The organism is Caenimonas aquaedulcis, assembly GCF_015831345.1.
In the GTDB taxonomy this organism is placed as follows: Bacteria; Pseudomonadota; Gammaproteobacteria; order Burkholderiales; family Burkholderiaceae_C; genus Ramlibacter; species Ramlibacter aquaedulcis.
The window spans coordinates 3,935,600-3,990,003 of the sequence record NZ_JADWYS010000001.1 but is presented as its reverse complement, the minus strand read 5'-3'; the positions used below and the strand labels follow the sequence as shown (position 1 = coordinate 3,990,003).

At 68.7% G+C, this 54,404-nt stretch carries 58 protein-coding genes (2 of these 58 running past the window's edge); 22 read left to right on the top strand and 36 right to left on the bottom strand.

All coding sequences use genetic code 11. The features are described from left to right. The 6 genes from I5803_RS19200 to edd form a co-directional block, all read right to left on the bottom strand. Positions 1-1,742 carry the 5' portion of a TolB family protein gene (locus I5803_RS19200; RefSeq protein ID WP_196987917.1) on the bottom strand. It extends 103 nt beyond the left edge of the window, so 1,742 of the gene's 1,845 nt are visible here — the first part of the coding sequence; the start codon lies at positions 1,740-1,742; its stop codon lies beyond the left edge, outside the window. A gap of 105 nt (positions 1,743-1,847) precedes the next feature. Beyond that, the gene (locus I5803_RS19195) at positions 1,848-2,306 is read right to left on the bottom strand and encodes a hypothetical protein (protein ID WP_196987916.1); all 459 of its coding nucleotides are present in this window, start codon (positions 2,304-2,306) and stop codon (positions 1,848-1,850) included. A gap of 77 nt (positions 2,307-2,383) precedes the next feature. Next, on the bottom strand, positions 2,384-3,520 hold the full coding sequence (locus I5803_RS19190) for an extracellular catalytic domain type 1 short-chain-length polyhydroxyalkanoate depolymerase (RefSeq protein WP_231402464.1): 1,137 nt from the start codon (positions 3,518-3,520) through the stop codon (positions 2,384-2,386). Positions 3,521-3,680: 160 nt separating this feature from the next. Next, the gene (locus I5803_RS19185; protein ID WP_196987914.1) at positions 3,681-4,370 is read right to left on the bottom strand and encodes a class I SAM-dependent methyltransferase; all 690 of its coding nucleotides are present in this window, start codon (positions 4,368-4,370) and stop codon (positions 3,681-3,683) included. Positions 4,371-4,414: 44 nt separating this feature from the next. Beyond that, on the bottom strand, positions 4,415-5,050 hold the full coding sequence (gene eda / locus I5803_RS19180) for a bifunctional 4-hydroxy-2-oxoglutarate aldolase/2-dehydro-3-deoxy-phosphogluconate aldolase (protein ID WP_196987913.1): 636 nt from the start codon (positions 5,048-5,050) through the stop codon (positions 4,415-4,417). Further along, positions 5,041-6,855 carry a phosphogluconate dehydratase gene (gene edd / locus I5803_RS19175; RefSeq protein WP_196987912.1) on the bottom strand — a complete coding sequence of 605 codons (1,815 nt, stop codon included), beginning with the start codon at positions 6,853-6,855 and terminating at the stop codon, positions 5,041-5,043. Before edd ends, eda begins: the two co-directional genes overlap by 10 nt. Positions 6,856-6,982: 127 nt before the next feature. Here edd and I5803_RS19170 point away from each other — a divergent pair, with 127 nt between their 5' ends. Further along, on the top strand, positions 6,983-7,573 hold the full coding sequence (locus I5803_RS19170) for a gamma-glutamylcyclotransferase (protein WP_231402463.1): 591 nt from the start codon (positions 6,983-6,985) through the stop codon (positions 7,571-7,573). Positions 7,574-7,717: 144 nt separating this feature from the next. Here the strand turns inward: I5803_RS19170 and I5803_RS19165 are convergent, their stop codons facing one another. The 4 genes from I5803_RS19165 to I5803_RS19150 are packed head-to-tail and all read right to left on the bottom strand — an operon-like array spanning position 7,718 to position 11,890. Then, on the bottom strand, positions 7,718-8,260 hold the full coding sequence (locus tag I5803_RS19165; RefSeq protein WP_354001689.1) for a nucleotidyltransferase family protein: 543 nt from the start codon (positions 8,258-8,260) through the stop codon (positions 7,718-7,720). Beyond that, on the bottom strand, positions 8,257-9,237 hold the full coding sequence (locus I5803_RS19160; RefSeq protein ID WP_196987911.1) for an XdhC family protein: 981 nt from the start codon (positions 9,235-9,237) through the stop codon (positions 8,257-8,259). Before I5803_RS19160 ends, I5803_RS19165 begins: the two co-directional genes overlap by 4 nt. 16 nt (positions 9,238-9,253) lie before the next feature. Further along, positions 9,254-11,410, bottom strand: a complete 2,157-nt coding sequence (locus tag I5803_RS19155) for a xanthine dehydrogenase family protein molybdopterin-binding subunit (RefSeq protein ID WP_231402462.1) — start codon at positions 11,408-11,410, stop codon at positions 9,254-9,256. 12 nt (positions 11,411-11,422) lie between these two features. Next, positions 11,423-11,890 (bottom strand): (2Fe-2S)-binding protein, encoded by a 468-nt coding sequence (locus I5803_RS19150; RefSeq protein ID WP_196987910.1) that lies wholly within the window; start codon positions 11,888-11,890, stop codon positions 11,423-11,425. 152 nt (positions 11,891-12,042) lie between these two features. Between I5803_RS19150 and pdxH the strand changes: the two genes are divergently transcribed. From pdxH to I5803_RS19135, 3 genes are all read left to right on the top strand, one after another. After that, a complete protein-coding gene (gene pdxH, locus I5803_RS19145) occupies positions 12,043-12,690 on the top strand; it encodes a pyridoxamine 5'-phosphate oxidase (RefSeq protein ID WP_196987909.1) in 648 nt (215 codons plus the stop codon). Between the two features lie 75 nt (positions 12,691-12,765). Beyond that, positions 12,766-12,990: an AbrB/MazE/SpoVT family DNA-binding domain-containing protein gene (locus I5803_RS19140; RefSeq protein WP_196987908.1), complete on the top strand. Its 225-nt coding sequence runs from the start codon at positions 12,766-12,768 to the stop codon at positions 12,988-12,990. Then, on the top strand, positions 12,987-13,373 hold the full coding sequence (locus tag I5803_RS19135; RefSeq protein WP_196987907.1) for a type II toxin-antitoxin system death-on-curing family toxin: 387 nt from the start codon (positions 12,987-12,989) through the stop codon (positions 13,371-13,373). The genes I5803_RS19140 and I5803_RS19135 overlap by 4 nt, the downstream gene beginning before the upstream one ends. Positions 13,374-13,402: 29 nt before the next feature. Here the strand turns inward: I5803_RS19135 and I5803_RS19130 are convergent, their stop codons facing one another. The 15 genes from I5803_RS19130 to I5803_RS19060 all read right to left on the bottom strand — a co-directional run bounded on the left by I5803_RS19130 (position 13,403) and on the right by I5803_RS19060 (position 27,213). After that, entirely contained in the window at positions 13,403-14,353 is a 951-nt protein-coding gene (locus I5803_RS19130; RefSeq protein WP_196987906.1) for an AEC family transporter, read from the bottom strand. A 19-nt stretch (positions 14,354-14,372) separates the two neighbouring features. Next, positions 14,373-14,915, bottom strand: coding sequence for a peptide-methionine (S)-S-oxide reductase MsrA (gene msrA, locus I5803_RS19125; RefSeq protein ID WP_196987905.1), 543 nt, complete (start codon positions 14,913-14,915; stop codon positions 14,373-14,375). 73 nt (positions 14,916-14,988) lie between these two features. After that, positions 14,989-15,231, bottom strand: coding sequence for a GlsB/YeaQ/YmgE family stress response membrane protein (locus I5803_RS19120; protein WP_196987904.1), 243 nt, complete (start codon positions 15,229-15,231; stop codon positions 14,989-14,991). A gap of 122 nt (positions 15,232-15,353) precedes the next feature. After that, complete coding sequence (locus tag I5803_RS19115) at positions 15,354-16,211, bottom strand: isocitrate lyase/PEP mutase family protein (protein ID WP_196987903.1); 858 nt, start codon at positions 16,209-16,211, stop codon at positions 15,354-15,356. Next, positions 16,208-17,614 carry an FAD-dependent oxidoreductase gene (locus I5803_RS19110; protein ID WP_196987902.1) on the bottom strand — a complete coding sequence of 469 codons (1,407 nt, stop codon included), beginning with the start codon at positions 17,612-17,614 and terminating at the stop codon, positions 16,208-16,210. Before I5803_RS19110 ends, I5803_RS19115 begins: the two co-directional genes overlap by 4 nt. A 7-nt stretch (positions 17,615-17,621) precedes the next feature. Next, a complete protein-coding gene (locus tag I5803_RS19105; RefSeq protein ID WP_196987901.1) occupies positions 17,622-19,094 on the bottom strand; it encodes a dihydroorotase in 1,473 nt (490 codons plus the stop codon). Then, positions 19,091-19,600, bottom strand: a complete 510-nt coding sequence (locus tag I5803_RS19100; RefSeq protein WP_196987900.1) for a LeuD/DmdB family oxidoreductase small subunit — start codon at positions 19,598-19,600, stop codon at positions 19,091-19,093. The genes I5803_RS19105 and I5803_RS19100 overlap by 4 nt, the downstream gene beginning before the upstream one ends. Continuing rightward, complete coding sequence (locus I5803_RS19095; RefSeq protein ID WP_196987899.1) at positions 19,597-20,889, bottom strand: 3-isopropylmalate dehydratase large subunit; 1,293 nt, start codon at positions 20,887-20,889, stop codon at positions 19,597-19,599. Before I5803_RS19095 ends, I5803_RS19100 begins: the two co-directional genes overlap by 4 nt. Continuing rightward, entirely contained in the window at positions 20,886-21,836 is a 951-nt protein-coding gene (locus tag I5803_RS19090; RefSeq protein WP_196987898.1) for a tripartite tricarboxylate transporter substrate binding protein, read from the bottom strand. The genes I5803_RS19095 and I5803_RS19090 overlap by 4 nt, the downstream gene beginning before the upstream one ends. Positions 21,837-21,869: 33 nt before the next feature. Continuing rightward, positions 21,870-22,589, bottom strand: coding sequence for an ABC transporter ATP-binding protein (locus tag I5803_RS19085; protein WP_196987897.1), 720 nt, complete (start codon positions 22,587-22,589; stop codon positions 21,870-21,872). Beyond that, on the bottom strand, positions 22,586-23,353 hold the full coding sequence (locus I5803_RS19080) for an ABC transporter ATP-binding protein (protein WP_196987896.1): 768 nt from the start codon (positions 23,351-23,353) through the stop codon (positions 22,586-22,588). Before I5803_RS19080 ends, I5803_RS19085 begins: the two co-directional genes overlap by 4 nt. Next, the gene (locus tag I5803_RS19075; RefSeq protein WP_196987895.1) at positions 23,346-24,314 is read right to left on the bottom strand and encodes a branched-chain amino acid ABC transporter permease; all 969 of its coding nucleotides are present in this window, start codon (positions 24,312-24,314) and stop codon (positions 23,346-23,348) included. The genes I5803_RS19080 and I5803_RS19075 overlap by 8 nt, the downstream gene beginning before the upstream one ends. After that, positions 24,311-25,183, bottom strand: coding sequence for a branched-chain amino acid ABC transporter permease (locus I5803_RS19070; protein ID WP_196987894.1), 873 nt, complete (start codon positions 25,181-25,183; stop codon positions 24,311-24,313). The genes I5803_RS19075 and I5803_RS19070 overlap by 4 nt, the downstream gene beginning before the upstream one ends. A gap of 15 nt (positions 25,184-25,198) precedes the next feature. Further along, entirely contained in the window at positions 25,199-26,401 is a 1,203-nt protein-coding gene (locus I5803_RS19065; RefSeq protein WP_196987893.1) for an ABC transporter substrate-binding protein, read from the bottom strand. Positions 26,402-26,418: 17 nt separating this feature from the next. Next, complete coding sequence (locus I5803_RS19060) at positions 26,419-27,213, bottom strand: GntR family transcriptional regulator (protein WP_196987892.1); 795 nt, start codon at positions 27,211-27,213, stop codon at positions 26,419-26,421. A gap of 136 nt (positions 27,214-27,349) precedes the next feature. On the opposite strand from I5803_RS19060, the gene I5803_RS19055 reads away from it, so the two are divergent. Genes I5803_RS19055 through I5803_RS19030 form a run of 6 tightly spaced genes read left to right on the top strand, consistent with a single transcriptional unit; the run spans position 27,350 to position 34,844 of the window. Further along, positions 27,350-28,081, top strand: coding sequence for a TetR/AcrR family transcriptional regulator (locus tag I5803_RS19055; RefSeq protein ID WP_196987891.1), 732 nt, complete (start codon positions 27,350-27,352; stop codon positions 28,079-28,081). Further along, positions 28,078-29,214, top strand: a complete 1,137-nt coding sequence (locus tag I5803_RS19050) for an efflux RND transporter periplasmic adaptor subunit (RefSeq protein ID WP_196987890.1) — start codon at positions 28,078-28,080, stop codon at positions 29,212-29,214. The genes I5803_RS19055 and I5803_RS19050 overlap by 4 nt, the downstream gene beginning before the upstream one ends. Position 29,215: 1 nt before the next feature. After that, on the top strand, positions 29,216-32,401 hold the full coding sequence (locus I5803_RS19045; RefSeq protein WP_196987889.1) for an efflux RND transporter permease subunit: 3,186 nt from the start codon (positions 29,216-29,218) through the stop codon (positions 32,399-32,401). Between the two features lie 18 nt (positions 32,402-32,419). Continuing rightward, positions 32,420-33,109: a protein-L-isoaspartate O-methyltransferase family protein gene (locus I5803_RS19040; protein ID WP_196987888.1), complete on the top strand. Its 690-nt coding sequence runs from the start codon at positions 32,420-32,422 to the stop codon at positions 33,107-33,109. Between the two features lie 10 nt (positions 33,110-33,119). Continuing rightward, the gene (locus tag I5803_RS19035) at positions 33,120-33,464 is read left to right on the top strand and encodes a rhodanese-like domain-containing protein (RefSeq protein WP_196987887.1); all 345 of its coding nucleotides are present in this window, start codon (positions 33,120-33,122) and stop codon (positions 33,462-33,464) included. 45 nt (positions 33,465-33,509) lie between these two features. Next, a complete protein-coding gene (locus I5803_RS19030) occupies positions 33,510-34,844 on the top strand; it encodes a TolC family outer membrane protein (RefSeq protein WP_196987886.1) in 1,335 nt (444 codons plus the stop codon). Positions 34,845-34,914: 70 nt separating this feature from the next. Here I5803_RS19030 and I5803_RS19025 read toward each other — a convergent pair whose 3' ends face one another. From I5803_RS19025 to I5803_RS19005, 5 genes are all read right to left on the bottom strand, one after another. Continuing rightward, positions 34,915-36,894, bottom strand: coding sequence for a Calx-beta domain-containing protein (locus I5803_RS19025; RefSeq protein ID WP_196987885.1), 1,980 nt, complete (start codon positions 36,892-36,894; stop codon positions 34,915-34,917). A 9-nt stretch (positions 36,895-36,903) separates the two neighbouring features. Further along, positions 36,904-38,166, bottom strand: a complete 1,263-nt coding sequence (locus I5803_RS19020) for a 3-deoxy-D-manno-octulosonic acid transferase (protein WP_196987884.1) — start codon at positions 38,164-38,166, stop codon at positions 36,904-36,906. After that, positions 38,163-39,134 (bottom strand): lipopolysaccharide heptosyltransferase I, encoded by a 972-nt coding sequence (gene waaC, locus I5803_RS19015; RefSeq protein ID WP_196987883.1) that lies wholly within the window; start codon positions 39,132-39,134, stop codon positions 38,163-38,165. The genes I5803_RS19020 and waaC overlap by 4 nt, the downstream gene beginning before the upstream one ends. 37 nt (positions 39,135-39,171) lie before the next feature. Beyond that, positions 39,172-40,557, bottom strand: coding sequence for a phosphomannomutase/phosphoglucomutase (locus I5803_RS19010; RefSeq protein WP_196987882.1), 1,386 nt, complete (start codon positions 40,555-40,557; stop codon positions 39,172-39,174). Between the two features lie 74 nt (positions 40,558-40,631). Beyond that, a complete protein-coding gene (locus I5803_RS19005) occupies positions 40,632-40,868 on the bottom strand; it encodes a hypothetical protein (protein WP_196987881.1) in 237 nt (78 codons plus the stop codon). Between the two features lie 218 nt (positions 40,869-41,086). Between I5803_RS19005 and I5803_RS19000 the strand changes: the two genes are divergently transcribed. Genes I5803_RS19000 through I5803_RS18990 form a run of 3 tightly spaced genes read left to right on the top strand, consistent with a single transcriptional unit; the run spans position 41,087 to position 43,976 of the window. Beyond that, positions 41,087-42,592: a DNA-3-methyladenine glycosylase 2 family protein gene (locus I5803_RS19000; protein WP_196987880.1), complete on the top strand. Its 1,506-nt coding sequence runs from the start codon at positions 41,087-41,089 to the stop codon at positions 42,590-42,592. Continuing rightward, positions 42,589-43,083 (top strand): methylated-DNA--[protein]-cysteine S-methyltransferase, encoded by a 495-nt coding sequence (locus tag I5803_RS18995; RefSeq protein ID WP_196987879.1) that lies wholly within the window; start codon positions 42,589-42,591, stop codon positions 43,081-43,083. The genes I5803_RS19000 and I5803_RS18995 overlap by 4 nt, the downstream gene beginning before the upstream one ends. Then, on the top strand, positions 43,080-43,976 hold the full coding sequence (locus I5803_RS18990) for a DMT family transporter (RefSeq protein WP_196987878.1): 897 nt from the start codon (positions 43,080-43,082) through the stop codon (positions 43,974-43,976). Before I5803_RS18995 ends, I5803_RS18990 begins: the two co-directional genes overlap by 4 nt. Here the strand turns inward: I5803_RS18990 and I5803_RS18985 are convergent, their stop codons facing one another. After that, a complete protein-coding gene (locus tag I5803_RS18985; RefSeq protein WP_196987877.1) occupies positions 43,977-44,165 on the bottom strand; it encodes a hypothetical protein in 189 nt (62 codons plus the stop codon). It lies immediately after the preceding gene. Between the two features lie 13 nt (positions 44,166-44,178). Next, positions 44,179-44,487, bottom strand: coding sequence for a hypothetical protein (locus tag I5803_RS18980; protein ID WP_196987876.1), 309 nt, complete (start codon positions 44,485-44,487; stop codon positions 44,179-44,181). Positions 44,488-44,609: 122 nt separating this feature from the next. Between I5803_RS18980 and I5803_RS18975 the strand changes: the two genes are divergently transcribed. Then, the gene (locus I5803_RS18975) at positions 44,610-45,374 is read left to right on the top strand and encodes a hypothetical protein (RefSeq protein ID WP_196987875.1); all 765 of its coding nucleotides are present in this window, start codon (positions 44,610-44,612) and stop codon (positions 45,372-45,374) included. A gap of 18 nt (positions 45,375-45,392) precedes the next feature. Here I5803_RS18975 and I5803_RS22285 read toward each other — a convergent pair whose 3' ends face one another. Genes I5803_RS22285 through I5803_RS18960 form a run of 4 tightly spaced genes read right to left on the bottom strand, consistent with a single transcriptional unit; the run spans position 45,393 to position 46,148 of the window. Then, complete coding sequence (locus I5803_RS22285; protein ID WP_255553501.1) at positions 45,393-45,524, bottom strand: hypothetical protein; 132 nt, start codon at positions 45,522-45,524, stop codon at positions 45,393-45,395. Between the two features lie 17 nt (positions 45,525-45,541). Beyond that, a complete protein-coding gene (locus I5803_RS18970) occupies positions 45,542-45,694 on the bottom strand; it encodes a stereocilin (RefSeq protein ID WP_196987874.1) in 153 nt (50 codons plus the stop codon). Positions 45,695-45,696: 2 nt separating this feature from the next. Then, positions 45,697-45,864: a hypothetical protein gene (locus I5803_RS18965; protein ID WP_196987873.1), complete on the bottom strand. Its 168-nt coding sequence runs from the start codon at positions 45,862-45,864 to the stop codon at positions 45,697-45,699. A gap of 8 nt (positions 45,865-45,872) precedes the next feature. After that, positions 45,873-46,148, bottom strand: a complete 276-nt coding sequence (locus I5803_RS18960; protein WP_196987872.1) for a hypothetical protein — start codon at positions 46,146-46,148, stop codon at positions 45,873-45,875. Positions 46,149-46,377: 229 nt separating this feature from the next. On the opposite strand from I5803_RS18960, the gene I5803_RS18955 reads away from it, so the two are divergent. The 8 genes in view from I5803_RS18955 to I5803_RS22460 are tightly spaced (each overlapping or abutting the next) and all read left to right on the top strand, a layout consistent with a single transcriptional unit that may run on beyond the window. Beyond that, positions 46,378-47,649, top strand: coding sequence for an acyltransferase family protein (locus I5803_RS18955; protein ID WP_196987871.1), 1,272 nt, complete (start codon positions 46,378-46,380; stop codon positions 47,647-47,649). After that, positions 47,649-47,999, top strand: coding sequence for a hypothetical protein (locus tag I5803_RS18950; RefSeq protein WP_196987870.1), 351 nt, complete (start codon positions 47,649-47,651; stop codon positions 47,997-47,999). Before I5803_RS18955 ends, I5803_RS18950 begins: the two co-directional genes overlap by 1 nt. Beyond that, positions 47,999-49,507 (top strand): lipopolysaccharide biosynthesis protein, encoded by a 1,509-nt coding sequence (locus tag I5803_RS18945; RefSeq protein WP_231402461.1) that lies wholly within the window; start codon positions 47,999-48,001, stop codon positions 49,505-49,507. The genes I5803_RS18950 and I5803_RS18945 overlap by 1 nt, the downstream gene beginning before the upstream one ends. Further along, entirely contained in the window at positions 49,504-50,844 is a 1,341-nt protein-coding gene (locus tag I5803_RS18940; protein ID WP_196987869.1) for an O-antigen ligase family protein, read from the top strand. Before I5803_RS18945 ends, I5803_RS18940 begins: the two co-directional genes overlap by 4 nt. Then, positions 50,841-51,809 carry a glycosyltransferase family 2 protein gene (locus I5803_RS18935; protein WP_196987868.1) on the top strand — a complete coding sequence of 323 codons (969 nt, stop codon included), beginning with the start codon at positions 50,841-50,843 and terminating at the stop codon, positions 51,807-51,809. Before I5803_RS18940 ends, I5803_RS18935 begins: the two co-directional genes overlap by 4 nt. Beyond that, positions 51,806-52,852 (top strand): glycosyltransferase family 2 protein, encoded by a 1,047-nt coding sequence (locus tag I5803_RS18930; protein WP_196987867.1) that lies wholly within the window; start codon positions 51,806-51,808, stop codon positions 52,850-52,852. Before I5803_RS18935 ends, I5803_RS18930 begins: the two co-directional genes overlap by 4 nt. Further along, positions 52,845-54,035 carry a glycosyltransferase family 4 protein gene (locus I5803_RS18925; protein ID WP_196987866.1) on the top strand — a complete coding sequence of 397 codons (1,191 nt, stop codon included), beginning with the start codon at positions 52,845-52,847 and terminating at the stop codon, positions 54,033-54,035. The genes I5803_RS18930 and I5803_RS18925 overlap by 8 nt, the downstream gene beginning before the upstream one ends. Further along, a protein-coding gene (locus I5803_RS22460) for an FAD-dependent oxidoreductase (protein ID WP_196987865.1) crosses the window boundary here: on the top strand, positions 54,032-54,404 show its 5' end (the start). 1,316 nt of this gene lie beyond the right edge of the window; 373 of the gene's 1,689 nt are visible here — the first part of the coding sequence; its start codon is at positions 54,032-54,034; its stop codon lies beyond the right edge, outside the window. Before I5803_RS18925 ends, I5803_RS22460 begins: the two co-directional genes overlap by 4 nt.

The window sequence follows — 54,404 nt, the reverse complement described above, 5'->3', positions numbered from 1 at the left end:
TTGCCGGTCTGCCCGGTCCAGGAGCTCTGGTACAGGGGATTGCCGCGTTGCTGCAGCCATGCCGCGCCGTTGACGTCGGTGTACACCAATTGCGCGGTGGGGAACTGCCCGGTGGTCACTGTCAGCGCGATTTGCGTATCCAGCGCCGATAGCGTGGTGCCTGCAGGGATGGCCACGTCCACGAACGAAGGATCCCAGCTGTTGGTGTAGCGAACCTGGCGCTTTATCAACGAAGTGCCATCGGGCTGGACCACCGTCGCCAGGACGTTCGTGTTGCCATCGTCTCCCGCAGCGATCGCGAGCTGGCGCGTGTTCAGGCCCGCGGCGCCGGGCACTTCCGCCCAGTCGGTCCAGGTGCCATCGCTCGATCGAACGCGGTGGAACACGCTTCCCAGGTCATACCCGTTCGCGATGACTTGTGCCATGCCCTGGGATGTCGCGCTGCTCCCGCTGATGGTGATGGCGACATCGCGCGCCTTGAAGAAGTTGTTTCCGTTGTAAAGCGCAATGAAACCCTGCGCCGACCAGGAGCCGCCGGCGTAGCGCACGTTGTGATAGACGGTTCCGTCCGCGAAGACAACGACGACCTGGAGACTGCCGTCTTTCGCTCCTGCGATGGCAAGCCGGTTGACACGCAGGCCTGCCGAGTAGGCAACCGTTGGAGAACCGACGAAGCCCGGAGCCACTTCGAATGGGGACCAGTAAGGTACTCCCTTGCCGTCCAGCTTTTTCGTGGCCACATAGAGACGCTGGTCCGGCCCGATCGCCGCCGCCTGCATCAGAACACCGGTCGTCTGTCCGCCGTCGGGCATGACCACGACAGCACATTGCGATGCGTAAAAGTCAGCACTCGGGGAGACGCTGCTGCCGCCCGTCGTCGTCGTCTCGTGGCAGGCCTGCGGCAGGCGACTCCAATCGAGGGTATGGACCGTATCGGGCCATTGGACTGTTCCAGGTCCGCCGCTGCGAGGACGAACCTGGAGGAGGTTGTTTTGCGCGTTCCCGACACCCGCGGCGATGGACTTTCCATCGGGAGAGATCACGTTCTGTCCGGTGACGCTCCCAGGGGTCGGCACCAGATGCGAGTTAGGTCCTGCGATGTCCCCCTCAACGGCCTGCAGACTCAGCGTCACGCCCATGTACGTCAAGCCGTCGGGCGAAAACGTGGGAAACGAGTTCCTCGCGAGCAAGGTGTCGTTGCGGGGCTGAATGGACGAGAAATAAAGCCAAGGAGTTCCCGCTGTGTCGTACGAGGCATAGGCAAAGCTTCCCTTCGACGTGAAATGCGGGAAGTTGACGAGACTCGTGACCGCACCCAGCAGCGGGCGTACGTTCATCGCACCCGTTCCGTCCGGATTGATGCTCCACATCTCATTCTGGTTCCGGACGAAGGATATGCTGGTGCCGTCCGCCGACCACGCGGGCGCCACGTCCCATGTACCACTGGTCAACTGCACGTCGTTCGTGCCGTCGATGTTCATGACGTGGATGGCGCTGGAAGTGTTGGCCGCGTTGGGCAGGGAGAACGCGATCTTCCTGCCGTTGGGCGATACCGCGGGGGACCGTCCCGCAGCAAGATCTGTGACGGCGCCGCCGGTGGGCGCCGTGCGGCCGATCCTGTGGGTCGCGGCATTTTCGAAGACGATGACGCCGTTGATGCCGGGGTAGGTCGCATGCGCAGCTCCGGCGGCGCATGCCATTGCCATCGCGGCAAGGGCCGAAGGGACTTTCGAGAAAAACATCGGAGCTATTTCCTGGTCGTAGTGGATAGCTCCTCAATGTAAATTCAGCGAATCATCCGCACTGTCATGAAAACATGACTTAGCGTGCGGCGCACCGGGCGGCCCCTACTTCTTCTGCGCCTCGCGTTCCTTGAGGATCGCTTCCTTGTCGTCCGGGTCGTAGCTGATGCCGCCGCACTTCTCGTTGTGCGCGAGCAAGCCCTTGTTCAGCGCCTCGAGGTCGGCATTGAACGCGTCGGCGTTGGCCTTCGCGGCCTGCACCTTCACGTTGTGCGCCTTCACCTTGCGGCCGAAGCGGTCGATCTTGCGCTGGTCGTCGCCGAGCGTCTTCTGCTCTTCGGCCATCTCCGCCTGCTCGGCGCGGATGGCGTCCGCCTCTTCCTTGTTCTTCGCGCTGCGGCCTTCGAAGGACTTGCGCCGGTCGGCGAGCTCGGCTTCGGAGTTCATGCAGGCGCGCAACTCGTCGCGCGTGACGAGCTTCTTGGTCTGGGCGTGCAGGCCGCTCGCGGTGAAACCGGCGAGTGCGAACACGGGAATGAGGACGGAGAGTTGCAGGGCTTTCATGTCGGGATATCGAGGCGGCTCGTGGCCGGGTGGATGGGCTGGCGCCGGGTGTGCGCCGGTGAGCCCGACATGTTAATTCACACCGGACGCTGCGTGGCCAGGCGGTGCTGGAGGAAGAAGTCCAGCATCGCGGCCGACGCATCCGGTCCCTGGGGATCGGTGTAGGTTCCGGCCGCGCGACCGCCCGACCATGCGTGCGGCGCGCCGACGATCTCCCAGCTTTCCACCCACGGCTGTCCTTCCGCCGAGCTGTGGACCGCGCGGCGCACCGTGCGGCTCGAGGCGCCCGTCGGGCCGGGGCGCGAACTCAGCGGCACGCCCTTCGCATCGGCCGCGGACACGGCCTCCTGCACGATGCGCTTGCCGTTGCCCGGATGCACCGTGCGATCGGAATTGCCGTGGAACACGATGGTCGGCACCGCGATGCCGGCCCGGGTGGAGGGCGTGCGCTGCGCGGCGGGCTTGCGCATGGCAGACATCGCGCCCACGACATCCTGCGCCGATTGCGCGGGCAGGCCGGAGTGAACGCCCACGGCCGCGAACACATCGGGATAGAGCTGGCCCACGAGCGTCGCCATCGCGCCGCCGGCGGACAGGCCCGCGATGTAGATGCGCGAGGTGTCTCCGCCGTGGCGCGCCGCGACCTCGAGCGCGAGCGCCGCGATCATCGCCGGCTCGCCCGAATCGCGCCGCTGGTGAGCCGGTTCGAACCAGTTCCAGCAGCGCATGCTGTTGGCGTCCTGCCGCTGCTCGGGATAGACGACGAGGCAGCCGCGCACGGCCGCCAGCTCGTTCATCGCCGTGCCGGTGGCGAAGTCCGCGCCGTCCTGCGTGCAGCCGTGCAGCATGACGACGATGGGCAAGGGCGCGGAATCGTCCTGCCGGCCCGGCGTGTAGAGCCAGTAGGTGTACGGCTTGGCCCCGCCGTCGAAGGCGTGCCGTTCGAAAGACGCCGGGCCCGTGGATGAGGCGGGCGAGGGCTGCTCCGCGGCCGCCGCCGGCGCGCCGCCGGGAGAAGGCAATTCACGAAACGCGACGTCCGTGACGTCCGTGACGTCGGCGCGCGGCGCGCTGGGCGTTGGCGCGGGCGCGGGCTTCTCTCCGGCTGGGGCCCCGCGCTGGAGTGCCTGCTGGATGAGCTGCGTGGCTTCCTGCAGCCTGCCGCCACGGGTGAGTTCGGTGGCCTTGGCCAGTTCTTCGAGCGGGATGTACAAAATAGCCCCTTTGGTAATGCTGCACTGCAACATAGCTCATATCGAGCCTCGCGGGGGCGGATGCAAGCCCCGGGGCGCCAAACATTCTCGATTTGCGGCAATGGACTACGTCCATGCCCCCACGCGGTGCACGCGGGCACGCCGTTGGGAGACGCGCGGCTCATGCGGGACGGGAAGCCAGCAGGATCAACTCATCGGAGTCGTCGGTGGCGCCGTCCGGCGCCCGGCGCACTTCCATCTGCAACAACTCGAAGCCCGCGTCCATGACCTCGCGCACCAGCGCATTGGCGGCGCCGACATAGCGGGTCGCCACGCCATCGCGGCTGCAGACGCCGGTGTCGGGGTCGTAACCCACGCGGCTCGCCATGGCCGGCGGAAGTGCGTTGCACATGGTCCGCACGCACAGCACGCCGCCCGGCGCCAGCACCCGCCGCGCCGTGCCGAAGAAGCGCGCACGGTCTTCGCCGATGATGCAGTGCAGGCAGTGGCCGTCGAGCACGAGGTCGAACGCGGCATCGTGCAGGCCTTCCCCGTCGATCACGTTGCCGACCTCGAAGCTTGCGCTCACGGGGCCGGCAGCCGCGTGTTCGCGGGCCCAGTCGATCGCCGTGCGCGAGATGTCCACACCGTGCACCACGTAGCCGCGGGCCGCGAGGTATAGCGCGATGTTGCCGGCGCCGCAGCCCAGCTCCAGCACGCGGCCCTCGCGCGGAAACGCGGACCATCGCATGATTTCGTCCAGGATGTCGAGGTCGCGCGCCAGGCCTTGCGCGTCGTCCCAGCCTGCCCTCCCGGCTTGCGACCGGAGCCGTCGGTAGACCGCCTCGTGCCCCGCGTAATCGACCTGCATGGCCCTTCTCCTCGCGATGAGGAGGTCCATCGTAGCGGCTGGCCTCAGGAGCGCAAGGCCACGGCTTCGCGTGCGAGCTGCGTGATGCGCGCCCAGTCCCCGCGGGCGATGGCATCGGCCGGCGTCAGCCAGGAGCCGCCCACGCACGCGACATTGGACAGTGCGAGCAACTCGTGGGCGTTGGCGGCGGTGACGCCGCCCGTGGGGCAGAACACCACGTCGCCGAAGGGCCCCTGCCACGCCTTGAGCATCGCGGCGCCGCCGGCCTGCATCGCGGGAAAGAACTTGAGCGCCATGTAGCCGTCTTCCTGCGCGGCCATGATTTCGCCGCCGGTGGCCACGCCGGGCAGCAGCGGCAGCTCCAGCTCGTGGCAAGCCTTGCCGACGGCATGCGTGTAGCCCGGGCTCACGGCGAAGCGCGCGCCCGCCATGATGGACGCCTGCGCATCCGCCGCGCTGCGCACCGTGCCGGCGCCGGGCACGGCGTCCGGCACCTCGCGCGCGATCGCCTCGATGCACGCCAGCGCCACGGGCGTGCGCAGCGTGACTTCCAGCATGCGGATCCCACCCGCGACGAGCGCGCGCGCGAGCGGGACCGCGTGCGCGACGTCCGTGAGCACGATCACCGGGATCACGGCCGCATCGGCCATCACGTCACGCGCGGTCAGGGTCACAGCCATGTGCAGGCCCCCTCTTCCGCGGCGAGCGCGTTGCGGCGGAACGAGGCGAAGAGCTCGCGGCCCACGCCGAAGCCATTGGTGTCCTTGAGGGTGCCCGGCATGGACGCATTCTCGCGCGCCGCCCACTCGGCGTCCGGCACGAGCACCTGCAGCGTGCCGGCGGGCGCGTCGAGCCGCACCAGGTCGCCGTCGCGCACCTTCGCGAGCGGGCCGCCCGCCGCGGCTTCCGGCGACACATGGATCGCCGCCGGCACCTTGCCCGATGCGCCACTCATGCGGCCATCCGTCACCAGCGCCACCTTGAATCCCTTGCCCTGCAGCACGGCCAGCGGGGGCGTGAGCTTGTGCAGCTCCGGCATGCCGTTCGCCTGCGGGCCCTGCCAGCGCACCACGCACACCATGTCGCGCTCGAGCTCGCCCCCGTTGAAGGCGCGCAGCAATTCGTCCTGGCTGTTGAACACACGCGCGGGCGCTTCGACGACGTGCCTGTCCTCGGGGACGGCCGACACCTTGATCACGCTGCGCCCCAGGTTGCCGGTGAGAAGTTTCAAACCGCCGGTGGCGCTGAACGGCTCCGACGCGGGGCGCACGATGGTGGTGTCGCGCGATGGGCCGATGTCGGCCCAGCCGAGCTTTCCGGCGAGCGCCGGCTCCTTCGTGTACGCGCGAATCCCCTCTTCCCGCACCGTCAGCACGTCCCCGTGCATCAAGCCCGCATCCAGCAATTCACGAATGATGAACCCGGGCCCGCCCGCGGACTGGAACTGGTTCACGTCCGCGCTGCCGTTGGGGTACACGCGCGCCAGCAGCGGGACCGCCGCCGACAGCTGCGCGAAATCGTCCCAGTCGATGACGAGGCCCGCGGAGCGCGCGACGGCCACCCAGTGGATCAGGTGGTTGGTCGAACCGCCGGTCGCGAGCAGCGCGGACATCGCGTTCACGATCGCGCGTTCGTCCACCACTTGCCCGATCGGTGCGAAGCGGCGCGTCTTCGTGATGCCCAGCACCGTGCGCACCGCTTCGCGCGTGAGCTCCTCGCGCAGTTCGTTGCCGGGATTCACGAAGGCCGTGCCCGGCACGTGCAGCCCCATCGCCTCCAGCAGCATCTGGTTGCTGTTGGCGGTGCCGTAGAAGGTGCAGGTACCCGGCGCGTGGTACGCGGCCTGCTCCGCTTCGAGCAACGCCTCGCGGCCGACCAGGCCCTGCGCCGCCTTCTCGCGGACCTTGGCCTTCTCGTTGTTGGACAGGCCGCTGGGCATCGGACCCGCCGGCACGAACACGGTGGGCAGGTGGCCGAAGTGCAGCGCGCCGATGAGCAGGCCCGGCACGATCTTGTCGCAGATGCCGAGCATCAGCGCGGCGTCGAACACGTCATGGCTCAGCGACACCGCCGTGCTCATCGCGATCACATCGCGCGAGAACAGGCTGAGCTCCATGCCGGCCGTGCCCTGCGTCACGCCGTCGCACATCGCGGGCACGCCGCCCGCCACCTGCGCCGTGGCACCGAGCTTGCGTGCCTCGTCCTTGATGAGGTCCGGGTAGCGGCCGAGCGGCTGGTGCGCGGACAGCATGTCGTTGTACGAGTTGACGATGGCGATGTTCGGCGCGCGCTCCGCGACGACCTTGAACCGGTCGTCGGCGGGGATGCCCGCGAACGCATGGGCCACGTTCGCGCAGCCCATGCGGTCGGCGCCGCGGTCCCGGGCGGCTGCGGCGTCCAGTCGTTGCAGGTAGGCGTTTCGGTGCGGCGCGCTGCGCTCGCGGATGCGTTCGGTGACGGCACGGACGGCCGGATGGAGGGTCATGGGTGCGCGGGATCGGGTCGGTAACTTAATTACAGCCCATGGTACGCCGATGCGCGCCGCCCCGCCGTAACAAACCGGTTCCGTAACCGCGCAATCGCGCGTCCGCGCCGCGCTACAGTTGCTGCTCATGAGCGATCAGCCCTTGAAGCCGCTGCGCGATCCCGCGGCGATGCTGGACAAGACCTTGCACGAATGGGGCGGGCACGAGGACCTGTGGATCTTCGGCTACGGCTCGCTCATCTGGAGGCCGGATTTCGACTTCGCGGAGCGCCGCCCGGCCAAGGTCCACGGCTGGCACCGCGCATTGAAGATGTGGAGCCGCATCAACCGCGGTACGCCCGAGCGCCCGGGCCTCGTCTTCGGCATGCTCTCGGGCGGCTCGTGCCAGGGCATGGTGTTTCGCATCCCGCGCCAGCACGGCGCGGAGGTGCTGTCGAAGTTGTGGGCGCGCGAAATGGCGCTGGCCGTCTACGACCCGCGCTGGCTCACCTGCCACACGCCGCATGGGCCGGTGCAGGCACTGGCGTTCACGCTGTCGCGCAAGAGCCCGAGCCATACGGGCACGCTGACGGAAGAGGAGTACCGGCACATCTTCGAGAAGTCGACGGGGATCTACGGGACGACCTTCGAGTACGCGCACCGCACGTTCGAGGAATTGCAGCGGCACAACATCCGCGACAGGGGGCTGGAGAAGTTGCTGAGGTTGCTGCGGAGGTGACCGCCTTTCAGCTTGGCCGGACGCAGAATTCGCAGAGGTTACGCAGAAGGAAGACAAGAAAAATTCAAATGCATCTTGGCTTTTCTGGATTTCATTCTGCGTAACTTCTGCGAATTCTGCGTCCGGCCAAGTTCAAAAGAACTCTCATCGGCGCAGCAACAGCGCCTCCGCCCGCGCCAAGTCGTCCACCGTATCGATGTCCGTCACGATCCCCGGATCGTCGATGTCCAGCGTGAACACACCGCCCACGTCGCGCTGCGCACGCACCACGGTCGATGCGCCCAAGGGCCCGGTCAGGTCCAGCAACGCGTCACGGCATGCAGAACCGAACCCGACCGGATGTCCCTGGCGCCCGCCGTAGCGCGGCAGGACGACGGCATGGGACGCCACGGCCTGCGCCACCGCCGACAGCGTGGCTGCCTGCACCAGCGGCAGGTCGCCGGGCAGGATGAGCCAGCCGCTCGCGTCGCGCGTCGCGTGCACCGCGGCGGCGATGGAATCGCCCATGCCGGGATGGCCCTTGTCCTCCAGGTGCCAGCGCAGGCCGCTCGCGCGCACGGCATCCAGCGTGCGGTCCAGCACCGTCTTGCCGAACAGCATCGCTTCCAGCTTGGAACCTGTTCCCCCCGAGGCCTTGAACCGCTCTCCCCGCCCGGACGCCAGGACCAGGACGGCGGGGCCGCTCACGCGACGGTGCAGCCGGCTGCCGGTTGCGCCGCGACGGCCGCGTGGTTCTTGCGCTCGATGAGCTGCGCGAGGATGGACACCGCGATCTCCGCAGGTGTCTTCGCGCCGATGCGCAAACCCACCGGGCCGTGCAGCCGCGCGAGCTCGGCCTCGGTCAGGTCGAAATGCTCCGCGAGCCGCTTCCTGCGCGCGGCCTGGTTGCGCGTGGAGCCGAGCGCGCCCACGTAGAACGCATCGGAGCGCAGTGCCTCCAGCAGGGCCATGTCGTCGAGCTTGGGGTCGTGCGTGAGCGCGACGATGGCCGTGTGGGCGTCGCAGCGCAGTTCGCGCACGACGTCGTCCGGCATGCCCGGCACGTGCGTCGCGCCCGCGATCGCGAGCGTGCTCGCATACTCCTCGCGCGGATCGCACACCAGCACCTCGAAGTCCAGCAGTTGCGCCATCTGCGCGACCGCCTGCGACAGCTGCCCCGCGCCGATCAGCAGCAAGCGCCACTTCGGCCCGAACAAGGTCGTGAGGGTCGAGCCATCGAAGCGCATGCGCTCGTCGCGGGTGGCGGTGCCCAGCGTCACCGCGCCCGTGGCGAGCGTCAGGGTCCGCGCGACCAGCTCATGCGCCGCCGTGCGCGCCAACACGGATTCGATCCACGCGGTGTCGCGCACGGGCTCCTGCACCAGCCGCAGCGTGCCGCCGCACGGCAGGCCGAAGCGCGCCGCCTCTTCCTTGGTGACACCGTAGGCGATCATCGCCGGCGCGCCATGGCGCTCGCCGGACTTCACGCGCGCGATGAGGTCGTCCTCGACGCAGCCGCCCGAGACCGAGCCGCTCACCACGCCGTCGTCGCGCACGGCGAGAAGCGCCCCCGGGGGGCGCGGGGCGCTGCCCCAGGTTTCCACGACGGTGACCAGCGTCACGCCGTGCCCGGCGCGCCGCCATTGCAGCGCATCGCCGAGCACGCGCAGGTCGAGACTCTCCATGACTTCCTTTACGGCTTCAGGCCATGCGGATCGCGTCGGCCGTCATCGGGAGTTTACGCACCCGCTTGCCGGTGAGCCTGGCCACCGCGTTCGCGATCGCCGGCACCACCACGGCCGTCGCGGGCTCGCCGATGCCGCCGGGCTTCTCCGTGCTCTGGACGAGGATGATGTCGATGGCCGGGGCCTCGTTCATCCGCACCAGCGGGAACTGGTGGAAGTTGGTCTGCTGCACGCGGCCCTTCTCGAGGGTGATCTCCTGCATCAGCGCCGCGCCCATGCCGAACACCACGCTGGACTGGATCTGCGCCTCGACCGTGTCGGGGTTCACCATGCGGCCGGTGTCCGCCGCCACCGTCACGCGGTGCACGCGCACGCCGCCCGATGCGTCCAGGCTCACCTCGGCCACCTGCGCCATGTAGGTGTCGTAGCCTTCCATGAGCGCGATGCCGTGCGCATGGCCCGCCGGCAGCGGCTTGCCCCAGCCGGCCTTGTCCGCGGCGAGCTTGAGCACGTTCGCGAAGCGCGGCTGCGAAGCGAGCATGGACATGCGGTACTGGTACGGATCCTGCCCGGCCGACTTCGCGAGTTCGTCGATGAAGCTCTCGTTGGCGAAGGCGTTGAGCAGGTGGCTCACCGAGCGCCAGTAGCCCACGCGCAGGCCGGCGTCGTGCTTGATGTGCTCGTGCCGGAACGCCGGGATGGCGTAGGGCGCCACCGCCGCCTCGGTCATCAGCGCATCGGGCTCCGACTCGGGCAGGCCGAACACGCGGCCGGTCACCGACTGCGAGGTGAGGCGGAAGGTCATCGCGGTCGGCTTGCCGTCCGCGCCGAGCGACGCGGCGAGCTGGTGCACCGATTGCGGCCGGTAGAAGTCGTGCGTCATGTCGTCCTCGCGCGTCCACACGAGCTTGACCGGCTTGCCCACCGCCCTGGAGATCTGCGCGGCCTGCACGATGAAGTCCAGGTCGATGCGCCGGCCGAAGCCGCCGCCCAGGAAGGTCGTCTGCACGCCGATGTCCTCGGGCTTCATGTCCAGCGCCTTCGCCACCGCGCCCTGCGCGCCGTCCTGCCACTGCGTCGGGCCGATCAGCAGCATCTTGCCGTTGGCGTAACTCGCCGTGAAGTTCATCGGCTCGAGCGGCGAGTGCGACAGCAGCTGGCTCACGTACTCGGCGCGCACCACCTTGTTCGACGCCGCGATGACGCCCTCCGGATCGCCCGCGGACTTGATCGGGATCGGCTTGCCGGTCTTCGACGCGGCGCGCGTGCTCTCGAGCATGCTGGTGTGCGACAGCGAGGCGCCCTTGCCCTCGTCCCACACGATGGCCACGGCCTTGCGTGCCTGGTTCGCACGCCACCAGCTGTCCGCCACCACGGCGACGCCGTCCGGGATCTGCACGACGTCGATCACGCCGGGCATGCCCTTCGCCTTCGACGCATCGAAGCTCCTGACCGTGCCGCCGATCACGGGGCATTGTTCGAGCGCGGCGTAGACCATGCCGGGCAGCTTCACGTCGATGCCGAATTCCGCCGTGCCATTGACCTTGGCCGGCGTGTCCAGGCGCCTGGTGCGCTTGCCGACGATGCGGAAGTCCTTCGGGTCCTTCACCGACACCTTCATCGGCAGCGGCAACTTCGACGCCGCCTCGGCCAGCTCGCCGTAGGTGGCCTTCATGCCGCGCGGGCCGAGGATCATGCCGTTGTCCGCCCGGATGTCGGCGCGGTCGACGTTCCACTTCGTCGCGGCCGCGCTGATCAGCATCTCGCGCACCTGCGCGCCCGCCGTGCGCAGCGACTCCCAGCCGTCGCGCACGGAGGTCGAGCCGCCGGTGAGCTGCGTGCCGCCGAGCAGCGCGTTGCCGTACAGCTTGGCATCGGGCGGGGCCATCGCGACCTTGATGTTGCGGATGTCGACGTTGAGCTCTTCGGCCAGCAGCATCGGCATGGACGTGTAGACGCCCTGCCCCATCTCGGAGCGGGCGGAGATCAGCGTGATCGTGTTGTCGTCGGCGATGTGCACCCACGCGTTGGGCGTGTGCATCGTGCCGGCGGCCCTGGCGCTTTTCAGCGCGGTGAGCGAGACGCCCACCATCAACCCGCCGGCGACGACGGCGGTGGTCTTCATGAAATCGCGGCGCGAGGCCTGCGCAAGGGTGTGCATGACAGAGCTCATGGTGTGTCCTCCTCAGGCTTTGCGCATCGAAGCGGCGGCATCCTTGATGGCGGCGCGCACGCGGGGATAGGTGCCGCAGCGGCAGATGTTGCCGCTCATCGCGTTGTCGATGTCGGCGTCGCTCGGGTTCCTGTTCGCCGCGAGCAGCGCTGCCGCGCTCATGAGCTGGCCGGACTGGCAGTAGCCGCATTGCGGCACGTCGTGCTTGATCCACGCGACCTGCAGCGGATGCGTGTTCGCGGTGCCGGAGAGGCTCTCCACCGTCGCCACCTTGCGACCGCTCACCGCCGACACGGGCGTCTGGCAGGAGCGCACCGGCTGGCCGTCGAGGTGCACGGTGCAGGCGCCGCACAGCGCCATGCCGCAGCCGAATTTCGTCCCCGTCATGCCCAGCTCGTCACGGATCACCCAGAGCAGCGGAGTGTCCGCCTCCGCCTGGGCCGTTACGGCTTTCCCATTGAGGTTGAACGCCACGCTCATGCTTGTCTCCTTGTGTTGAGCTAGATGGAGCGCAGCGTATGCCGATGAACAGCAAAGTTCATCGGGTTAACCCTGAACGGGCACTTCCTTCGCAATTTGATACAGCTGAGCTGGAGCCGAGCCGTCACGCGCTCGATGAGAGAATTCCCGCCATGAGCACAACTTCTTCCCGCGTGGCCGACCTGCGCAAAAGCTACGAGCGCGCGGAGCTGAGCGAGGACGCTTCGCACGCCGACCCCCTGAAGCAATTCGACCAGTGGCTCACCGAGGCGATCAGCGGCGAGGTGCCCGAGCCGAACGCCATGACCCTGGCCACGGTGGCGAGCGACATGCGCCCGAGCACGCGCATCGTGCTGGTGAAGGGCTACGACGAGCGCGGCGTCGTCTGGTACACGAATTACGAGAGCCGCAAGGGCCAGGAGCTCGCGGGCAATCCGTATGCGTCGCTTCAGTTCCACTGGGTGGAGCTGGAACGGGTGGTGCGTATCGAGGGCCGGGTGGAGAAGACGAGCGCGCAGGAAAGCGACGCGTACTTCGCGTCGCGCCCGCTCGATTCCCGCATCGGCGCGTGGGCTAGCCCGCAAAGCCAGGTGATCCCCAATCGCGGCGTGTTGGTGGCGAATGCGGCGAAGTACGGCGCGCAGTTCATGCTGAACCCGCCGCGTCCACCGCATTGGGGAGGCTACCGGCTGGTGCCGGACGAGTGGCAGTTCTGGCAGGGGCGCAAGAGCCGGTTGCATGACCGGTTGCGGTATCGGCGGGGGGATGGTGGCTGGGTGCGGGAGCGACTGGCGCCTTAAGCAAGACCCGGCTGGGCTTGCGGTGCGGAGAACGCTGTAGTATAACTACCGTTATAACTGAATTGCAGTACCGCCATGCACATGCTCAAACTCACCCAAATCGGCAATTCCGTCGGCGTCATCCTGCCCAAGGAAGCCTTGTCCAGGTTGCGCCTTGCCAAGGGCGAAAGCGTTTTCCTGACCGAAACGCCCGAAGGCTATGCGTTGACGCCATACGATCCTGCCCTGGAAGAACAGATCCAGGCGGGACGGGAGTTCATGCGTGAATTCCGGGACACGTTCCATCAGCTCGCTAAATGAGCTGGCGCTGGATTTCCCGCCAGGCATTGCTACTCCTGCACGCCGAAAGTCTTTCTGAGCATGGAGGAGGCGAAGGGTTGCGCGACGCCGGGCTGCTCGAGTCGGCTCTTGCGCGACCCGAAAACCTTGCCGCCTACGGAACCCCCGATGTCGCGAGCCTGGCCGCCAGCTACGGATTCGGCCTCGCGAAGAATCATCCCTTCATCGACGGCAACAAACGCGCCGCCTTCCTGTCGGTCGGTATGTTTCTCTTCCTGAATGGATTTCGCCTGCAAGCGTCTCAGGCTGACGCAACCCTCACCATGCTGTCAGTCGCCGCAGGCGACATCACCGAAGACGAGTTTGCGGCGTGGATTCGCGAGCACGTTGTCAAGCGCAAGTAGAACAGGACGCAGATGCCACGCCCACCCACTCACCCGATCAAAGTCAGCACTGCCATGACCACCGTGAGCGTCACCAGCCCCAGCATCGTCGACATCGCCACGCTGGCCGTCACGAGTTCTTCCGCCACCCCATAGCGCTGCGAAAACAGGAACACGTTCGCGCCGATCGGTAGCGCCGCCGCCAGCACCATCACCGCCAGCGGCGCGCCCGACAGGCCGATCGCCCATCCGGCCACCGCGACGACGGCCGGATGCACCAGGTTCTTCACGAGCGACAGCGACAGGGCGCTGCGCCAGTTCGCGCCGATGGGCGTGGCGGCCAGCGTCGCGCCCACCAGCAGCAGCGCGAGCGGGCCGAACGCGCCCGAGAGCAGCTTCAGGGGCATGTCGATCACCGCCGGCATCGCCAGGCCGCTCCAGGAAAACAGCAGGCCCGCGATGATCGGCAGCGGGACCGGATGGATGATCGTGTTGCGAACCGCGAGCAGCACGGTGTGCGCGAAGTGCCGTTCGCTGCGCCGGCCCGCCGCGGCATCTTCCCGCAGCATCGCCAGCTCCAGCAGGACGGTCGCGGACGTCAGCATGATGAGCGCGTGGACCGAGATCAGCGTGAAGAGCAGCACCAACCCCGGCTCGCCGTAGGCAAGGCCCACGAGCGGAATGCCGATCATCACCGTGTTGGTATAGGTGTTGGCCAGGCCCAGCACCGCGCCGCGGCGGTTGAAGCCGAGCACCGCGAGTGTCACGGCGAAGATGAGGCCGCTGCCGATGAAGTACGCGCCCAGCGGCCGGAAGTCCAGCTTGTCGAGATGCACGGACGCCATCGTGCGAAAGAGCAGCGGCGGCGTGAGCACCACGAAGACGAGCGTGGAGAGCTGCTTCAGGCCCTCGCCGACCAGCCAGCGGCGCCGGCCCGCGAAGAAGCCGACCGCCGCCAGCAGGAACACCGGGAGCAGCGCGGAAACGACCGGATGGTTCAATGCCGGGGCACGCAGCCGTTCAGTCTTTGGACAGCTCTTTGAAGGTCTTGCGGAACTTGGCCACCTTCGGCCCCGCGACCGCCATGCAATAGCCCTGGTTCGGGTTCTTTTCGAAGAAGTCCTGGTGGTACTCCTCGGCCGGCCAGTAGTTGTCCATGGGGAGGACTTCAGTGACGATCGGCTTGCCGAAGGTATTGTCTTTCGTCATCTCCGCGATGATCTGCTGCGCGACCTCCTTCTGCTCGGGCGTCGTGTAGTAGATGCCGCTGCGGTATTGCGTGCCGCTGTCGTTGCCCTGGCGGTTCAGCGTGGTCGGGTCGTGGATGACGAAGAAGATCTCCAGGATCTGCCGCGTGGTGATCTGCGCCGGGTCGTAGGTGAGCTTGACCACCTCGTTGTGGCCCGTCGTGCCCGTGCACACCTGCTCGTAGCTCGGGCGCTGCGCCTGGCCGTTGCTGTAGCCCGATTCGACGTCGGTCACGCCGCGCACCTTGACGTACACCGCCTCGGTGCACCAGAAGCAGCCGCCGCCCAGCACGAGGGTCTGCGTGGATGTGGACATGGTTTCTCCATTGAAAACGGTAAGTCGCCGCGAAAGGGCGCCATCTTACGCGCGGGCAACGAAGCGCGCAGCGCTAGCGGTCGCGCTGCTTGCCCTTGCTCTGCTTGAGCGTTCCCACCTTGCCGCGCATCACGGACAGCAGCGCCACCATGACGACCGCGCCGACGACCGCAAAGCCGAGCGAGCTCGCGTGGAAATCCTTGTCGTTCACCACGCCGCCGTGGAGCATGGAGACGAGGAAGTCCCCGCCGAGGAAGGCGCCGAACACGCCCACGAGGACGTTCTCGATGAGGGCGCCCCGCCCATGGCGCTTCATGGCGAAGACCGAAGCCCAGCCGACCAGGCCGCCGACGACACACCAGATATAGGGATTGATGGCAGCTCCGGGGAAAGACCCATCATGTTCCTTTTCGGCAGCCGGTGTTTTCGCCCGGCAGATCAGCCTTCGTAGCGGCGGCCGGTCTCCAGCAACGCGGGCGTCCCGATCACCCGGTTCAGCCCGTCGAAATCGAGCATCCGCGCGGCCCACGGTCCCGTGGTGCCATGGGTCTTCAGGCTCGCGTAATAACCCTGCAGCGTGTGGGCCACTGCCCGCGCGGTGCCGCCGGGGAAGATCACGATGCGAAAGCCGCGCCTTCCGAGCGCGTCGGCACTTTGCACCGGCGACTGGCCGCCTTCCACCATGTTGGCCAGCAGCGGCACGCGCTGCGAGAATCGTGCGCAGGCCGCATCCATCTGGTCGGCCGAGCGCAGCGCTTCCACGAACAAGGCATCGACGCCGCACTCGAGGTAGCGCTCGGCCCGCTCCAGCGCGGCATCCAGTCCCTCGACGGCCAGCGCATCGGTTCGCGCGAGGATGAGCGTGCCGGGCGAGCGCCGCGCATCGAGCGCCGCCCGCAGCTTGCCCTGCATTTCCGCCACCGGCACCACCGTCTTGCCTTCGAGGTGGCCGCAGCGCTTGGGGAAGGTCTGGTCCTCGATCTGGATCATCGCGGCGCCGGCGCGCTCGAACTCGCGCACCGTGCGCTGCGTGTTCAACGCATTGCCGAAGCCGGTGTCGGCATCGACGATCACCGGGCAGGACACGCGGTCGGTGATGAGGGCCAAAGTCTGCGCGATTTCGCTGGCCGTGGTGAGGCCCACGTCCGACCGTCCCAGCCGCGTGTACGCGATCGATGCGCCCGACAGGTAGAGCGCCTCGAAGCCGGCCTGCTCGGCCACGAGGGCGCTGAGCGCGTCGTAGATGCCCGGTGCCAGCAAGGGCTGGGGGGACTCGAGGCGTTGTTTCAGGTTCATGGAGATTCCTTGTTGGTGAGCCACTGCGTTGCGGTGCGCGCCGCGATCGCGCCGCCCGCCACGGCGCTCAGCAGCCCGTTGCCCGAGAGATAACCCCACACGGCGTTGCCCGACACGCCGCGCGCCGCGCCGCCCGCCGCGAGCAGATTCGGCCAGGGCGTGCCGTCACGCCCCAGCACCCTGCATTGCGTGTCGATGTCCAGTCCGCCCTGGGTGTGGAACAGCGCGCCGGTCACTTTCACCGCGTGGTAAGGCGGCGCTAGCGCGCGCGTGAACCTGCGGCCATCGGTCGATACCTCGCCATCGCGAACGCTGTCCAGGGTGGCGCGCAAGGCCCCCGCGCTGCAGCCGATCAGCCTCGCCAGGGCCTCGGTATCGGGTGCGCGGTGGACCGCCCCTGCAGACTGCGCCTCGCGAAAATCCGGAAACTCCTGCGCAAAGGCCAGCAGCCGGTCGTCCAGAACGTTCCAGGCGACGCCGCCGGGCTGCGCCAGCACATGCACCGCGGCTTCGGAGTAGCCCTGCGTTTCATCGTGAAAACGCCGGCCTTCGCGGTTGACCTGGATCGCGCCTTCCATCATCAGGGCCCACGACACCAGCACGCCTTGCGGCACCGCCCAGGACCCATGGCCCTGGTAGCCGCCCAGGTCGGCCAGGCGCGCGCCGAGCGCACGGCCCCAGGCGATGGCACTGCCGTCATTGCCCGCATGGCCTGCGAAAGTGGCCTCGGCCATCTCGGGCAGCAGTTCGCGCACCAGCGCCCTGTCGCCGCCGAAGCCGTTGCAGGCCAGCAGGACGGCCCCGCAGCCGAGCTGTTCCATGCGGCCGTCGGGGCGCAGGAAGCCCAGGCCTGTGACCTGCCCGTCATCGCCGATCCAGAGTTCGCGCGCCAACGCGCCGGTCATCACCGCCACGCCTGCCGCATCGGCGGCGCGCCGCAAGCGGCTCATCAAGCCCGCGCCGGATCGCTCCGGCACGGCGTGCATGCGCAGGGCGGTGTGGCCGGGATAGAGAAAGCCCTCCAGCAATTCCCATTGCAGGCCGTGATTCGCCTCCAGCGCATCGAGCGCCGGTCCGATCTTGCGGGCATACGCGCGTGCGAGATGCGGCGCGGCCGTGCCATGGGCTTTCGCCTGGATGTCGCGCTCGAACTGGCCGGCGCTGTCCTCGATGCCGCGCGCCTTCTGCACGCGCGTTCCCGGCGCGGGAATGAAGCCGGACGACAAGGCCGTGGAGCCGGAAGGCGCGGCGTCGCGCTCCAGCACCACGCACTCGATGCCCGCATCCGCCAGCATCAAGGTCGCCGTGAGGCCGCACGCGCCGCCGCCGACGATGGCGACGGGTATCCACGGCGCCCCCTGCGGCTTGCCGCTGCGCACGACACAGGGCGCTGCGCCGGACATGGCAGCCTCAGGCCGTGGGCCGGAACAGGTATTGGCCGGTCGGTTTGCCCAGCACGTTGCCGTCCTGGTAGATGAGCCGGCCGCGCAGGAAGGTTTCCTCCACGCGCGCCGAGAGCTCCAGCCCCTCGAACGGTGTGTAGCCCTGCGTGGACGGCGAGTTCTTCGCCGAGATGGTCCAGGTCTTCGCCGGGTCCACCAGCGCGATGTCGGCATCGAAGCCCTCGGCGATGTCGCCCTTGCGGTTCAGCCCGTAGCGTTGCGCCGGGTTCCAGCTCGTCACCTGCGCCATGTGGTTGTAGCTCATGCCCCGGCGCGTGCCTTCGCTCACCAGGGAGGGCATCAGGTACTCGGTGCCGCCGAACCCGCTCTTGGCCATCCAGATGTTGCCGAAGTAGCGCCTGGGAACCTTCATCTCGTGACGGCAGCAGGCGTGGTCGCTCACCACCCAGTCCAGCTCGCCGGCCAGCAGCGCCTCCCACAGGAACTCCACGTCCTCGCGCGGCCGGATCGGCGGATTGACCTTCGCGAGTTCGGCGGCGCGGCTGTTGATGTCCAGCATCAGGTGGCCGATGGTCACCTCGCGCCTGAAGTCGATGTGCGGGAAGGTTTCGGCCATCATCATCGCGGCCTGCACCGCCTTGCGCGAACTGAGGTGCAGCAGGTTGATGTTGGGCAGCGCCGTCTCGTGGGCCAGGTAGCTCGCGATGAAGACCGCCAGGCCCTCCGAGTGCTGCGGCCGCGAGGCGCTGTAGGCCGCGAGACCCTTCTGCGACTTGTCCTTCTCGACGATCTTCGTGTAGGCCGTCATGATCTCGGCCGTCTCGCAGTGCAGCGACAGGGAGATCTGCGAGGCGCGTTCGGGGAATTTCTCGCGCGCCGCCTGGATGCCGCGCATGATGAACTCGAAATGCGCGTAGTCGTAGCGCTCGTTCTCGCCGATCATGAGGAACTGCTTTTGCGCGTCGCTCGCCCCGTGCAGGCCGTGCGAGCCGTAGAACATGAAGATCTTGAAGCTGGACACGCCGTGCTTGTCGATGAGCATCGGGATCTCGTCGATGTGCGTGGCATCCATCGGTGCGAGGTGGAAGCCGTAGTCCACATGGAAGCGCCCCTTGCTCGCCTTGAGCACCTCCGGGTAGAACTTCTTGTACGGCCCGCCCTTGTTCAGGTAGTACTGGCCGGTGCGAAAGTAGTTCAGGCTGGAGGTCACGCCGCCCATCGCCGCGGCCTTGCTCTCGCTCACTGCGTCTTCCTCCAGCGGCGAGTAGATGCCGCTGTGCATGTGCGCATCCACCACGCCGGGGAAGGCGAGGCGCCCCCGGCCGTCGTGCACCGTCTTCGACAGGGTGACGTCGATGCCGGGCGCGACCTTGGCGAAGCGGCCGTCCTTGATGGCGATGTCGCTCTCGTGCACCGTGTTGCCGTGCGGGCGAACCACCCGCACGTTCTTGATCAGCAAGTCGTAGGTATTTGCGCTCATGAAGAAGTCCCCGGATGAAAACGTTGTTGAAGCTGGGCCAGCAGGCCGCCCGCCTCGACCATGTCGAGCAGGAAGCCGGCGATGGGTTCGCAGGCAAGGACCTCGCCGCCCTCGCGCACGACGCGCCCCGCGCGGGCATCGAACGCGATGCGCTCGCCCTCGGCGATGGCGCCGGCCTCGGCGCACGTGAGCAGCAACATGCCCACGTTGAAGGCGTTGCGAAAGTAGAGGCCGCTGAACGAAGGCGCCACGACCGCGGCGACGCCCAGGTGCACCAGCACGGAAGCGGCCTGCTCGCGCGAGGAGCCGATGCCGAAGTTGGGCCCGGCCACCACCACGTCGCCGGGCCGCACGCCGGCCGCGAACTCGGGGCGCACAGACTCCAGGCAATGCGCCGCGATGACCTCGATGCCGTGCTTCATGGCGTGCCCGGGCGCCAGCGCGTCCGTGTCCACGTCCGCGCCCAGGCGCCAGGCGCGCGCGCCGGCGGCACGGCTGGCGCTCATGGCGCGAGCTCCCGCATGAGCTCGCGCGGATCCGTGATCACTCCGCGCAGCGCGGAAGCGGCGACGGTATAGGGAGAGGCCAGGTAGACCTGCGCGGTCGGCGAACCCATGCGGCCGCGGAAGTTGCGCGCGGTGCTGGAAATGACGGTGGTGTCGTCGCCCAGCGTTTCCCCATAGCCCGCGCAGGCGCCGCAGGCGGTGGGAAACAACTGCGCGCCGGCATCGGTCAAAACCTGCAGCACGCCTTCTTCCCGCGCGGCCTCCTGGTCCTTCAGGCTCGCGGGCGCGACCATCAGCCGCACGCCCGGCGCGACCCGCCGCCCGCGCAGCAGCTGTGCCGCGGCGCGCAGGTCGTCGAGCTTCGCGCCCGTGCAGGCGCCGATATAGGCGACGTCCACCGGCGTTCCCTGGAAGTGGCCCACGCCCCGGGCATTGGCGGGGCTGTGCGGCGCGGCGACGTAGGGCTCGAGCGCCGCGGCCTCGAAGCGGTGTGTCTCGCAGCTCGGCGCGTCGATGGCCTCCTCGTCCGTGTGCAGCGCCGCGATGTCCACCGGCGGTGCGCCCGTGGCGGCGAGCCACTGCATCGTCGTTTCGTCGGGCGCGATCAAGCCCGCCTGCGCGCCGAGTTCAGCGCTCATGTTCGACAGCGTCATGCGCTCTGCCATGGAGAGTGCCCGCACCGCGTCCCCGCAGAACTCCACCGCCTGGTAGCGTCCGCCGTTCATGCCGAAGCGGCCGATCATGTGCAGCATCATGTCCTTGGCGACGACGCCGGGGGCGAGCCGGCCGTCCCATTGCATGCGGATCGTGCCGGGCACGCGCAGCCAGATTTCCCCGGTGACGACGACCCCCAGCATCTCGGTGCTGCCGATGCCGAACATGTAGGCGCCGAACGCACCGCCGGTGGGCGAATGCGAATCGCCGCCGACGCAGAACATGCCCGGGCGGATGTGGCCGTGCTGCGGCACCACGACATGGCAGATGCCCTGGCTGTCGTACACGTGGGGCAGGTGCTGGTCGCGCGCCCAGTCGCGCGCGATGCGCACGATGCGGCGGGACTCCTCGTCGCGCTCGGGCACGTAGTGGTCCATCACCAGGACGATCTTCGAGGTGTCCCAGACCGAGGCGCCCAGCGCCTGCAGCATCGGCTGCAGTCGGCGCGGCCCCGACGAGTCGTGGAACATCGCCAGGTCGACCAGGCAGTTGACGATCTCCCCCGGGCGCACCTCGTCCTTGCCGGCCGCGCGCGCGATCAGCTTCTGCGCGAGGGTCTGTGGCGCCACGCTCATTCGGGACGGGCTCCGGAAAACTTGACGACCTTGGCCCAGCGCTGGATCTCGGCGTGCACGAAGCGCGCGAATTCGTCCGGCGAGTTGCCCACCGGCGTCGCGCCTTCGGCCTCGATGCGGCGGCGCACTTCCGAGGTCGCGATGGCCTGCCGCGCCGCATCGCTCAGGTGCTTCGCCAGCTCGGGGCTCATCCGGCCCGGCCCGAACAGGCCGAACCACGCGCTCGATTCGTAGCCGGGCAGCACCTCGCCGATCGCCGGCACCTCGGGAAAGGCGGCGAGGCGCCGCGGGCTGGTGACGCCCAGCGCCTTCAGCTTGCCGGCGCGCAGGTAGGCCTGCGCGTTGCCGACGTTGGCGAACATCATCTCCACCTGTCCCGCGAGCACGTCCTGCATCGCGGGCGCCGTCCCGCGGTAAGGAATGTTCACGATGTAGGCGCCCGACATCATCTTGAACGCGTCTCCCGCCAGGTGCACCGACGAGCCCACGGATCCGATGGCGAAGTTCAGCTTGCCCGGCCGCGCCTTGGCCAGCGCGATCAACTCCTGCAGCGAATTGGCCGGCAGCGACGGATGCGCCACCAGCACCGCCGGCGAGGTGGACACCATGGTGAGCGGCGTGAAGTCCTTTTCCGGGTCGAAGGGCAGGCTGGCGTAGAGCGAGGCATTGATCGCATGGCTCGTGAAGCTCATGAGGAGCGTGTTGCCGTCGGGGGCCGCCTTGGCCACGGCATCCGCGGCGATGTTGCCGCCCGCGCCGGGCCGGTTCTCCACGACCACGGGACGCCCGAGGATCTTTCCGAGCTCCACCCCGAGCGTGCGCGCCATGGTGTCGGTGGTGCCGCCCGCCGGCGCACCCACGAGGATGCGCACCGGCCCGGTTTGCGCGCGAAGCGCGGGGAGGGCGAGCAGGCCGGCCGATGCAGCCAGGAGTTCACGTCGTTTCATGCAGGCACCTTCGTTTTTTCGGGTTCGTATCCATCACATGCCCAGGTAGGCGCGCCGCAGAGCATCGGTGCCCAGCAGTTGCGAGGGCAGGCCGGCAAAACGGATCGCGCCGTTTTCCATCACGTATGCACGATCCACCACTTCCAGCGACTGCCCGACGTTCTGCTCGACCAGCAGCACCGCGAGGCCGCCGTCCCGCAGGCGGCGGATGAGGGTGAACAGCTCCTCCACGAGCAGCGGCGACAGGCCCAGCGAAGGCTCGTCGAGGATCAAGAGGCGCGGCTGCGCCATCAGGCCGCGGCCGATCGCGAGCATCTGCTGCTCACCGCCGCTCAGCGTGCCTGCCAGCTGGCGCGAGCGCTCGCGCAATCGGGGAAACAGTTCGAACGCCTTGTCGATGTTGGCAGCCCGGCGCTCGCGGGCGCGGGTGAACGCGCCGAGTTCCAGGTTTTCCATCACGGTGAGGTTGGGGAAGATGCGGCGGCCCTCGGGCACCTGGATCAAGCCGGCTTTCACCACGTCGCGATAGTGGGCGCCGGTGATGTCGGCGCCATCGAAGCCGACTTGGCCGGCCCACGGTGCATAGAGGCCGCTCATCACATTGTTCAGCGTGCTCTTGCCCGCGCCGTTGCTCCCGAGCAGGGCCACGGCCTCGCCCTCGCCCACCTGCAGGTCGATGCCGCGCAGCACCTCGACCGCGCCATAGCCGGCATGCAGCCCACGCACGTCCAGCAGCGCGGGTGCGGCGCTCATGGGCGCACCTCCGCGGCACGCAGGCGCGCCGCCATGCCGTGGCCCAGATAAGCCTCGATCACACGCTCGTCGCGCGTCACCTCGGCAGGCGTGCCATTGGCGATCAGCTGGCCTTGCGCCAGCACCCACACGTGCTGCGCCAGGTTCATCACCGCCTGCATCACATGTTCGATCATCAGCACCGTGATGCCGCTGTCGGCAATGCCGCGCACGACCGGGATCATCTGCGCGATCTCGCTGGGGTTCAGGCCGGCCAGCACCTCGTCCAGCAGAAGCAGTTGCGGCCGGGTCGCGAGGGCGCGCGCCAGTTCGAGGCGCTTGCGCCCAGCCACCGTCAGGTCGGAGGCCGGCTTGTCCAGCTGCGATGCGAGCCCCACGCGCTGCGCCACTTCCTCGGCCTGCGCGAGGGCTTCGCGGCGGCCCAACGTGCGCAGGTGCGCGCCCACCGCGATGTTCTGGCGCACGGTCTGCTGCGCGAAGGGCTGGACGATCTGGAAGGTGCGCGTCATGCCGAGCGCGGCATTGCGGTGCGGCGCCTGCCCGGTGATGTCCTGTCCCTGGAATCGCACGGTGCCGCGGTCGGGTTTCAGGAAGCCGGACACCAGCGCGAACAGGGTGGTCTTGCCCGCGCCGTTGGGCCCGATCAGGGCGCTCAGGCTTCCCCGCGGCACGTCAAGGCGCACGTCGTTCACGGCGCACAGCCCGCCGAACGAGCGCGAGACGCCCTGCACCGACAGCACGGCGTGCGTGGCGGCGTCATTCACGGGGCGACTCCTTGCTGCGCGCGCGGCGCCAGCGCACCGGCACGCCGATGCCCGCGATGCCGCGCGGCACGAACATCACGATCAGCACCAGCACCACGCCGTAGATCACCATGTTGATGCCGGGCAGCTGGCCGAAGAGGTTGCGCGTGAAGTCTGCCAGCACATGCAGCGCGAGCGCGCCGAGCACGGGGCCCCACAAGGTGCCCATGCCGCCGACGATGGCCGCCACCAGCGCCTCCACCGAGGTGCCCGGACCGAAGGCGATGCCCGGGTCGATGTACTGGAACACCTGCACGTAGAAGGCGCCGCCCGCGCCCATCAGCGCGCCCGACAGGCCGATGGCCGCGAGCTTGACGCGAAACGGGTCGACGCCCACGGCCCGTGCGGCGTCCTCGTTGTCGCGCACGGCCTGCAGGTACGCGCCGAAGCGCGAGTGGCGCAGCCACGCGCTCACCAGCAGCGCCACCGCGACCAGCGACAGCACGAGCCAGAGGTAGCCCGCGCGCGTGGCGAATTGCATGTTGGCGGCGGACTCGCGCAGCGGCACCATCAAGCCCACCCCGCCGCCCGTGAAAGGGACCGACAGCGCCAGGACGCGGAACACCTCCGCGAAAGCGAGCGTCACCAGCGCGAAGTAGGAGCCCTTGAGCCCGTAACGGAAGGAGAGCGCACCGACGACCGCGCCGACCGCGGCGCTCGCGAGCAGCGCGAGCGGCAGCGCCGCCCAGGGATTCATGCCGAGCTGCTGGGCGATGGCCTGCACGTACGCACCGGTGCCGAAGAAGAGTGCGTGGCCGAAGGAGAACTGGCCGCCGAAGCCGCCCAGGATGTTCCAGGCCTGCGCGAGCAGGCAGGCATACAAGGCCATCATGATGAAATTGAGCACGACGCCGGACTGCGTCACCAGCGGCGCGCAAGCCACCAGCGCGACGAACAGGGCGATGGCAGCGAGGTCCCTCATGCGCGCGCCCCGAACAGGCCCTGCGGACGGAACAGCAGCACCGCGATGAAGAGCGCGAAGATTCCGATCTGCCCCAGCGACTCTCCGAAGTACAGGCCGCCCAGCGACTCCACCACGCCCACCAGCAGGCCCCCCACCAGCGCGCCCGCGAAGCTGCCCATGCCACCCAGCACGACGATGGTGAAAGCCACGAGCACGAAGCCGCTGCCGACCTGCGGGTTGACGTAGTAGGCCGGCAGCAGGAAGCAGGCGGCCGCGCCCAGGCAGGCCAGGCCGATGCCGAAACTCATGGCATACACATGGTCCACGTCGATGCCCATCAGCCGCGCGCCCTGCTTTTCTCTGGCGACGGCGCGGATCGCGCGGCCGAGGTCGGTCCTGGCCATCAGCAGCATCAGGAGGGCCGACACCACCAGCGCGCCCGCGAAGGAAATCAGCTTGGGCAGCGCGATCGTCGCCGGGCCGATCGCCACCGTGCTCAGCGTGTAGGCGGTCTCGATCGTGCGGGTATCGCTCTTGAACGCCAGCAGCGCGAGGTTCTCCATCACGATCGCGAGGCCCAGGGTCACCAGCAGGATGTTCTCGTCCTTGCCGTGGCTCGCGCGGTTGATCACCACGCGCTGCAGCAGGTAGCCGAGCGCGAACATGCCCGGCACCACCGCGACCAGGGCGAGGTAGGGGTCGATGCCCAGCTTCTCCTTGAGCAGGTACACCGCGTACAGCGCCAGCATCAGCGACGCGCCATGCGCGAAATTGATGATGTGCAGCACGCCGTAGATCAGGGTGAGGCCCAGGGCCACCAGCGCGTAGACGGCGCCGGTGGTCAGGCCGTTCAGCAGCGCCGGGAACAGGATGCCGAAGTCGAGCATGCGGCGCCGGCGGCTTCAGGAACGCAAGGGGAAGACGGGGTCGATCTCGCGGTACTCGCGCGGCACGATCACCTTGATGTCGTTCTTCAGCACCTGGGTCATCAGCGGCTGCGCGCCCATGTTCTGCCCGTTGACGAACTTGGTCGCGCCGTAGGGCATGAAGTGGTCCGAGAAGGTGCTCTTTTCCAGCGCGTCGGTGATGGCGGCGCGGTCGGCGCTTTTGGCGCGATTGATCGCATCGGCCAGCATCATCATGGCGGTGTAGGTGTTGAATATCTCGTAGGTATAGAAGAGACCCTTGGCCTCGACGCGCTTGCGCAGTTCGGCCGAGCGCTTGTCCTTCGGGTTGAACCAGTGGTTGCAGTCGATGATGCCGTTGGCCGCATCGGGGAATTCCTTGACGAACTTGTAGCTCGACGCCGCGCCGCCCAGCACCGAGTAGATGGCCTTGGGCGTCACCTTCTGCTGCTGCATGGTGCGCACCAGCAGCGCATATTCGTTGTAGTAGTTCGCCGGGATCACGATGTCCGGGTTGACCGCCTTCATGCGCAGCACGATGTTGTTGAAGTCGCGCGTCGGGTTCGCGTGCTTGATCACTTCCTTCACCTCGTAGCCGTAGCCGGGCAGCTCGCGCGCCAGCAGTTGCGCCGTGCCGGTGCCGAAGAGCGACTCCTCGTGGATGATCATCACCGTGCGCGCGGGCTTGCCCGCGGCGGTGTTGAGCACGTGCAGGTTGGCCACCGCGATCTCCGCGCACTTCTTGTAGCCCGGCCCGAAGCGGAAGGTGTTCTTCAGGCCGCGCTCCACGATCTGGTCGGCCACGCCCACGTCCACCACGTGCGGCAGGTTGTACTTCGCCGCGGCCTGCGTCGTCGCCAGGCAGATGGCCGACGCGTACGCGCCCAGCACGGCGGACACGCCGGCCTCGTTCATCTTCTCGACCTCGGCCGTGCCGGCCTGGGGCGTGGACTGCGCGTCCCCGAGCAGGGCCTCGATCTTCGCGCCGCCCATGGACTTGATGCCGCCCGCCTTGTTGATGTCGTCGATCGCCATCTGCGCACCCTCGCGGCATTGCTGGCCCGAGTACGCGAGCGCCCCGGTGACGGGGTGCAGCACCCCGATCTTCACCGCCTTGGGCTGCGCGCCCCCGACGAGCGGAAAGGCGAGCGCGGACGCGGCGGCGGCCGACTGCGACATGAAATGGCGACGGGTGCTCATGGTGTTCTCCTCGTGGGTCAATGGAAATGGGCGGACATGTCGGTGCTGACCCACACCTTGGCGTCGATGTCGCCCACGCGGGACAGCTGCATTTCGTATTCGTAGCGGTCGGGCCGGTACAGGCCGTGCAGCCACTGCACCGGCCTTTCCTGCTCGTCGTAGATCAGGCGGCGCACGGCCAGCAGGGCGGAGCCGACGGACAGCTGGAGGTGGCCCGCCGCCTCCGCGTCGGCCAGGCGCGCGGAGATGGTCTGCACGGCGCGCCCCACCTTCACGCCGGACTCCTCCAGCAACAGCAAGATGGGCTTGCGCGCGAGCTCCCGCCTGCCGAACTGGCGGGCCACGTCGGCCGGCACATAGGTCGTGATGTGGGAAAGCGGCCCCTCGCGGGTGCTGCGAACCCGCACGGCCTTTTGCACCCGATCGCCCCGCGCAAGCTGCAGGGCCGCCGCCACGTCGTCCGAAGCGGCGACGGTGGCCACGTCCAGCACCTTCACCGAGGTGCGCAGGCCCATGCTGACCAGGTTCTCCAGAAGGCCTGTGAGGCGGGTGTTCATGGGCGTGGGGGACACCCCGGGCATCCCCCCGCCTGCCCGCGCGATCGGGCGCGTGCCGCGTCCGGGCTCACGCGAGATCAGGCCCTCCCGGGCCAGTTGCTCCAGCGCGCGCCGCACCGTGACGCGCGCGACCCCGAATTGCTGCGTCAGTGCCAGCTCGCCGGGAAGGCCGTCGGAGAACCGGCCTTCATTCAGCTGTTCGCGCAGCACCAGGTAGATCCGGTGGTACTTGGGAAGCGGGAGTGCGGCGGCCACGCGCGATCCTAGGTGTGCGCCTAATGTCCTGTCAATGGGACATTTGCGGGCGCTTGCCCGCCTCGCAGGAGTAGCTCTGCTTGACGCCCTGGGGTCGCCAAGCTACATTACTAACCAGTCAGTCATTAATTTCTCCATGGCCCTCCCCAAATTCATCGCAGCCCGCACCGAAGAGGTGCAGGCCAAGCGCGAGCGCCGCAAGGAGGCCCGGCCCGGCGAACTGCTGGACGCCGCGCTGGACCTCTTCGTCGAGAAAGGCTTCGCCGCCACGCGCGCGGAAGAAGTCGCCGCGCGCGCGGGCGTGTCCAAGGGCACGCTGTTCCTCTACTTCCCCAGCAAGGAAGAACTCTTCAAGGCGGTGGTGCGCGAAAACATCTCGGGCCGCTTCGCGGAATGGAACGACGAATTCCAGGCCTTCGACGGCAGCACCGCGGACATGGTGCGTTACTGCATGCGCGTCTGGTGGGACCGGCTGGGCGCCACGCGCGCCTCGGGCATCACGAAGCTCATCATCGGGGAGGCCCGCAACTTCCCGGACATCACCGCCTTCTACCAGCAGGAGGTGATCAAGCCCGCGCAGGACCTGATCCGTCGCATCCTGCAGCGCGGCGTGGACCGGGGCGAGTTCCGCATCGCCGACATGGACTACGCGCTCTTCTCGATCACGGCGCCCATGGTGTTCCTGGTGATGATGAAGCACTCGCTGGGCGCCTGCATGCCGCAGGACTACCCGCTCGACCCGGAGCGCTACCTCGCCTCGCAGGTGGACACCCTGCTGCACGGCCTGCTGGTGCGCGGCGACGAGAAGAACGACAAGAACGACAAGAACGACAAGAACGAACCGGGCGAAGGACGGAAGAAGAAATGACGAAGCGCCACTACCGGTGGATCGCCGTGGCGGTGGTCCTGCTGCTCATCGCATTCGGTGTGATGCGCGCCCTCTCCGCGCGCCGCGCCCAGCAGGAGGCCGTCGCCGCAGCCGGCACGCCCAAGGTGCAGAGCGTGGTGGAACTCGCCGCGACGGACGTCGTGAAGGCGACGACGCGCGAGATCGCGCAGGGGCTGCCGATCTCCGGTTCGCTCAAGGCGGTGAATTCGGCCGTGGTGAAAGCACGCGCCGCCGGCGAACTGCAGGGGCTCACGGTGCGCGAAGGCGACGTGGTGAAGGCCGGCCAGGTGATCGCGCGCGTGGACGCCACGGAATACAACTCGCGTGTCGCGCAGGCCGCGCAGCAAGCCGATGCCGCGAAGGCGCAGATCGACATCGCGCAGCGCCAGGTGGACAACAACAAGGCACTGGTCGACCAGGGCTTCATCTCGAAGACCGCGCTCGACACCTCCCTGAACAACCTCGCCGCCGCGCAGGCCACGCACAAGGCCGCGCTGGCCGCGGTGGACCTCGCGAAGAAGGCGCTGGACGACACGGTGCTGCGCGCGCCCATCGCGGGCGTCGTGGCGCAGCGGCTCATGCAGCCCGGCGAGCGCGTGGCCGTGGACGCCAAGGTGATCGAGATCGTGGACCTGAGCCGGCTCGAGCTGGAAGCGACCCTGAGCGCGGCGGATTCCGTGGGCGTGCGCGTCGGGCAGGACGCGCAGCTGCAGATCGAAGGCAGCAGCCGGCCGGTGCAGGCCAAGGTCGTGCGCATCAACCCGAGCGCGCAGGCGGGCAGCCGCAGCGTGCTCGCCTACCTGTCCATCACTGACGCGACAGGGTTGCGTCAGGGCCTCTTCGCGCAGGGCACGCTCGGAACCGGCAGCGCCTCGGCGCTCGCGGTGCCGCTGTCGGCCGTGCGCACGGACAAGCCCTCGCCCTACGTGCAGGTCGTGGAGAACGAGCGCGTCGCGCACAAGCCGGTGGAGACGGGCGCACGCGGCGAGGCCGACAAGGAACTCGTGGTGGCCGTGAAGGGACTCGCACCCGGCGCGGTGGTGATCAAGGGGAGCCTCGGTCCGCTGCGCGAAGGGTCGGCGGTGAAGTTCACGAAGCCGCCGGCGCCCTGACATGTGGTTCACCCGCGTCAGCCTGAAGAACCCGGTCTTCGCGACCATGGTGATGCTCGCCATCGTCGTGCTGGGCCTGTTTTCCTACCAGCGGCTGAAGGTCGACCAGTTCCCGAACATCGATTTCCCGGTCGTCGTCGTCACGGCGGAATATCCGGGCGCGTCGCCCGAGATCGTGGAGAGCGAAGTCACCAAGAAGATCGAGGAAGGCGTCAATTCGATCGCGGGCATCAACGCCCTCACCTCGCGCAGCTACGAGGGCCAGGCGGTCGTCATCATCGAATTCCAACTGCACATCGACGGGCGCAAGGCCGCCGAAGACGTGCGCGAGAAGGTCGCGCAGATCCGCCCCACCTTCCGCACGGAGGTGAAGGAGCCGCGCGTGCTGCGCTTCGACCCGTCTAGCCGTGCGATCTGGTCGATCGCGGTGCTGCCCGATGCGACGAAGGGCAAGGCGATGGATGCCGTGGAGCTGACCAACTGGGCCGACCAGGTATTGAAGAAGCGGCTGGAGAACGTGCGCGGTGTCGGCTCGGTCACGCTCGTGGGCGGCACCAAGCGCGAGATCAACGTCTACCTGAACCCCGCCGCGATGGAGGCGCTGGGCGTCACCGCCGACCAGGTGGTCGCGGCCGTGCGCAACGAGAACCAGGACTTGCCGGTCGGCGCGATCCGCTCGCTCGCGCAGGAGCGCGTGGTGCAGATCGACGCGCGCATGAAGCGGCCGGAAGACTTCGGGCAGATCATCGTCACGCGGAAAAACGGCACGGCCGTGCGCGTGGACCAGGTCGCGCGCATCGCCGACGGCGCGCAGGAGATCGACAGCCTCGCGCTCTACAACGGCCAGCGCACGCTGCTGCTCACGGTGCAGAAATCGCAGGACGAAAACACGATCGAGGTCGTCGACGGCCTGAAAAAGACCGCCGCCGAAATGACCACCCAGTTGCCTGCGGGTGTGCGGCTGGAAGAGATCACCGACGGCTCGCGGCCCATTCGCGTGTCCGTGGAGAACGTGCGCCGCACGCTGGTCGAAGGCGCGCTGCTCACGGTGCTCATCGTGTTCCTGTTCCTGAACTCCTGGCGCTCCACCGTCATCACCGGGCTCACGCTGCCGATCTCCATCATCGGCACCTTCCTCTTCATGAACATGTTCGGCTTCACCATCAACATGGTGACGCTGATGGCGCTCTCGCTGTGCGTGGGCCTGCTGATCGACGATGCGATCGTCGTGCGCGAGAACATCGTGCGCCACGTGCAGATGGGCAAGCCACCCTACCAGGGCGCGCTCGACGGCACGCAGGAAATCGGCCTGGCGGTGCTGGCCACCACCTTCTCCATCGTCGCCGTGTTCCTGCCCATCGGCTTCATGGGCGGCATCATCGGCAAGTTCTTCCACGAGTTCGGCGTGACCATCGTGGCGGCGGTGCTGATCTCCATGTTCGTGAGCTTCACGCTCGACCCGATGCTGTCCTCGATCTGGCACGACCCGGAGATCGAAGCGCACGGCAAGCCGAAGGCCAACCCGACGCTCTACGACAAGACCATCGGCCGGGTGACGGGCTGGTTCGACCGCGGCACCGACGCGCTGGCGGAGGGCTACCAGGGCATCCTGCGCTGGTCGCTCGGCCACAAGCTCGTCACGGTGCTGATGGCCGTGGGCATCTTCGTGCTGAGCATCGTGATGGTGCCGCTGCTGGGCACCGAGTTCGTGCCCAAGGCCGACTATTCGGAAACCTCCGTCAGCTTCTATACGCCCGTGGGCTCCTCGCTCGAAGTCACGGAGGCGAAGGCGCAGCAGGTCGAATCGATCATCCGCGAGTTCAAGGAAGTGCGCTACACGCTCGCGACCATCAACACCGGCAACGCCGCGGGCAAGATCTACGGCTCCGTCTACGTGCGCATGGTGGACAGGAAGCAGCGCCAGCTGAGCGTCGACCAGATGGCCGGCGTGCTGCGCGAACGCCTGAAGCAGGTGCCGGGCATCACCGTCACGCACGTCGGCCTGCTCGACGCCGTCGGCGGCAACAAGCAGGTGGAGTTCTCCCTGCAGGGGCCGGACCTGAAGGAGCTGGAGCGCCTCACGAAGCTCGTGAACGAGCGCATCGCGGGCATCCCGGGCCTCGTGGACCTGGACTCCAGCGTCAAGCAGGACAAGCCCACCATCGCCATCGACGTCAAGCGCGACGCCGCGTCCGACCTCGGCCTGTCCGTGGCGCAGGTGGGCAGCGCGCTGCGCACACTCGTCGCCGGGCAGACGGTCGGCAACTGGCGCGCGCCCGACGACCAGACCTACGACGTGAACGTGCGCCTGTCGCCCGATGCGCGCAACGCGCCGCAGGACCTCGACCGGCTGCCCTTCGCCATGGGAAGCAACGCGGACGGCACGTCGCGCGTGGTGCGCCTGAACCAGGTCGCGAGCGTGCGCGAATCCACCGGGCCGAACCAGATCAACCGCCGCGACCTGACGCGCGAAGTCGCGATCAACGCCAACGTGTTCAACCGCTCCGCCGGCGAGGTGTCCAACGACATCCGCGCGAAGCTCGACGGCATCGCCTTCCCGCCGGGGTATCGCTACCAGTTCAGCGGCTCGACGAAGAACATGGCGGAGTCCTTCGGCTACGCCGTGTCCGCCCTCGCGATGGCGGTGATCTTCATCTACATGATCCTCGCGAGCCAGTTCAGGAGCTTCCTGCAGCCGCTCGCGCTCATGACGTCCCTGCCGCTCACCCTCATCGGCGTGGTGCTCGCGCTGCTGATGTTCGGCTCGTCGCTGTCGATGTTCTCGATCATCGGCATCGTGATGCTGATGGGGCTCGTCACGAAGAACGCAATTCTTCTCGTGGACTTTGCCATTCGCATGCGGGACGAGGGCATGGACCGCACCGAGGCGCTGCTGCACGCGGCCAAGGTGCGGCTGCGCCCCATCCTCATGACGACGCTCGCCATGATCTTCGGCATGGTGCCGCTCGCCTTCGCGCTCACCGAAGGCTCGGAGCAGCGCGCGCCCATGGGGCAGGCGGTGATCGGCGGGGTGATCACCTCCTCGCTGCTCACGCTGGTCGTCGTGCCCGTGGTCTATTGCCTGCTCGACGACCTGGCCGCCCGCTTCCGCCGCCGTCCCCGCCATTCGGCGGGCGGCCCCGGGAGCGCCACCCAGCCCGCCTCTAAAATCGCGGATTTGCCCTGAATCCCCCCGAAGGAAGCCATGACCGCCCCCACCGACCTCGAACACGCACGCTTCAAGATGATCGAGCAGCAGATCCGGCCCTGGGACGTGCTCGACCTGGACATCCTCGCCCTGCTGTCCTCCGTGCACCGCGAGGATTTCGTTCCCCTCGCCCACAAGGCGCTCGCCTTCGTGGACATGCAGATCCCGCTCGCGGAACCCGCCGACCAGGCGCTCGCGCGCGGCCAGTGCATGCTGGAGCCGAAGGTGGAGGCCCGCCTGCTGCAGGACCTGCACGTCAGGCCCACGGACAAGGTCCTGGAGATCGGCACCGGCTCCGGTTACATGGCCGCCCTGCTCGCGCACCGCGCGCAACGCGTCGTCACGCTGGAGATCGACCCCGCGCTCGCCCGCATCGCGCGCGAGAACCTGCAGCGCGCGGGCATCACCAACGCCGAGGTGCGCGAAGCCGACGGCGCCAAGGGCCTGCCGGCCGAAGCGCCGTTCGACGTGATCCTGCTGAGCGGTTCGGTGGCCGAAGTGCCGCAGTCGCTGATGGCGCAGCTCAAGGTCGGCGGGCGCCTCGCGGCGATCGTCGGCAGCGAGCCCGTCATGCGCGCGACGCTCGTCACGCGCACCGGCGACGCCGCCTACACCACCGCGCAGCCCTGGGACACGTCGGCGCCGCGGCTCCTGCATTTCCCCGAGCCGTCGCGCTTCCACTTCTGAGCGGCTGCGCATGATCGACCAGATCCGCCCCTCCCAACTCTCCGAATGGCTGCAGGCCCAGCCCGCCGGCGCGCGCCCGATCGTGCTGGACGTGCGCGAACCCTGGGAGTTGCAGACCGCGAGCGTGAAGGCCGAGCCGGGCTTCGAACTCCTCGCGATCCCCATGAACGACATCCCGGCGCGCGCCGCGGAAATCGATCCGTCGCGCCCCATCGCCTGCCTGTGCCACCACGGCGCGCGCAGCCAGCGCGTGGCCATGTTCCTCGCGGGCAACGGCTTCGACAACGTGGCCAACATCGCGGGCGGCATCGACGCCTGGTCGGCCGAACGCGACGCCGGCGTGCCCCGCTACTGATTCACCCACGACGACAACGACACGCTTTCATCCCAAGGACGGACCATGAATTTGCTGCGGCCCACTTTTGCGTACTGGCCCCTCGCGGCGGCACTGGCGGCGATCTTCGCCGCGCCGGCGCGTGCCGAAAGCCTGCTCGAGCTCTACGACTCGGCCAAGGCGTACGACGCCACGTGGCAGTCGGCGAAGGCGCAGTACGACGCGAACCTGTTCCGCGCGGAGCAGGCGAAGGCGGGCATCCTGCCCCAGGCGAACCTCGCCGTGGGCGTCTCGCGATCGAACCTCGACAACACCGTCCCCGCCGTCGAGCGGGGGTTCACCACGCAGAGCGGCACGGTGAGCGCGTCGCAGCCGCTCTACCGGCCCGCGAACTTCGCGACCTGGCAGCAGGGCAAGCGGCAGGTCGAACAGGCGCAGGCACAGCTCACGGCCGCCAGCCAGGACCTCATCATCCGCGTGAGCCAGGCCTACTTCGACGTGCTGGCGGCGCAGGACACCCTCACCTTCGTGCAGGCGCAGAAGACCGCGGTGAACGAGCAGCTCGCCTCCGCCAAGCGCAACTTCGAAGTGGGCACCTCCACCATCACGGACACCCGCGAGGCGCAGGCCCGCTTCGACCTCGTGGTCGCCCAGGAAATCGCGGCCGACAACGACCTGCGCGTGAAGAAGCTCGCGCTCGATTCGCTGGTGGGCAAGCCCGACGTCAGGCCGAACCCGCTGGTGATCCCGCTCGACGTCCCCGCGCCGCAGCCCGCCGACGTGAACGCCTGGGTGCAGCAGGGCGAAGAAAACAGCCCCGCGATCCAGCAGGCGCGCACGGCCGTTGAGATCGCGCAGCTCGAAACCGAAAAGGCGCGCGCCGGCCACAAGCCCACGCTGGACCTCACGCTCAGCTACAACGCCACCCGCAACCCGAACGGCAACACCTCGGTGGCGACATCCACCCGCGCCGACACGGGCACGGTGGGTTTGCAGTTCAACATGCCGCTCTTCGCCGGCTTCTCGACGCAGAACCGCATCCGTGAAACGCTGTCGCTGGAAGAAAAGGCCCAGGCCGACCTGGAGGCCACGCGCCGAAACGTCGCGCAAGCCGTACGGACGGCGTTCTTCGGTGTCGTGTCCGGGCGCGGCCAGGTCAAGGCGCTGGAAGCCGCGGAAGCTTCGAGCCAGAGCGCGCTGGAAGCCAACCGCCTCGGCTACCAGGTCGGTGTGCGCATCAACATCGACGTGCTCAATTCGCAGAGCCAGCTCTTCCAGACCAAGCGCGACCTCGCGCAGGCCCGCTACACCGTGCTGCTGGGCCAGCTTCGGCTGCGGCAGGCCAACGGCACGTTGATGCCGGAAGACCTCGCGCGCCTGAACCAGCTGGTGGCCAGGTAGGGGGGCGGGGGGCGGCAACGGCCGCGTTCCCGCTGGACGCATCTGCCTTCTGAGGCCGCGCCGCGGGCCGTCAGACGAATTCGACGCCGCTGTTGGCGAGTCCCGCGAAGTCGATGTTCGCCAGGTTGTAGGGGTGCCCGGCTGCCATCCAGGCAAGGTCGGCCTTCGTGGAAGCACCCGAATCGAGTAGCTGCAGGAAATACGCGAGCTCGGCCGCGGTCGGCGGGCCGCCCGTGACATTGGCGTAGACCCGTTGGACGAAATTCGTGTCGGAGGCCGAACCGGCAAGTTGCTGGAAGACCGACGACTCGACCGCCAACGCGGCCACCTGCAGCGCGGACAGGCCGGAGTCGAACAGCGCCAGGCCGATGCCGACATAGCCCTTGTCATGCACGGCCTGCGCCCCGAACAGCGCGCCAAGGAGCTTCACCGTGTCGCCTGCCGGCCCTGACAGGTCCATCGCGAGCTTCGAGTCGTCGAAGTGCAGGAACTCCAGGTCCGTCACGATGTCCACCACGTCCGTCGACAGGTCCCGCACGAACACGTTGTGCAGATCCGAGCGCGTCACCGCAAAGTTCGCCGCCGGCCCGCTGTAGATCCCCACGTCCACGCCTGCGTCTCCCCGCAGGAAATCCGCGTCCTGTCCCGCCGTCAGCGTGTCGTTGCCGGCGCCTCCGATCAGCGTGGAATGCGCGAAGTCGCTGGCCACCAGCGCATCCGCCCCGTCGCCGCCCGCCTTCAGGTACCCGTTGCCGTGCCGGCCCTCGCTGTCCCAGGCCTCCAGCACGAGCGAAATGGACGTGTCGCCGGCAGTGGTGCGCAGGGAAAGGGTGGCAAGTTCGGTGCCGGGCACGTACAGCGTGCCGGCGACCGCAACGCCGTGCTGCAGGAGCGTGCCCGAATTCGCGCCCACGACGACCAGGTACTGGCTGATGGTGTCACCGACGTCGGGGTCGAGCACGGTGAAAAGCTCGTCCAGCCGGTAGGTGTGCGCATGCTCGACGGAAGTCACCGGGGAGAAGACGACCGGCGGCGACGCCGCGACGCCCGCCACCCGAAGGGACGCGCTACCCGACGTGCTGAGACCCTGCGCGTCGAATGCCTCGACCGACAGCGTGTTGCTGCCGCTCGACGTGCCGGTGCGGTAGGCGACGAAGGGGAACTCGAAGGGCGTCACCGTCAGGGTGCCGCCCGTCACCGGTTCGTCGTAGAAGGTGAGGTAGCCCCCGTCCGTCCCCGGTGCACCCTCGGTGATCATGATCTTCGCCAGCCCTCCCTCCGCGTCGGAGATGCCGAACAGCAACGACAGGGGCACGGTCGTGTGTGCCGTCCACAGTTGCTCGTCCTGCGCCACGATCACCGGAGGCTGGTTCGCGTTGCCCCAGACGCCCAGGGCCACGAAGCCGGAGCCGCTCGCGCCGAGGTTGTCCGTGGCCGTCATGAAGAGCTCGGCGATGCCGCTGTGGTCGCCCGTGCGATAGGCCAGGCGCGGCAGGTCGGCCAGGGGCAGCGTGACGGCGAGCGCACCGACAGGCACGCCGTCGAGCGTCAGGTAGCCGCCGTCGGTGCCCGCGGCCGGTTGCGAGACGTTGACCGTCGTCACGGAGCCGTCCAGGTCGAGCGGGTTGAAGAGGTTCGAGACGGACACCGACCGGGCAGGGTCGTAGGTGCCGGCGCCGGCATCCGAGAACACGACAGGGGGCTTGTTCGCCGGAGGTGGATCGTCGTCGACGATGGTGAACACCGATTTCGCGATCCACTCCGTCGCATCCGCCTGCGCCTTCAACACCAGCGCGAACGACTCCTGCGGTTCGGGCACCTCGTCGCGGCGGATGGGCAACGTGACCGGGAGCACCATCTGGCCCGGATAGAAATTGAGCGCGATGGTGGTCGTGAAATTGTGGTCCAGCTGGTTGGTGGAACCTTCGCTGTCCACCGCACTCAGGTAGACCGTCCCGAAGCCGCTGGCGTCTGTCCGGGTGACGTAGAGGTTGATGCTTTCCCGGCTTTCGGAGACGAAGAACGCGCCGGGCGAGAGCGAGTAGGTCATGGCGCCAGCTTATCCGATGGCTGGCCCCGCGATCGCGCGGATGGCTTGCGCCGTACGATGCGCCGCGCCCTGGTGGGCGGCGAAGAAGTCCAGAGCGGCGCGTGATGCCTCGCGGGTTCCGCCCGCTGCGCCGGCCATGGCGCAGGCGCGCGCAACGCCTTGCGCCATCGACCCCACGCGCAGCGCGGCGCCTGCCTCCTCGGCCAATTCAGCGGCCTCGGCAAAATTGAAGGTGTGCGGCCCCATCACCACGGGGCACCCGCACGCCGCCGCCTCGATCAGGTTCTGGCCGCCGAGTTTCTCGAAGCTTCCGCCCAGCAGCGCTACATCGGACATGCCGTAGTACAGCGCCATCTCCCCGAGCGAATCGCCGATCCAGACATCGGCCGCGTCCGGGCCCGATGTCCACGCGCTGCGCCGCGACACGGTGAACCCCGCGGCGGCCGCAAGCGCAGCCACCTCGTCGAAGCGCTGCGGATGCCTTGGCACCACCAGCCACCGGGTCCCTTTGCGATCCGGCATTTCACGGATCGCGCCGAAGAATTGCCCTTCCTCGCCTTCACGCGACGACGCGAACATCACCACCGGCTTCGCGAGCGCCGCGCGCCACGCGCGTCCCTGCGCCAGCTGCGCTTCGTCGGGGGCCGCGTCGAACTTCAGGTTGCCGAACACGCCCTTCACCGTCGCGCCCGCCTGCGCAAACCGCTTCGCATCGGCGTCGGTCTGCGCCCACACAGCCGTGAGCGCCGCGTAGGCTGGCCGCGCGAGCCCTGCGAGTCGCAAGGTCTGCTTCAAGGATTTCCCGCTCATGCGCGCATTGGCCAGGACCAGCGGCGTTCCATGCGCCTTGGCCTCTGCGACAAGGTTCGGCCAGACCTCGGTCTCCATCAGCACACCGATGCGCGGCTGGAAGTGGTTGAGGAACTTGCGCACCGCATGCACGGTGTCCCAGGGCAGCCAGGCCTGCATGTCGCCATCGCGCAGGATGCGCTCGCCCTCCGCGCGCCCCGTGGCCGTACCATGCGTGAGCAGGATGCGTACGTCAGGCTCCAGCTTGCGCAGTTCGCGAACGAGGATGGCCGCGGCGCGCGTCTCGCCCAGGGACACGGCATGGATCCAGATGGCGCCGGGCCGGGCAGGATGCTCGTAGCTTCCGAAACGCTCTTCCACCGCTTGCAGGTAGCCCGGCTCCGCCACGCCCCGCCGCTTCAGTTTCGCGCGCACGAAAGGCTGCGCCGCCACCGCGAGGAGCGAATAGACCCCGCGAATCATCCGCCCGCCTTCACGCCCTGCCACGCATGCCACACCGCATCGACCGTGGGCGTCGGCTGCGCGAACACGCTTTGCTGTTTGCCGCCCACCGGCCCGGTGCGCCACGCGGTGTCGAAGTTGTAGATCTGCACGTGCGGAAGGTCCAGCGCGGTGGCGACGTGGCTCAGGCCGCTGTCCACGCCGATCACGCCGACGCATGCGGCGAGCTTGTCGGTGAGCGCGCCGAGGTCCAGCGAAGGCCACACCGCGGCGGGCGATCCCAGCGCATCGGCGATGCGTTGCGCGCGCTCCAGTTCCACCGCGCCGCCATGGGGCAGCCCGATGCAAAACCGTTGCGCGATCAGGCGACGCCCGAGCTCCACCCAGTTCGCTTCGGGCCAGCACTTGTCCTCGCGCGAGGTGCCGTGCACGAAGGCGACGCAGGGCCGCGGCGCGTCCAGCTCACCACGCAACGCGTGCAGGCCGAAGTCGTCCGCGCCCGCGGCCGTGTACCCGAGCGCCTTGGCGCACAACTCGCGCGAACGCGCGATCGCATGCACGTGCGGCTCGATGCGGATCGCCTGGTCGGCGACCCAGCGGGTCGGCACTTCGTAGCTCGATCCTTCCGTGCGGTTGGCCAGGGCGTAGCGCTTGCCGCCGGCCGCGAGTTTCGCGATGCGCGCGACCAGCGCGGATTTGGTGAGTCCCTGCAGGTCGATGACGGCGTCGTAGGCCACTTCATGCACGACCTCACGGAAGGACCGCCACTCGCTGCGCGTGCGCCCGGACCAAGGCGCCTTTCTCCACTTGCGCAATTCGCACGGAATCACCCGCTCCACGCCTTGGCAGCGCTGCACGAGCGGCGCGAAGCCCCGCTCCACCACCCAGTCGATCTGCGCGTGCAGCAAGGCGCGGCGGATGTCCTGCACGGCGGGCATGGTGTGCACCACGTCGCCGAGGGAGGAGAGTTTGACGATGAGGATTTTCACGACCCGCCATTGTGGCCGAGTCGCGAGGGGCGCCCCTTCAGTGCGCTGCCGCCCCGACTTTCGCGTCCGGCTTCACCCGATGCAGTATTTCCAGCATCGTCTTCTCGATACGGTGCATCGCTTCCTGCGTCTGGCCTTCGAAGCGCATCACCAGCACCGGCGTGGTGTTGGACGCACGGATGAGGCCGAAGCCGTCCGGCCAGTCCACGCGCAGGCCGTCGATGGTGGACACCTCCGCGGGCGCGTCGAACTTCGCATTGGCCACGAGCTGCTCCACCAGCTTGTGCGGCTCGCCCTCGGCGCACTGCACATTGAGCTCCGGCGTGGAGAAACTCGTCGGCAGTCCGTCGAGTACCGCGCTCGGGTCCTGGCTGCGCGAGAGGATCTCCAGCAGGCGCGCGCCCGCGTAGGTGCCGTCGTCGAAGCCGAACCAGCGCTCCTTGAAGAAGATGTGGCCGCTCATCTCGCCGCCCAGGGGCGAATCGACCTCCTTCATCTTCGCCTTGATCAGCGAGTGGCCCGTCTTGTACATCAACGGCTTGCCGCCGGCTTCGCGGATCGCCGGTGCGAGGCGCTGCGTGCACTTCACGTCGAAGATGATCGTGCCGCCGGGCACGCGCGACAGCACGTCGCGCGCGAAGAGCATCAGCTGGCGGTCCGGGTAGATGTTGTTCCCGCCGCGCGTGATGATCCCCAGGCGGTCGCCGTCGCCGTCGAAGGCGAGGCCCAGTTCGGCGCCATGTTCGCCGATGGCGGCGATCAGGTCTTTCAGGTTCTCGGGTTTGCTCGGGTCGGGGTGGTGGTTCGGGAAGTTGCCGTCGACCTCGCTGAAGAGCTCGATCACTTCGCAGCCCAGCGCGCGGAAGATGCCCGGCGCCGACGCCCCGGCGATGCCGTTGCCCGAATCCACCACGATCTTCATCGGCCGCGCGAGCTTCACGTCCTGCACGATGCGGTCGCGATAGGGCGCGAGCACGTTGATGTTGCGCACGAGACCGGGCCTCGCCGCGGCCTTCTGCTCGCCTTCCTGCATGAGGCGGCGCAGCGCCTGGATCTCTTCGCCGTAGATCGCGCGGCCGGCCATCACCATCTTGAAGCCGTTGTAGTCCTTGGGGTTGTGGCTGCCCGTGACCTGGATGCCGCTCGTGCACAGCGTGTTCGCGGCGAAGTAGAGCATCGGCGTGGTGACGAGCCCGACGTCGATCACGTCGACGCCCGACGCGACCAGCCCGCGGATGAGCGCGGCACTGAGCGAAGGTCCGCTCAGCCGGCCATCGCGGCCCACGGCCACCGTCTTCTCGCCTTCGGTCTGCGCGACGGTGCCGAACGCGTAGCCCAGTGCTTGCGCGACCTGCTCGTCCAGGGTGGACGGCACGACGCCGCGGATGTCATAGGCCTTGAAGATGGAGGGAGAAAATTGCATGGGGGAACTGCCCTGTCGAAATGGGAGGGGAATGGAACGCGATGGCGAAATTGTAGGCTCGCGGGCCTGCGAGCCTAGTAGTCTTCGCTGCGCCGCGGCGTCACGGCCGCGCGATGCCGCTCCAGCATTTTCAGCTTCGACAACGCGCTCATCGAACCCTGTCCCGTCCCCTGCTCATCCGCGACCCGGTGCCGGGAGCGGCGTTCACGCTTCGGTGCTTCGGATTCCGCGCGCGGACGCTGCGGATCGAGGCTGCTGGATTTCGATGTCGGCGACGCGTCGTATTCCTCGCGTTTTATCTTCGTCGACATATCGTTCTCGTTTCATCACTGAGGTCCAATCTAAGCGGCTGCGCGACCATGCGGTGTCAGGCGGCCTGTCCGGCGAGGGTAGGCGCGGTCCTATCGCACCTGTAGCGCAGCGGCAGCGCGTACTGCCTCAATCCCACACGGATGAGCGCCCTGTCCTGCACTAGGGGCATGTCCGAAAACGGCCAGTCGCCGCGCGGGCGCTGCGTATCATCCCGACCATGGACACCGGAGCCGCCTCCTTGCAACCCGACGCCTGCTACCTCGCGCTGCAGGCACGCGACGCACGCTTCGACGGCCGCTTCTTCATCGGCGTCACCTCGACCGGCATCTATTGCCGCCCGGTGTGCAAGGTGCGCATGCCCCGCCGCGAGAACTGCCGCTTCTTCGGCCACGCCGCGCAAGCCGAGAGCGCGGGCTTTCGGCCCTGCCTGCGCTGCCGGCCCGAGCTCGCGCCCAACTCCATCGCCTGGTCGATCCAGGATGCGAGCTACATCCTGGCCCACCAGGCCGCCCGCCTGCTGGACGAACCGGAGGCCTGGGGCGACGAGCCGCCCTCTGTCGAGCAGCTCGCGGCGAAGCTCGGCGTGAGCGACCGGCACGTGCGCCGCATCTTCGAGGCGCAGTTCGGCGTGTCCCCGGTGCAGTACCTGCAGACCCGCCGCCTGCTCACCGCCAAGCAGTTGCTGGCCGACACGCAGTTGCCCATCACGCAGGTCGCGCTCATCAGCGGCTATTCGAGCCTGCGGCGCTTCAACGCGGCCTTCGTCGAGCACTACGGGCTGAACCCGACGCGGCTGAGGCGCGAAGGCTCGATCCGCCCCGCCCAGGACACCGCGATCCGCCTCGGCTACCGCCCGCCGTACGACGTGAAGGCCATGCTCGGGTTCTTCGCCAAGCGCACCATCGCGGGCATCGAGCTCATCGACAGCGCCAGGGGCGCGATGGCGCGCACGCTGTCCGTGGAATCCGCCGGGAAGTGGCACCGCGGCTGGCTCGTCGCGGAGTTCGACGAGGCGCGCCACCAGGTCGCGCTGCGCGTGGACGATGCGCTGAGCCAGGTGCTGCCCCTCGTGATACGCCGCTTGCGCGCCGCCTTCGACCTCGACGCCGACCCGGCCGCCATCAACGCCGTGCTGCACGGCAGCTTCCCGGAAGGGGACGGCCTTCGCGTGCCGGGCGCGATGAGCGGCTACGAGATCGCGATCCGCGCGGTGCTCGGCCAGCAGATCACGGTCGCGGCCGCGCGCACCCTGGCCCAGCGCATGGTGGACCGTTTCGGGCAGCCCATCGTCACGCCCTTCCCCCAGCTCACGCGCCTGTTCCCGGAACCCGCCGTGCTGGCCGCCGCCGCGGGCGACGCGCTCGGGCAGCTCGGCATCGTCAAGCAGCGCCAGGCGGCGATCGTCGCGATCGCGCAGGCCGTCGCGGACAAGCGCCTGCACCTGCACGGCGGCGCGGACGTGCACGCCACCATCGAGGCGCTCAAGCAGCTGCCGGGCATCGGCGACTGGACGGCGCAGTACATTGCGATGCGCGCGCTGCGCTGGCCCGACGCCTTTCCCGCCGGCGACGTCGCGCTGCACAAGGCGCTCGGCGTGCAGGGCAAGCCCCAACCCGCGCGGGAGGCGGAAGTCGCATCGCACGCCTGGAAGCCCTGGCGCAGTTATGCCGTGGTGCGCGCGTGGTCGACGCTTGCACCGGCGGCCCTCAAGGAGACCACATGAAATTCCATCCCACCATCGCGCAGACGCGCTACGAGAGCCCGCTGGGGACCATGATCGTCGCGGCCACCGAACGGGGCCTCGCAGGCGTCTGGTTCGAAGGCCAGAAGCACATGCCCGACCACGCCTCCTGGCCGGTGCAGTCGGACCACCCGATGCTGCGCAAAGCGGTCGCGCAGCTGGAGGAATATTTCGCGGGCAGGCGCTCGGCCTTCGACCTGCCGCTGGACCTGCAGGGCGGCACGCCTTTCCAGCAGTCGGTGTGGCAGGCGCTGCTCGCCATCCCTGCCGGGGGCACCACGAGCTACGGCACCTTGAGCGAGCGCATCGGCCGCAAGGCCGCCGTGCGCGCCGTCGGCGCGGCCGTGGGCCGCAACCCGGTGAGCGTGATCGTTCCCTGCCACCGCGTCATCGGCTCGGGCGGCGCGCTCACCGGTTACGCCGGCGGCCTGCACCGCAAGACCGCGCTGCTGCAACTCGAGGGCGCGATTTGACGGCGCCCGCCCGTCGCTGGGCCATCGACTTCGTCCTCCTCGCCGCGATCTGGGGCGCGTCCTTCCTCTTCATGCGCATCGCCACGGTCGAGTTCGGCCCGGTGGCGACGGCCGCGCTGCGCGTCGCGATCGCCACCGCCTTCCTGCTGCCCATCACTTTGCTGCGCGGACAGGGCGCGCAGCTGCGCGCGCGCTGGAAGGGCGTCGCGCTCATCGGCGTCTTCAATTCCGGCCTGCCCTTTCTCTGCTTCACCTTCGCACTGCTGTCCATCACCACGGGCCTCTCGGCGATCCTCAACGCGACCGTGCCCCTATTCGGCGCGCTGGTGGCCTGGGTGTGGCTGAAGGACAAGCCGCCGGCCGCGCGGCTGCTCGGGCTCGCGGTCGGTTTCGCCGGCGTCGCGATGCTGGCGTGGGACAAGGCGAGCTTCAAGCCGGACGCCTCGGGCGTCGCGCCGGGCTGGGCCGTGCTGGCTTGCCTGCTGGCCTGTCTCTCCTACGGCGTCTCGGCGAATGCGGCCAAGCGCTACCTGGGGGGCCTGCCCGCGCTGGTCACGGCGACGGGCAGCCAGATCGGCGCGACGCTGGCGCTGGCGCTTCCGGCGGCGTGGTTCTGGCCCGCGCGCATGCCGGGCGCGCACGCGTGGCTCGCGCTCATCGCCGTCGGTGTGCTGTGTACCGGCATCGCGTACATCCTGTACTTCCGGCTGATCGAACAGGCGGGCCCTGCGAAGGCACTCGCGGTGACCTTCGTCATCCCGGTGTTCGCGGTGTTCTACGGGGTGCTGTTCCTCGGTGAGCACGTCACCGGGTGGATGCTGGTCTGCGGCGCCGTCATCGTCTGCGGCACCGCGCTGTCGACCGGCCTGCTCAAGCCCGGCGGCAAGGCCTGATCATTGCGCGCCGCGGTCGGAGTCGCGGCTCGCCCGGCCCTTCGCGCGGCTGCGCTCCCACTCCTTCAGGCGCGGCATCACGCTGGCGGTGCCGTTGCCGCTGTGGCTTGCGCGCACGTGCTGCGCATCCTGCGGCGCCGCGGGCTTGCTGCGGTTGCCGGGTGGCGGGGTGTTCTCACTGGATTTCATGGGGGTGCCCGTTTCAAAAGCGCGGCAGGTCGCGCAGGCGCCGGCCAGGCGCTTCTTCCGCCAGCGCCAGCGTCTCGGTGCCTTCGGGCAAGACGTCCACCTTCACCTCGGGGCCGGGCTGCAACCCGCCCTCCGAGTCGGGGAAGAGGCTGATCACCTTGTCGCCTTCCACGAGGCGGTCGACGATTTCCGTCAACCTCGCGGGCATGGGGCTCATGTCCCACGCGGCGCGTGTCGCGTCGATGAGGCCCATCATTGCGCCGGTGATCTGCGCGCCTGCGTAGCGCAGCGCGGTAATGCCGTAAATCACGTTTTCTGCCATGCGGTGAATTTGGGACATCCGCTGCCCGGATTCGATAGGCCGAGCGGCACACCCTTCGTGGGAAGGTACCTACGATGTACTTCGCGGGGGCGCTAAACTCGGCTCCCCTGCCCCGCGTCCGTATGAGCGATCCGTCCGCCGCCCCCCGCCCCATCGCGTACACGCCGAGCGTTCCCGGCGCGGTCGGGAAGATCCACGCGCGCCGCCTGCGCGAGATCTACCGGTCCGCGGGCTGGCCCTGCCAGGACGCGGTGGAGATCGAACTGCTCGCGGCGGGCCTGCTCCACCGCGTGCATGCGCCCACCGGCCACGAGTCGCTGCGCGTCACCGATGCGGGCATGCAGCTCCTGGCTTCCACCCTGCAGCGCAATCGCGCCGCCATGTCGGCGCACGAAGCGCTGGTCGAGCGGGTGGCCATCGAGATGGGCCGCGCCGGGCGGGTCGCGTGGAGGGGGCTCTCGCTACGCGCACAGGTCCCCGGCGAGGCCGAGGATTCGCCGCTGCGCTGGTGCATGGCCAGGCCGGACGTGTTCTCCATCCGCAACACGTCCGTCGCCACCTATGTCGATCCGATCGTGCATGAAGTGAAGGTTCGCCGCGCCGACCTGCTGGGCGACCTGAAACACGCGAACAAGCGCGCCGCCTACCTGAACCTGGGTGAATGCTGGTACGTGCTCGGCAGCGACGCGCGCGGGCGCTGCATCGGCGCGCCGGACGAGGTGCCGGCCGAATGCGGCGTGCTGGTGCTGGAGAAGGGCAGGCTCACCGTCGCCCGGGCGGCGCCGCGCAAGTCGCGCAGCGGGCTGCCGTTCGGTGTGTGGATGGCGCTCGCGAAAGCGACGCCGGTGAGCGGCCTGGACGAGGACGTGCAGGCGATGCTGGGTTGAGCGCGGCGCGCCGACGCTTTACTCGGCGACCTTTTCCAGCGCTTCGTCCTTGCCGTCCGAGGGAATGTCGTCCTCCTCGGCGAGTTCGGGCTCTTCGCGCTCCAGGCCGCGCGGCGCCGGCGTGAGTGCGGGTGCAATGGCTTGTGTCATCTCGTTCCTCGATGCGTCTAGATTTTCGGTGGCTGGCCGTGCGGCTCTTCCGGCTCGGCCGGCGGCAGGGCCGGGCCGAATTCCGGCTCGACCGGCAAATGCGTGGGATTGGGAGCGCCGGTGTCCGAGCCGGCTTCATCGGCTTGCGGTTCGACGGGGTGGGTGGCCATGTTCAGAAGTCGCTCTTTTCGGAGAGCACGGCCTCGAGGGGTTCGTCCTCGCCGCCCAGCGCGACAGGAGCTTCGTCCTCGCCGTGCTGCGGGCGCGAGAAGCCGTCGTCCAGCTGCGGCGCCTCGGGCTCGCTCGCATACAGGCTGGGATCGACTTCGTAGGAGATCATGGCCGGCTTCAGTCGTGGTCTTCGGTGATGCGCTGGGCCTCGCGGCGCAGCACGGTGCTCGGCTCATGCGTGAAGGGCAGGCGCGGCAGGCCGATCAGGGCCTGCAGGTGCTGGTGCGCGCGGTCCATGTCGGCGCCGATCATCGCGAGCGCCACCTCGTGGCCCGGCTCGTTCTTGGCCACTTCCAGGTAGGCGGCGCGCAGGCGCTGGTAGTCCGCCTCGGCGCGCGACACCTCCTGTTGCAGGGCCTGCACGCGCCCGTGTTCGCCGCGGCTATAGCGCATGGCTGCCGCCTTCTTCGAATCTGGGGTGACGATGGTGGGGTCCGCTCATGAAGGCCATGCTGGACGAGGCGCGGGCGCGGATGTGTAGGACAACGGGCACAGGCCTCGCAGTCTCCCTGCGTGCAGGCCTGTCGGCACCCCGCGCGAAACGCGGCTTTCCACGCATGAGCCTCGACAAGTGCGCGGCAACGCACACTGCATCGGGGGGCAGCCTGAAAAAATCGGGCCCATGCACCAGGCACCGATGTCCCCTGTTCCTTCCCACGCCACGGGCCGCTTCGAAGCGCTCGACGGCTGGCGCGGCGTGTGCGCCTGCCTGGTGGTGCTGTTCCACTTCCATGGGTTCAGCCCGATCTACCACTCGCCCTTCATCCGCCACAGCTACCTGTTCGTGGATTTCTTCTTCGTGCTGAGCGGCTTCGTGATCGCGTGGAACTACGCGACGCGCCTGTCCACCTGGCCCGACGTGCGGCGCTTCCTGGTGCTGCGCATCGGCCGGGTCTGGCCGCTGCACGTGGTGATGCTCGCGCTGTTCGTCGCCTACGAGCTCGCCAAGCGCTTCATCGGCACCAGCCAGTCCGCACCGCTCTTCTCCGGGGAAACCTCGCCGCTGGCGATCTTCACCAACTTCTTCCTCGTGCAGAGCCTGAACCTGCACGACAGCCTCACCTGGAACGGGCCGAGCTGGTCCATCAGCACCGAGGTGTGGACTTATGTCGTCTTCGCGCTGCTGTCGGTCGGCTTCGGCCTGCGCCACTGGATGCTGGCCCTCGCGGCGATCGTGCCGCCGCTCGCGCTGCTGCTCCTCTCGCGCACGGGCAGCATGGACGTGACCTACGACTTCGGCATCCTGCGCTGCATCTTCGGCTTCGCGCTCGGCACACTCTGCTTCCACGTGCAAAAGCGCCGCACGGCGGCCGCGCACGCGACAGGCTGGATGCCCACGGTGCTGGAATTCGTCACCGTCGCGGCCGTCATCGCCTTCGTCTCCTATACGGGCGACAACGCCTGGTCGATGCTCGCGCCCTTCGTCTTCGCCGCCGCGGTGCTGGTCTTCGCCTCCGAGGACGGCCTGCTCAGCCGCCTCTTTCGCACTCCGTTTTTCGCCTGGCTGGGCAAGCTGTCCTACTCGATCTACCTCACGCACTTTTTCGTCGTCATGCTGATCCCGGTCGTGATCAAGCGCGTGGCGCACGTGGACCTGTGGACGCCCATGCGCGTCGCGGGCGGCGATTTCATCATGGCCTATGGCCGCAACGACCTGCAGGGCACGCTCTTCTATGCGCTCGCCGTCGGGCTCACGCTCGCGCTGAGCACGCTCACCTACCGCTGGGTCGAAGAGCCCGGTCGCGACTGGAGCCGCAGGTTCGCGGGCAAGCGCCCTGCCGCCACCCCCTCCGCCATGCCCACGAATAGCCTGAACGGGCCATGGTCCCCACCCACTGCGGCCCTGACTGCTGACGCAGAATTGACCGCAACCCCAACTGCAAGGAGAGCCTGATGCGCACCCTTTTTTCCGCGTGCCTGCTCTGCGTCCTGGCCGCTGCCGCCGGCGCGCAACACGTCGCCCCCAACGCACCCTCCACCGCCGACACGGCCGCGCCCGCCGCCGCTGCCAACCCCACCGCCACCGCCACCGCCCGCGCGGCGACCGCGAGCGGACGGCCCACGGTCGAGCTGATCAAGGCCGCCGGCGCCGCGACGCCCGGCGAGCAGGCCCTGCCCTCCGCCGCCCGCAGCCACCCGTCCGACCGTGACGACCGCCACACGCCCAGCGGCCTCGCCATGCTGCTCGTGGGCCTGGCCGTGATGCTGGGCATCGCCCTGCGCCGCTTCACTTCCCGCGGCTGATGACCACCCGCCTGGCAAACCTGGCCGAACGCGCGCTCAAGTGGAGCGCGCTGACGACCATCGCGCGCTTCGTGCTGCAGCTCGGCGCGCAGGTCGCGCTCGCGCGCTTGCTGGGCCCCGGCAACTACGGCGTGTACGGCATCGGCATGACGGTGCTCACCTTCGCCGCTTTCCTCTCCGGTGGCAGCTTCAGCTGGAACCTCATGCTGCTGCCCAAGGTGGACGACGAGGACATCCGCTTTTCCTTCACCTGGCAGCTGATCGCGGGATTCATCTGCGCCTTCGTGATGCTCGCGAGCGCCCCGGCCATCGCGAGCTTCTTCGGCGACGCGCGCGTGGAAAGCATCGTGCAGTGGCTCTCGCTCGCGAGCCTTCTCACCGCCGCCAGCGCGCCCGCCACCTGCCTGCTGCAGCGCGACCTCAACTTCCGCACGCTGGGCCTCATCCAGCTCGCGAGCTACGCGGCCGGCTACCTCGCCGTCGGCGTGCCGATGGCGCTGGCCGGCTACGGCGCGCACGCCCTCGCCATCGCGTGCGTCGTGCAGGCCGCCGTCACGCTCGTCGGCGCGTACATCGCACGTCCGCACCCGCTGCGTCCGCTGCTGCGCCACGTGAGCGGCGCGGACCACCTCAACACCGGCCGCGCGGTGTTCTTCACCAACATCGTCAACTGGCTGCTCAGCAACCTCGACCGCGTGGTGATCGGCCGCGTGCTCAACACGCACTTCGTGGGCCTCTACACCGTCGCCTACAACCTGGCGTCGATTCCCAACGTGCTGCTGCTGAGCGCCCTGCAGCCCGCCTTCCTCGCGGCCGGCGCGAAGCTGCAGAACGAACCCAAGCGCCTCGCGCAGGGCTGGCTGCTGGGCCTGGCCTGCGTGCTGGTGCTGATCACGCCCGTTTCCGTCGTGGCCGCCATGCTGTCCGCCGACGTCGTCGCGCTGCTCTACGGCCCGGCGTGGATGGAATCGGCCTGGGTGCTCGCGCTGCTCTTCCTGTGCCTGCCCGCCTGGACCTGCTGGGGCCTGTCCACGCCCGTGCTGTGGAACACCGGCCGCAAGCACTACGAATTCCTGCTGCAGCTGCCGCTGCTGCTCATCGCCGCGCCCGCGTGGTGGTACTTCGGCCATGAAGGCATCCGCGCGATCGCCATCGTCTCGGCCGTCGTGATCTACCTGCGCGCGGCCGTCATCATCACCGCCGCGCTGCGCGCGCTGGAGCTGCGCTGGACCGTGCTCATGCCCGACATGGCGCGCGGCATCGGCCTGGCCGCGCTCGCGGCGCTCGCCGTCGCGGGCGGCCACCAGGCCGTCGCGAACGTCACGCTGCCCGGCGCCGCGCTCGTGGCCGGCGGATTCTGCGCGCTCGCCGCGCTCCTCATCGTGATCGGCGTGCGCCCCACGCTGCTCGGCCGCGACACGCAAAGCGCGCTGGGCCGCCTCGCGCCGCGCTTCGCACCGCGCTGGGCCGCGCCGGCGCCCGCCGACCTGGACGGACAAGCCCCATGAAACTACCCAAGACCGACGGCTACCTGCACTGGGTGCTGCCCGCCATGCTGGCGCTCGCCGCCGCGGGCGTGCTCATCTCCGGGCGCGACCTGTCGCAGACCTTCATCGAACTCGCCGACGGCAGCGGCGGCATCCGCGGCCCGATCATCGTGTGGGGCCAGCGCCTCGTGTCGATCCTGCTGCTGCTGGCCGCGGGCGAACGCATCGCGCACCACGTGCTGGACCACCGGCACCTCCCCAGCGCGGCGCTCACCTTCGCCTTCGTCTTCTACTGGTTCACCACGGTGGCGATGACGGCGGTGTTCGGCTCGCACCCGCAGCTCGCGCACGAATACCTCTACGCCCTGATCCTCGGGTTCGCGATGCTGCTGGCGACGCCGCCCGAGTGGGAGCGCATCCTGGACCGCGCGCGCGATGCGCTCGTGATCTTCATCGTCATCGGCGTGGGCCTGATGGCGGTGATGCCGACGATGGTGCTGGACATGCTGTACTCGCAGGGCCTCATCCCCGGCCTGCCGCGCTTCGGCGGGCTCGCCCCGCACCCGGTGGCGATGGGCATGTTCGCGCAGACGGCCCTGCTGCTGATCTGGGCGCGCCCCTATGCGAAGAAGTGGGTCAACGTCCTCGCGTGGATCACCGGCCTGGCCGCCCTCTTCCTCGCCCAGTCCAAGACCGCATGGATCGCGTTCTTCCTGTGCTCCGCGGCGATGTGGCTGGTGCGCGACAGCGGGCGCGTATGGAGGAAGATCACCGACCCGCGCGAAGACGGCCTGACGGGCGTCGTCGTCTGCCTGACGGCGATGACCGTGATCGGCGCGGTGCTCGGCCTGCTGCTCGCGAGCGACTGGGGCAGCAAGCTGTCCGACTTCGCGGGCAGCGCCGAAGGCGCGCAGCTCATGTCGCTCACCGGCCGCGACCGCATCTGGGCCATCGCGATGGAAGAGTGGCAATCCAACTACCTCTTCGGCTACGGGCCCGGCCTGTGGGACGACAGCTTCCGCATGAGCATCGGGATGCCCAACGCGACCGATGCGCACAACCAGTTCATGGACACGCTCGCACGCTCGGGCACGGTCGGCTTCGTCGGGCTCGTGCTGTACGGCCTCACGCTGATGTTCCTGTCGCTGCGCTACGCACGCACGACGGGCGGCCTCAGCCTGGCCCTGTTCCTGGCGCTCGCACTGCGCTCGATCAGCGAAGTGCCGCTGCTGCTCTTCGGCTACGGCACGGAGCTCTACGTGCACTTCCTGCTGCTCGTGACGCTCGCCGCGGGCAGCGCGCAGCGCGTGGTCGCCGACGTGCCGCGCGCGCGCTTCGTCTACGGAACCGCGTCATGAAATTCTCCGTCGTCATCCCCCTGTACAACAAGGCGCGCTTCATCGAGGGCGCCGTGCGCTCCGCGCTGGAGCAGACGCATCGCCCCTACGAGGTGATCGTGATCGACGACGGCTCCACCGACGGCGGCGCCGACCTGATCGAGGACCTGGACTTCCAGTCGGTGCGCGTCGTGCGCCAGGTGAACGCCGGCGTCTCGGCCGCGCGCAATCGCGGCATTTCGCTCGCGCAGGGCGACTGGGTCGCCTTCCTCGACGCCGACGACTGGCATCACCCCGCCTTCCTCGCCAACGTCGCGAAGGCGCATTACTCCTGCCCGGAGGCGCAGATGATCGCCGCGGGCTTCAAGCAGGTGGACGGCGACAGCGACGCCGAGCCGGAAGCCTGGGACGTTCCCGAGACCTTCTGCGAGGTGGAACTGGTGAGCGACCTGCGCGTGCGCTGGATGAAGAGCGCGCCCTTCTTCACCAGCAGCGTCGCCGTGCGCACGAAGCTCCTGCGCAGCATGAAGCCCTGCTTCATCGAAGGCGAGTCCTACGGCGAAGACCTCGACCTGTGGTTCCGCCTCTCGGACCGCACGCCCGTCGCGCTGATCAACGCCCCGCTCGCCGCGTATCGCGCCGCGGTCGCGGGCTCGCTCACCGGTGCGTGGCACCCGCGCAAGCTCGCGCCCTTCCTCGCGCGCATGCGCCAGGGCGCGCGCGAAGGCACCATCCCGCAGCACCTGCGCCGCTCGGCCCTCTGGTTCGTCGCGCAGCAGGAAGTGACCTTGGCGCGCGAATTGCTCGCCGCCGGCCGGCGCCGCGAGGCCATCGCCTGCCTGATGAAAGCGCGCGACGCCGCGCTCACCCGCCGCTGGCTGCTGACCGCCGCCATGATCTCCATGCCCGCGCAATTCGCGGACCGCTGGCAGCGCTGGCGCGTACGCAGCGCCGATGCCTATTCCCAGGAAGGAACGGCCCCATGAGCCGAGTCTCGGTCGTCATCAAGGCCCTCAATGAAGAGGCCAACATCTGCGCGGCCATCGAAAGCGCGCTGGCCGCCGTCGCCGAAGTCGGCGGCGAGGTGATCCTCGCGGACAGCTACTCGAGCGACCGCACCGTGGAGCTCGCATCCCGCTACCCCATCCGCGTGGTGCAGCTTGCCCACGCCGACGAGCGCTGCTGCGGCGCCGGCCCGCAACTCGGCTTCCAGCACTCCATCGGCGAATACGTCTACATCCTCGACGGCGACATGCAGATGCTGCCCGGCTTCCTGCCGCAGGCTCTGCTCTTTCTGGCCCAGCACCCCGAGGTCGCCGGCGTCGGCGGCCGCCTGGTCGAATTGAACAACGACAGCCTCGAATACCGCGAACGCGGGCTGCGCGCGCAATCGCACCTCTTCCCCGGCGAAGTGGACCGCATCGACGGCGGGGGCCTCTACCGCCGCCGCGCCATCGCCGAGAGCGGCTACTTCTCCGACCGCAACCTTCACAGCTACGAAGAGTTCGACCTCGCGGTGCGCCTGCGCTCGCGCGGCTGGAAGCTCTGGCGCCTGCCCGTGGACGTGGTTACGCACTACGGCCACGACGCGCCGCCCTACCAGCTGCTGATGCGCCGCTGGCGCTCGCGCTACGTGTGCGGCCTGGGCGAACTGGTGCGTGCCTCCGCCGGCCAGCCGCAGATGCGCCTCGTGCTGCGCGGCGCGCGCGAGCTGGTCATCTACACCGGCGTGCTCGTCTGGTGGCTCGCGCTGCTGGCCGCCGTGCTGTGGCCGGCCGCGGCATCGGCGAAGGCCATCGCATTCGTTCTCCTCGCCATCGCGCCCTTCGCCTTGATGCTGGTGCGCAAGCGCTCCCTCTCCCGCGCCGTGTACTCGGTGGTCTCCTGGTGCTTCCAGGCAGCCGGCCTCGTGCGCGGCATCGTGCGCCCGCGCAAGCCGGCGCACCAACCCATCGCCAGCCGCGTGCTGCACGAGCCGCCCGCTTCCCCTCCCGCCAAAACGACAACCGCTTCGACGAAACATGCCTGATACCGCCGGCTCCCTGCCCTCCACCGCCGCGGCGCGCGCCAGCCGCCGCTACATCTACATCGCCTGCCCCTGGACGCCGGTGGGCGGCGGCATGTTCAAGGTCGCCGACTACCTGATCCAGTCGCAGGAGGCGGGCTCGTCCCCGGACTCCGCGGAACTGCGCCCGCTCGACACGCGCGGCGGCGGCAGCGCCTTCGCGTCGATGTTCTTCCTCCTCTCCGCGCTGGTGAAGCTCGTGCAGGGCCGCATCTCCGGCGACCTCGCGGGCGTGCACGTGAACATGGCCGAGCGCCTGAGCCTGTGGCGCAAGAGCGCCGTGGTCGTGTTCTCGCACATGCTCGGCATTCCCGTCGTGCTGCACCTGCATGCGGCGCAGCTGCACCACTACTACCGCGCCCTGCCCTCGCTGCTGCGCCGCGTGGTGCGCTGGGTGTTCTCGCTGCCCGACAGCGTCGTCGTGCTGGGCGGCGCGGCGGAACGCTTCGTCGTCGACGAACTGCTCGTGCCGAAGAGCCGGGTCGAGATCGTGATCAACGGCGTGCCCGAGCCGGTGGACCGCAGCGGCCCGCGCCGCGTGGACGGCGTGCAGCGCGTGCTGTTCCTGGGCAACCTGTCCGAGCGCAAGGGCGTGTCGGACCTGCTAAACGCCCTCGCGCAGCCCGGCTTCGAGTCGGAAGGTGTCGAGGTCGTGATCGCCGGGGGCGGCGACGTGCCCGGCTACGAAGCGAAGGCGCGCGAGCTCGGCGTCGACAGGTTCACGCGCTTCGCGGGCTGGTGCGACCAGCGCCAGGTGGCGCAGCTCATGTCGCGCACCGACGTGCTGGTGCTGCCCTCGTACGACGAAGGCCTGCCGCTCGTGATCCTCGAAGCGCTGGCGCATGGCGTGGCCGTCGTGTGCACGCCGGTCGGCGAGATTCCCACCGCCCTCACCGACAACGAGAACGCCCTCTTCGTGCAACCCGGCGACGTGCCGGGCATCGCGGCGGCGCTGACGAAGGTGCTGCGCGACAAGCCCCTCCAAGCCACGCTCGGCAGCAACGGCCGCGCGCTGTACGAGCAGCGTTATTCCCTCGCGCGCTTCTTCGCGAGCATCGCGCGCATCCATCAAAAGCACTTCGGCGTGTCGGGCCGCTTCGCGCAGCCCTCCGGCGCCGGCTCGACGTCCCGGGAGGCCACGCCGTGATCCTCGACGCCAATTCCATCGGCAACGGCTCCTGCCTCTTCGCCGACGTCTGCGTGGTCGGCGGCGGCGCCGCCGGCATCTCGCTGGCGCTCTCGCTGTCCGGCCAGGGCCTGAAAATCCTGCTGCTCGAATCGGGCGGGCGCGGGGAGCACAAGCCGACGCAGGAGCTCTACGCCGGCGAAGTCGCCGACGACAAGCTGCACAGCCCGCCGGACAAGTACCGCCAGCGCCGCATCGGCGGCTCCACGACCATCTGGGGCGGCCGCTGCGTGCCCTTCGACGAGATCGACCTCGAGAAGCGCGACTACATGCCGTTCTCGGGATGGCCGATGTCGTATTCGGAGCTGCAGGCCTACTACCCGGAAGCGA

What these genes read in the sequence shown, in the direction of transcription:
- I5803_RS19195 (WP_196987916.1), bottom strand. Translation starts at nt 2,306, where the DNA reads ATGAAAGCCCTGCAACTCTCCGTCCTCATTCCCGTGTTCGCACTCGCC.
- I5803_RS19185 (WP_196987914.1), bottom strand. Translation starts at nt 4,370, where the DNA reads ATGCAGGTCGATTACGCGGGGCACGAGGCGGTCTACCGACGGCTCCGG.
- eda (WP_196987913.1), bottom strand. Translation starts at nt 5,050, where the DNA reads ATGGCTGTGACCCTGACCGCGCGTGACGTGATGGCCGATGCGGCCGTG.
- edd (WP_196987912.1), bottom strand. Translation starts at nt 6,855, where the DNA reads ATGACCCTCCATCCGGCCGTCCGTGCCGTCACCGAACGCATCCGCGAG.
- I5803_RS19170 (WP_231402463.1), top strand. Translation starts at nt 6,983, where the DNA reads ATGAGCGATCAGCCCTTGAAGCCGCTGCGCGATCCCGCGGCGATGCTG.
- I5803_RS19160 (WP_196987911.1), bottom strand. Translation starts at nt 9,237, where the DNA reads ATGGAGAGTCTCGACCTGCGCGTGCTCGGCGATGCGCTGCAATGGCGG.
- I5803_RS19155 (WP_231402462.1), bottom strand. Translation starts at nt 11,410, where the DNA reads ATGAGCTCTGTCATGCACACCCTTGCGCAGGCCTCGCGCCGCGATTTC.
- I5803_RS19150 (WP_196987910.1), bottom strand. Translation starts at nt 11,890, where the DNA reads ATGAGCGTGGCGTTCAACCTCAATGGGAAAGCCGTAACGGCCCAGGCG.
- pdxH (WP_196987909.1), top strand. Translation starts at nt 12,043, where the DNA reads ATGAGCACAACTTCTTCCCGCGTGGCCGACCTGCGCAAAAGCTACGAG.
- I5803_RS19140 (WP_196987908.1), top strand. Translation starts at nt 12,766, where the DNA reads ATGCACATGCTCAAACTCACCCAAATCGGCAATTCCGTCGGCGTCATC.
- I5803_RS19135 (WP_196987907.1), top strand. Translation starts at nt 12,987, where the DNA reads ATGAGCTGGCGCTGGATTTCCCGCCAGGCATTGCTACTCCTGCACGCC.
- msrA (WP_196987905.1), bottom strand. Translation starts at nt 14,915, where the DNA reads ATGTCCACATCCACGCAGACCCTCGTGCTGGGCGGCGGCTGCTTCTGG.
- I5803_RS19120 (WP_196987904.1), bottom strand. Translation starts at nt 15,231, where the DNA reads ATGAAGCGCCATGGGCGGGGCGCCCTCATCGAGAACGTCCTCGTGGGC.
- I5803_RS19115 (WP_196987903.1), bottom strand. Translation starts at nt 16,211, where the DNA reads ATGAACCTGAAACAACGCCTCGAGTCCCCCCAGCCCTTGCTGGCACCG.
- I5803_RS19110 (WP_196987902.1), bottom strand. Translation starts at nt 17,614, where the DNA reads ATGTCCGGCGCAGCGCCCTGTGTCGTGCGCAGCGGCAAGCCGCAGGGG.
- I5803_RS19105 (WP_196987901.1), bottom strand. Translation starts at nt 19,094, where the DNA reads ATGAGCGCAAATACCTACGACTTGCTGATCAAGAACGTGCGGGTGGTT.
- I5803_RS19100 (WP_196987900.1), bottom strand. Translation starts at nt 19,600, where the DNA reads ATGAGCGCCAGCCGTGCCGCCGGCGCGCGCGCCTGGCGCCTGGGCGCG.
- I5803_RS19095 (WP_196987899.1), bottom strand. Translation starts at nt 20,889, where the DNA reads ATGAGCGTGGCGCCACAGACCCTCGCGCAGAAGCTGATCGCGCGCGCG.
- I5803_RS19090 (WP_196987898.1), bottom strand. Translation starts at nt 21,836, where the DNA reads ATGAAACGACGTGAACTCCTGGCTGCATCGGCCGGCCTGCTCGCCCTC.
- I5803_RS19085 (WP_196987897.1), bottom strand. Translation starts at nt 22,589, where the DNA reads ATGAGCGCCGCACCCGCGCTGCTGGACGTGCGTGGGCTGCATGCCGGC.
- I5803_RS19075 (WP_196987895.1), bottom strand. Translation starts at nt 24,314, where the DNA reads ATGAGGGACCTCGCTGCCATCGCCCTGTTCGTCGCGCTGGTGGCTTGC.
- I5803_RS19070 (WP_196987894.1), bottom strand. Translation starts at nt 25,183, where the DNA reads ATGCTCGACTTCGGCATCCTGTTCCCGGCGCTGCTGAACGGCCTGACC.
- I5803_RS19065 (WP_196987893.1), bottom strand. Translation starts at nt 26,401, where the DNA reads ATGAGCACCCGTCGCCATTTCATGTCGCAGTCGGCCGCCGCCGCGTCC.
- I5803_RS19055 (WP_196987891.1), top strand. Translation starts at nt 27,350, where the DNA reads ATGGCCCTCCCCAAATTCATCGCAGCCCGCACCGAAGAGGTGCAGGCC.
- I5803_RS19050 (WP_196987890.1), top strand. Translation starts at nt 28,078, where the DNA reads ATGACGAAGCGCCACTACCGGTGGATCGCCGTGGCGGTGGTCCTGCTG.
- I5803_RS19045 (WP_196987889.1), top strand. Translation starts at nt 29,216, where the DNA reads ATGTGGTTCACCCGCGTCAGCCTGAAGAACCCGGTCTTCGCGACCATG.
- I5803_RS19040 (WP_196987888.1), top strand. Translation starts at nt 32,420, where the DNA reads ATGACCGCCCCCACCGACCTCGAACACGCACGCTTCAAGATGATCGAG.
- I5803_RS19035 (WP_196987887.1), top strand. Translation starts at nt 33,120, where the DNA reads ATGATCGACCAGATCCGCCCCTCCCAACTCTCCGAATGGCTGCAGGCC.
- I5803_RS19030 (WP_196987886.1), top strand. Translation starts at nt 33,510, where the DNA reads ATGAATTTGCTGCGGCCCACTTTTGCGTACTGGCCCCTCGCGGCGGCA.
- I5803_RS19025 (WP_196987885.1), bottom strand. Translation starts at nt 36,894, where the DNA reads ATGACCTACTCGCTCTCGCCCGGCGCGTTCTTCGTCTCCGAAAGCCGG.
- I5803_RS19020 (WP_196987884.1), bottom strand. Translation starts at nt 38,166, where the DNA reads ATGATTCGCGGGGTCTATTCGCTCCTCGCGGTGGCGGCGCAGCCTTTC.
- I5803_RS19010 (WP_196987882.1), bottom strand. Translation starts at nt 40,557, where the DNA reads ATGCAATTTTCTCCCTCCATCTTCAAGGCCTATGACATCCGCGGCGTC.
- I5803_RS19005 (WP_196987881.1), bottom strand. Translation starts at nt 40,868, where the DNA reads ATGTCGACGAAGATAAAACGCGAGGAATACGACGCGTCGCCGACATCG.
- I5803_RS19000 (WP_196987880.1), top strand. Translation starts at nt 41,087, where the DNA reads ATGGACACCGGAGCCGCCTCCTTGCAACCCGACGCCTGCTACCTCGCG.
- I5803_RS18995 (WP_196987879.1), top strand. Translation starts at nt 42,589, where the DNA reads ATGAAATTCCATCCCACCATCGCGCAGACGCGCTACGAGAGCCCGCTG.
- I5803_RS18985 (WP_196987877.1), bottom strand. Translation starts at nt 44,165, where the DNA reads ATGAAATCCAGTGAGAACACCCCGCCACCCGGCAACCGCAGCAAGCCC.
- I5803_RS18980 (WP_196987876.1), bottom strand. Translation starts at nt 44,487, where the DNA reads ATGGCAGAAAACGTGATTTACGGCATTACCGCGCTGCGCTACGCAGGC.
- I5803_RS18975 (WP_196987875.1), top strand. Translation starts at nt 44,610, where the DNA reads ATGAGCGATCCGTCCGCCGCCCCCCGCCCCATCGCGTACACGCCGAGC.
- I5803_RS22285 (WP_255553501.1), bottom strand. Translation starts at nt 45,524, where the DNA reads ATGACACAAGCCATTGCACCCGCACTCACGCCGGCGCCGCGCGGCCTG.
- I5803_RS18970 (WP_196987874.1), bottom strand. Translation starts at nt 45,694, where the DNA reads ATGGCCACCCACCCCGTCGAACCGCAAGCCGATGAAGCCGGCTCGGAC.
- I5803_RS18965 (WP_196987873.1), bottom strand. Translation starts at nt 45,864, where the DNA reads ATGATCTCCTACGAAGTCGATCCCAGCCTGTATGCGAGCGAGCCCGAG.
- I5803_RS18960 (WP_196987872.1), bottom strand. Translation starts at nt 46,148, where the DNA reads ATGCGCTATAGCCGCGGCGAACACGGGCGCGTGCAGGCCCTGCAACAG.
- I5803_RS18955 (WP_196987871.1), top strand. Translation starts at nt 46,378, where the DNA reads ATGCACCAGGCACCGATGTCCCCTGTTCCTTCCCACGCCACGGGCCGC.
- I5803_RS18950 (WP_196987870.1), top strand. Translation starts at nt 47,649, where the DNA reads ATGCGCACCCTTTTTTCCGCGTGCCTGCTCTGCGTCCTGGCCGCTGCC.
- I5803_RS18945 (WP_231402461.1), top strand. Translation starts at nt 47,999, where the DNA reads ATGACCACCCGCCTGGCAAACCTGGCCGAACGCGCGCTCAAGTGGAGC.
- I5803_RS18940 (WP_196987869.1), top strand. Translation starts at nt 49,504, where the DNA reads ATGAAACTACCCAAGACCGACGGCTACCTGCACTGGGTGCTGCCCGCC.
- I5803_RS18935 (WP_196987868.1), top strand. Translation starts at nt 50,841, where the DNA reads ATGAAATTCTCCGTCGTCATCCCCCTGTACAACAAGGCGCGCTTCATC.
- I5803_RS18930 (WP_196987867.1), top strand. Translation starts at nt 51,806, where the DNA reads ATGAGCCGAGTCTCGGTCGTCATCAAGGCCCTCAATGAAGAGGCCAAC.
- I5803_RS18925 (WP_196987866.1), top strand. Translation starts at nt 52,845, where the DNA reads ATGCCTGATACCGCCGGCTCCCTGCCCTCCACCGCCGCGGCGCGCGCC.